Source organism: Listeria immobilis (assembly GCF_014322765.1).
In the GTDB taxonomy this organism is placed as follows: Bacteria; Bacillota; Bacilli; order Lactobacillales; family Listeriaceae; genus Listeria; species Listeria immobilis.
In genome coordinates this window covers 1-57,671 of the sequence record NZ_JAASTZ010000009.1, presented here as the reverse complement: position 1 = coordinate 57,671, position 57,671 = coordinate 1, and the positions used below count along the sequence as shown (strand labels likewise).

General features: G+C 35.5%; 51 protein-coding genes (1 of these 51 running past the window's edge). 41 read left to right on the top strand and 10 right to left on the bottom strand.

Going from position 1 to position 57,671, the window contains the following annotated elements; all coding sequences use genetic code 11:
- The 9 genes from HCJ50_RS08420 to HCJ50_RS08380 form a co-directional block, all read left to right on the top strand.
- Window positions 1-768 carry the 3' portion of a TlyA family RNA methyltransferase gene (locus HCJ50_RS08420; protein ID WP_185348214.1) on the top strand. The gene continues 57 nt to the left of window position 1, outside the view, so the window shows 768 of its 825 coding nt (coding positions 58-825); its start codon lies beyond the left edge, outside the window; the stop codon is at window positions 766-768.
- A 189-nt stretch (window positions 769-957) separates the two neighbouring features.
- Entirely contained in the window at window positions 958-1,407 is a 450-nt protein-coding gene (gene ahrC, locus HCJ50_RS08415) for a transcriptional regulator AhrC/ArgR (RefSeq protein WP_185348216.1), read from the top strand.
- A 22-nt stretch (window positions 1,408-1,429) separates the two neighbouring features.
- Complete coding sequence (recN, locus tag HCJ50_RS08410) at window positions 1,430-3,121, top strand: DNA repair protein RecN (RefSeq protein WP_185348218.1); 1,692 nt, start codon at window positions 1,430-1,432, stop codon at window positions 3,119-3,121.
- A gap of 130 nt (window positions 3,122-3,251) precedes the next feature.
- Window positions 3,252-4,118: a phosphate acyltransferase gene (locus HCJ50_RS08405; protein WP_185348220.1), complete on the top strand. Its 867-nt coding sequence runs from the start codon at window positions 3,252-3,254 to the stop codon at window positions 4,116-4,118.
- A 136-nt stretch (window positions 4,119-4,254) separates the two neighbouring features.
- Window positions 4,255-5,322, top strand: coding sequence for a butyrate kinase (gene buk / locus HCJ50_RS08400; protein ID WP_185348222.1), 1,068 nt, complete (start codon window positions 4,255-4,257; stop codon window positions 5,320-5,322).
- A gap of 15 nt (window positions 5,323-5,337) precedes the next feature.
- A complete protein-coding gene (gene lpdA, locus HCJ50_RS08395; protein ID WP_185348224.1) occupies window positions 5,338-6,765 on the top strand; it encodes a dihydrolipoyl dehydrogenase in 1,428 nt (475 codons plus the stop codon).
- 24 nt (window positions 6,766-6,789) lie between these two features.
- Window positions 6,790-7,785: a thiamine pyrophosphate-dependent dehydrogenase E1 component subunit alpha gene (locus HCJ50_RS08390; RefSeq protein WP_185348225.1), complete on the top strand. Its 996-nt coding sequence runs from the start codon at window positions 6,790-6,792 to the stop codon at window positions 7,783-7,785.
- A gap of 16 nt (window positions 7,786-7,801) precedes the next feature.
- On the top strand, window positions 7,802-8,785 hold the full coding sequence (locus HCJ50_RS08385) for an alpha-ketoacid dehydrogenase subunit beta (RefSeq protein ID WP_185348227.1): 984 nt from the start codon (window positions 7,802-7,804) through the stop codon (window positions 8,783-8,785).
- Window positions 8,786-8,815: 30 nt separating this feature from the next.
- On the top strand, window positions 8,816-10,069 hold the full coding sequence (locus tag HCJ50_RS08380) for a dihydrolipoamide acetyltransferase family protein (RefSeq protein WP_185348229.1): 1,254 nt from the start codon (window positions 8,816-8,818) through the stop codon (window positions 10,067-10,069).
- A gap of 157 nt (window positions 10,070-10,226) precedes the next feature.
- Here the strand turns inward: HCJ50_RS08380 and prli42 are convergent, their stop codons facing one another.
- Window positions 10,227-10,322: a stressosome-associated protein Prli42 gene (gene prli42, locus HCJ50_RS08375; protein WP_185348238.1), complete on the bottom strand. Its 96-nt coding sequence runs from the start codon at window positions 10,320-10,322 to the stop codon at window positions 10,227-10,229.
- Window positions 10,323-10,437: 115 nt separating this feature from the next.
- Here prli42 and HCJ50_RS08370 point away from each other — a divergent pair, with 115 nt between their 5' ends.
- Complete coding sequence (locus HCJ50_RS08370; RefSeq protein ID WP_185348240.1) at window positions 10,438-11,532, top strand: M20/M25/M40 family metallo-hydrolase; 1,095 nt, start codon at window positions 10,438-10,440, stop codon at window positions 11,530-11,532.
- Between the two features lie 144 nt (window positions 11,533-11,676).
- Entirely contained in the window at window positions 11,677-13,095 is a 1,419-nt protein-coding gene (gndA, locus tag HCJ50_RS08365) for an NADP-dependent phosphogluconate dehydrogenase (protein ID WP_185348242.1), read from the top strand.
- Between the two features lie 61 nt (window positions 13,096-13,156).
- Here the strand turns inward: gndA and HCJ50_RS08360 are convergent, their stop codons facing one another.
- The gene (locus HCJ50_RS08360) at window positions 13,157-13,789 is read right to left on the bottom strand and encodes an NAD(P)-dependent oxidoreductase (protein ID WP_185348244.1); all 633 of its coding nucleotides are present in this window, start codon (window positions 13,787-13,789) and stop codon (window positions 13,157-13,159) included.
- Between the two features lie 117 nt (window positions 13,790-13,906).
- Here HCJ50_RS08360 and HCJ50_RS08355 point away from each other — a divergent pair, with 117 nt between their 5' ends.
- The 3 genes from HCJ50_RS08355 to HCJ50_RS08345 all read left to right on the top strand — a co-directional run bounded on the left by HCJ50_RS08355 (window position 13,907) and on the right by HCJ50_RS08345 (window position 16,577).
- Window positions 13,907-14,251, top strand: coding sequence for a winged helix-turn-helix transcriptional regulator (locus HCJ50_RS08355; RefSeq protein ID WP_185348246.1), 345 nt, complete (start codon window positions 13,907-13,909; stop codon window positions 14,249-14,251).
- A 197-nt stretch (window positions 14,252-14,448) separates the two neighbouring features.
- A complete protein-coding gene (locus HCJ50_RS08350) occupies window positions 14,449-15,129 on the top strand; it encodes a response regulator transcription factor (protein WP_003719652.1) in 681 nt (226 codons plus the stop codon).
- A complete protein-coding gene (locus HCJ50_RS08345; protein WP_185348250.1) occupies window positions 15,126-16,577 on the top strand; it encodes a HAMP domain-containing sensor histidine kinase in 1,452 nt (483 codons plus the stop codon). Before HCJ50_RS08350 ends, HCJ50_RS08345 begins: the two co-directional genes overlap by 4 nt.
- Before the next feature lie 116 nt (window positions 16,578-16,693).
- Here HCJ50_RS08345 and HCJ50_RS08340 read toward each other — a convergent pair whose 3' ends face one another.
- From HCJ50_RS08340 to HCJ50_RS08330, 3 genes are all read right to left on the bottom strand, one after another.
- Entirely contained in the window at window positions 16,694-17,521 is an 828-nt protein-coding gene (locus HCJ50_RS08340; RefSeq protein ID WP_185348252.1) for a membrane protein insertase YidC, read from the bottom strand.
- 36 nt (window positions 17,522-17,557) lie between these two features.
- Window positions 17,558-17,839: a hypothetical protein gene (locus HCJ50_RS08335; protein ID WP_185348254.1), complete on the bottom strand. Its 282-nt coding sequence runs from the start codon at window positions 17,837-17,839 to the stop codon at window positions 17,558-17,560.
- Window positions 17,840-17,923: 84 nt separating this feature from the next.
- Entirely contained in the window at window positions 17,924-18,205 is a 282-nt protein-coding gene (locus tag HCJ50_RS08330; protein ID WP_185348256.1) for an acylphosphatase, read from the bottom strand.
- Window positions 18,206-18,344: 139 nt separating this feature from the next.
- Between HCJ50_RS08330 and HCJ50_RS08325 the strand changes: the two genes are divergently transcribed.
- Window positions 18,345-18,692 (top strand): DUF1033 family protein, encoded by a 348-nt coding sequence (locus HCJ50_RS08325; protein WP_185348258.1) that lies wholly within the window; start codon window positions 18,345-18,347, stop codon window positions 18,690-18,692.
- 57 nt (window positions 18,693-18,749) lie between these two features.
- Window positions 18,750-19,826, top strand: a complete 1,077-nt coding sequence (gene fni, locus HCJ50_RS08320) for a type 2 isopentenyl-diphosphate Delta-isomerase (protein WP_185348260.1) — start codon at window positions 18,750-18,752, stop codon at window positions 19,824-19,826.
- An 89-nt stretch (window positions 19,827-19,915) separates the two neighbouring features.
- Here fni and trhO read toward each other — a convergent pair whose 3' ends face one another.
- Window positions 19,916-20,863 carry an oxygen-dependent tRNA uridine(34) hydroxylase TrhO gene (gene trhO / locus HCJ50_RS08315; RefSeq protein ID WP_185348278.1) on the bottom strand — a complete coding sequence of 316 codons (948 nt, stop codon included), beginning with the start codon at window positions 20,861-20,863 and terminating at the stop codon, window positions 19,916-19,918.
- A gap of 248 nt (window positions 20,864-21,111) precedes the next feature.
- On the opposite strand from trhO, the gene HCJ50_RS08310 reads away from it, so the two are divergent.
- Together HCJ50_RS08310 and HCJ50_RS08305 are read left to right on the top strand one after the other, a co-directional pair.
- Entirely contained in the window at window positions 21,112-22,038 is a 927-nt protein-coding gene (locus HCJ50_RS08310) for a YitT family protein (RefSeq protein ID WP_185348262.1), read from the top strand.
- Between the two features lie 145 nt (window positions 22,039-22,183).
- On the top strand, window positions 22,184-24,463 hold the full coding sequence (locus tag HCJ50_RS08305) for a DNA translocase FtsK (protein ID WP_185348264.1): 2,280 nt from the start codon (window positions 22,184-22,186) through the stop codon (window positions 24,461-24,463).
- A gap of 76 nt (window positions 24,464-24,539) precedes the next feature.
- Here HCJ50_RS08305 and proG read toward each other — a convergent pair whose 3' ends face one another.
- Window positions 24,540-25,379 carry a pyrroline-5-carboxylate reductase ProG gene (proG, locus tag HCJ50_RS08300; protein WP_185348266.1) on the bottom strand — a complete coding sequence of 280 codons (840 nt, stop codon included), beginning with the start codon at window positions 25,377-25,379 and terminating at the stop codon, window positions 24,540-24,542.
- A gap of 352 nt (window positions 25,380-25,731) precedes the next feature.
- Between proG and HCJ50_RS08295 the strand changes: the two genes are divergently transcribed.
- From HCJ50_RS08295 to pflA, 20 genes are all read left to right on the top strand, one after another.
- Entirely contained in the window at window positions 25,732-26,805 is a 1,074-nt protein-coding gene (locus HCJ50_RS08295; protein ID WP_185348268.1) for a BMP family lipoprotein, read from the top strand.
- A 427-nt stretch (window positions 26,806-27,232) separates the two neighbouring features.
- Entirely contained in the window at window positions 27,233-28,774 is a 1,542-nt protein-coding gene (locus HCJ50_RS08290) for an ABC transporter ATP-binding protein (protein WP_185348270.1), read from the top strand.
- The gene (locus HCJ50_RS08285; RefSeq protein WP_185348272.1) at window positions 28,767-29,819 is read left to right on the top strand and encodes an ABC transporter permease; all 1,053 of its coding nucleotides are present in this window, start codon (window positions 28,767-28,769) and stop codon (window positions 29,817-29,819) included. The genes HCJ50_RS08290 and HCJ50_RS08285 overlap by 8 nt, the downstream gene beginning before the upstream one ends.
- A complete protein-coding gene (locus HCJ50_RS08280; RefSeq protein WP_185348274.1) occupies window positions 29,816-30,766 on the top strand; it encodes an ABC transporter permease in 951 nt (316 codons plus the stop codon). Before HCJ50_RS08285 ends, HCJ50_RS08280 begins: the two co-directional genes overlap by 4 nt.
- Window positions 30,767-30,882: 116 nt before the next feature.
- Entirely contained in the window at window positions 30,883-32,175 is a 1,293-nt protein-coding gene (gene yfmF, locus HCJ50_RS08275) for an EF-P 5-aminopentanol modification-associated protein YfmF (protein ID WP_185348276.1), read from the top strand.
- Window positions 32,156-33,439 carry an EF-P 5-aminopentanol modification-associated protein YfmH gene (yfmH, locus tag HCJ50_RS08270; protein WP_185395652.1) on the top strand — a complete coding sequence of 428 codons (1,284 nt, stop codon included), beginning with the start codon at window positions 32,156-32,158 and terminating at the stop codon, window positions 33,437-33,439. The genes yfmF and yfmH overlap by 20 nt, the downstream gene beginning before the upstream one ends.
- Before the next feature lie 80 nt (window positions 33,440-33,519).
- A complete protein-coding gene (ymfI, locus tag HCJ50_RS08265) occupies window positions 33,520-34,251 on the top strand; it encodes an elongation factor P 5-aminopentanone reductase (RefSeq protein ID WP_185349142.1) in 732 nt (243 codons plus the stop codon).
- Window positions 34,252-34,300: 49 nt separating this feature from the next.
- Window positions 34,301-35,239, top strand: a complete 939-nt coding sequence (locus HCJ50_RS08260) for a helix-turn-helix domain-containing protein (RefSeq protein WP_185349144.1) — start codon at window positions 34,301-34,303, stop codon at window positions 35,237-35,239.
- Window positions 35,240-35,325: 86 nt separating this feature from the next.
- The gene (gene pgsA, locus HCJ50_RS08255; RefSeq protein WP_185349146.1) at window positions 35,326-35,904 is read left to right on the top strand and encodes a CDP-diacylglycerol--glycerol-3-phosphate 3-phosphatidyltransferase; all 579 of its coding nucleotides are present in this window, start codon (window positions 35,326-35,328) and stop codon (window positions 35,902-35,904) included.
- A 66-nt stretch (window positions 35,905-35,970) separates the two neighbouring features.
- Window positions 35,971-37,218: a competence/damage-inducible protein A gene (locus tag HCJ50_RS08250; RefSeq protein WP_187127550.1), complete on the top strand. Its 1,248-nt coding sequence runs from the start codon at window positions 35,971-35,973 to the stop codon at window positions 37,216-37,218.
- 271 nt (window positions 37,219-37,489) lie between these two features.
- The gene (gene recA, locus HCJ50_RS08245; RefSeq protein WP_185349148.1) at window positions 37,490-38,536 is read left to right on the top strand and encodes a recombinase RecA; all 1,047 of its coding nucleotides are present in this window, start codon (window positions 37,490-37,492) and stop codon (window positions 38,534-38,536) included.
- Window positions 38,537-38,836: 300 nt separating this feature from the next.
- A complete protein-coding gene (rny, locus tag HCJ50_RS08240) occupies window positions 38,837-40,399 on the top strand; it encodes a ribonuclease Y (RefSeq protein WP_185349149.1) in 1,563 nt (520 codons plus the stop codon).
- 117 nt (window positions 40,400-40,516) lie between these two features.
- Window positions 40,517-41,014, top strand: coding sequence for a GNAT family N-acetyltransferase (locus tag HCJ50_RS08235; RefSeq protein WP_185349150.1), 498 nt, complete (start codon window positions 40,517-40,519; stop codon window positions 41,012-41,014).
- 4 nt (window positions 41,015-41,018) lie between these two features.
- The gene (locus HCJ50_RS08230; protein WP_185349151.1) at window positions 41,019-41,822 is read left to right on the top strand and encodes a TIGR00282 family metallophosphoesterase; all 804 of its coding nucleotides are present in this window, start codon (window positions 41,019-41,021) and stop codon (window positions 41,820-41,822) included.
- A gap of 16 nt (window positions 41,823-41,838) precedes the next feature.
- Window positions 41,839-42,201 (top strand): RicAFT regulatory complex protein RicA family protein, encoded by a 363-nt coding sequence (locus HCJ50_RS08225; protein ID WP_185349152.1) that lies wholly within the window; start codon window positions 41,839-41,841, stop codon window positions 42,199-42,201.
- A gap of 109 nt (window positions 42,202-42,310) precedes the next feature.
- Entirely contained in the window at window positions 42,311-44,893 is a 2,583-nt protein-coding gene (gene mutS / locus HCJ50_RS08220) for a DNA mismatch repair protein MutS (RefSeq protein ID WP_185349153.1), read from the top strand.
- Between the two features lie 22 nt (window positions 44,894-44,915).
- Complete coding sequence (gene mutL / locus HCJ50_RS08215; RefSeq protein WP_185349155.1) at window positions 44,916-46,727, top strand: DNA mismatch repair endonuclease MutL; 1,812 nt, start codon at window positions 44,916-44,918, stop codon at window positions 46,725-46,727.
- Window positions 46,728-46,744: 17 nt separating this feature from the next.
- Window positions 46,745-47,293, top strand: coding sequence for a glycerol-3-phosphate responsive antiterminator (locus tag HCJ50_RS08210; RefSeq protein WP_185349157.1), 549 nt, complete (start codon window positions 46,745-46,747; stop codon window positions 47,291-47,293).
- Window positions 47,294-47,718: 425 nt separating this feature from the next.
- Window positions 47,719-49,950, top strand: coding sequence for a formate C-acetyltransferase (gene pflB, locus HCJ50_RS08205; RefSeq protein ID WP_185349159.1), 2,232 nt, complete (start codon window positions 47,719-47,721; stop codon window positions 49,948-49,950).
- Window positions 49,951-50,028: 78 nt separating this feature from the next.
- Window positions 50,029-50,775, top strand: a complete 747-nt coding sequence (gene pflA, locus HCJ50_RS08200; protein ID WP_003730627.1) for a pyruvate formate-lyase-activating protein — start codon at window positions 50,029-50,031, stop codon at window positions 50,773-50,775.
- Window positions 50,776-50,812: 37 nt separating this feature from the next.
- Here the strand turns inward: pflA and HCJ50_RS08195 are convergent, their stop codons facing one another.
- The gene (locus HCJ50_RS08195; RefSeq protein ID WP_185349161.1) at window positions 50,813-51,343 is read right to left on the bottom strand and encodes a PadR family transcriptional regulator; all 531 of its coding nucleotides are present in this window, start codon (window positions 51,341-51,343) and stop codon (window positions 50,813-50,815) included.
- A 168-nt stretch (window positions 51,344-51,511) separates the two neighbouring features.
- Here HCJ50_RS08195 and mdrL point away from each other — a divergent pair, with 168 nt between their 5' ends.
- The 3 genes from mdrL to HCJ50_RS08180 all read left to right on the top strand — a co-directional run bounded on the left by mdrL (window position 51,512) and on the right by HCJ50_RS08180 (window position 53,632).
- A complete protein-coding gene (mdrL, locus tag HCJ50_RS08190) occupies window positions 51,512-52,705 on the top strand; it encodes a multidrug efflux MFS transporter MdrL (protein ID WP_185349162.1) in 1,194 nt (397 codons plus the stop codon).
- 134 nt (window positions 52,706-52,839) lie between these two features.
- Entirely contained in the window at window positions 52,840-53,400 is a 561-nt protein-coding gene (locus tag HCJ50_RS08185) for a DUF2975 domain-containing protein (protein ID WP_185349166.1), read from the top strand.
- Window positions 53,401-53,416: 16 nt separating this feature from the next.
- Entirely contained in the window at window positions 53,417-53,632 is a 216-nt protein-coding gene (locus HCJ50_RS08180; protein ID WP_185349164.1) for a helix-turn-helix domain-containing protein, read from the top strand.
- A 497-nt stretch (window positions 53,633-54,129) separates the two neighbouring features.
- Here the strand turns inward: HCJ50_RS08180 and cas13a are convergent, their stop codons facing one another.
- Window positions 54,130-57,090 (bottom strand): type VI-A CRISPR-associated RNA-guided ribonuclease Cas13a, encoded by a 2,961-nt coding sequence (cas13a, locus tag HCJ50_RS08175; RefSeq protein ID WP_315984910.1) that lies wholly within the window; start codon window positions 57,088-57,090, stop codon window positions 54,130-54,132.
- 26 nt (window positions 57,091-57,116) lie between these two features.
- The coding region (locus tag HCJ50_RS08170) for a DDE-type integrase/transposase/recombinase (protein ID WP_187127549.1) at window positions 57,117-57,671 on the bottom strand (555 nt) is incomplete at its 5' end.

The following is a 57,671-nucleotide window of genomic DNA, read 5'->3' as shown; positions in this document are numbered from 1 at the left end:
ACAAGGGAAAAAGCGAAACGTGCGATTATGGCGGGAATTGTCTACCGAAAAGAAGAACGTGTTGATAAACCTGGTGAAAAAATCCCAGTAGATAGTGAACTTCAGGTTAAAGGAAAACAAATGCCATATGTCAGCCGTGGTGGACTTAAATTAGAAAAAGCATTAGATGTGTTTGATTTTGATGTAAAAGCTAAATTAATGCTTGATATTGGTGCCTCTACAGGTGGTTTTACTGATTGTGCACTCCAAAACGGTGCAAAACACTCGTATGCATTAGATGTTGGTTATAATCAGCTTGCATGGAAATTACGAAATGATGAACGCGTTACAGTCATGGAGCGCACTAATTTTCGACATGTTACTCCAGCAGATTTTACAGAAGGATTGGCAGATTTTGCAACGATTGATGTCTCGTTTATTTCTTTAAAATTGATTTTACCTGTACTTAGGACGGTTCTTGTAACTGGTGGTGACGTCATGACATTAATTAAACCGCAATTTGAAGCTGGCCGAGAACAAGTAGGGAAAAAGGGAATAATTCGTGATCCGGCAGTTCATCAATCAGTCGTGGAACATATTGTGCAATTTGCGATAGATAATGGTTATGATTTAATGGGGCTTGATTATTCACCGATTACAGGTGGAGAAGGCAATATCGAATTTATTGCGCATCTTAAATGGACAGGGGAAGAAACCGGAACAAATCATTTACCTTCTGATGCAATAACTAAACTCGTTTCTAAAGCTCATACAAAATTAGATAAATAATGTATACCGGAAAGCAGAAATGTTTTCCGGTTTTTACTTTTATTATGCGATTGTCACCATTTCATTATGTATTTTCAATGTATAAAATATTAAATGAATATTTCTTGTATAATTTTGCACTAATTCCGTGACTTTATGCGTTTTTTCGGATAAGATGTAAGTAGAAAATTATCGTGAGGTGAAAAAGGAATGAATAAAGGTCATCGTCATATTATTATTCGAGAATTGATTACATCTAATGAGATTGACACGCAAGAAGATTTAGTAGAACTTCTTTTAGAACGCGATGTTAAAGTCACCCAAGCAACTGTTTCCCGTGATATTAAAGAACTTCATCTAGTCAAAGTTCCAACACAAACTGGTGGTTATAAGTATAGTCTGCCAGCCGATAATAGCTTTAATCCACATCAAAAATTAAAACGCGCATTAATTGATTGTTTTATTGGTATTGATACAGTACAATTTATGATTATTATAAAAGTCATGCCAGGAAATGGAAATTCAGTTGGTGCGCTAATAGATAACTTAGACTGGCCAGAGAAAGCAGGAACACTTTGCGGAGATGATACTTGCTTGATTATTTGTCGCTCGGAAGAAAATGCTAAAACATTAACAAATCGTTTTATTGATATGCTTTAAAAATGGTTGGAGGTGAATAAGATTGCTTCAAGAAATGACAATTAAAAACTTTGCTATCATTGAATCACTTTCTTTACGTTTTCAGGAAGGAATGACGGTACTGACAGGGGAGACCGGCGCGGGTAAATCAATTATTATTGATGCGCTTGGTCTTCTTGTTGGCGGACGTGGATCAACCGATTTTATTCGTCATGGAGAGGAACGCCTAGAATTGCAAGGACTTTTTGCTCTGGCAGAAGATAATGCCGCCTGCCGAAATGCGCTCTTAGAAAATGGAATAGATGCAACAGATGATATGGTTGTATTGGAACGTAGCCTATTTCGGTCAGGTAAAAATAGCTGTCGAATTAATGGTAAGTTAGTTACGACTGTGCTACTTCGCCAAATTGGTTCGAAATTAATTGATATTCATAGTCAACATGAGCACCAAGAATTAATGAATGAGGAGTTTCACTTATCCTTATTAGACCGTTTTGCTGCTGATAAAATTAAACCAGTTTTGACAAAATATCAAACTTATTTTAAAGAATACCAAACCATTTCCAAAGAATGGGAGAATTGGACAAAAAATGAACGGGAACTTGCCCAAAGACTTGATATGCTTCGTTTTCAACAGCAAGAAATTGAAAATGCTAATTTACAAGTGGGAGAAGAAGACCGTTTATTAGAACAAAAGAATATCTTGGCAAACTTTGAAAAATTAAACGAAAATTTGCAGGGAGCCTATACAGCCATTCAAGGTGAACCAGGTGGACTTGAATTTGTCGGAGAAGCGATGCGCCAGATGGATACAGCTGCTAGTATTCATACAGATTATAAGGCGGTTAGTGAGGCGATTTCTTCCAGTTACTATATGTTAGAAGATAGTATGAGTCAAATTAGACAAGCACTTGATCAACTAGAATTTCAGCCGGAAGAACTAAATCTAATTGAATCACGATTAAATGACCTAAATCAATTGAAACGTAAATACGGTAAAACAATTGAAGATATTATTCAATATGAACAAGAAATTAGTAGTGAAATGGAGAAATTAACGGATAGTGAATCTCATGTTGGTCATTTAGAATCTAAATTAGCAAGCATGAAAACAGAACTTAGCAAACAAGCAAACACACTAACAGATATCCGTAAAAAAGCAGCAACAATACTTGAAAAACAAATAAAACAAGAATTAAATCAACTTTATATGGAAAAAGCGATTTTTAGTGTTCGATTTGAAACGGACAAAATGGAATTAACCGAGAATGGTCAAGATAGTATCGTTTTCTATATGTCTACCAATCCAGGGGAGCCATTAAAACCTCTAGCAAAAATCGCTTCAGGTGGAGAATTATCTCGTATGATGTTAGCGCTTAAAACGATTTTCTCTAGACATCAAGGAATAACATCTATTATTTTTGATGAAGTTGATACAGGTGTAAGTGGTCGTGTTGGTCAAGCGATTGCAGAGAAAATATACGCAGTTTCAGTAGGGTCACAAGTTCTTTGTATTAGCCATTTACCACAAGTTGCAGCAATGGCAAACCACCATTATTATATTACTAAAAAAGTACAAAATAAACGAACAACTACTTCTGTTACAATTCTTGAAGGAAATAACAAAGTAGAAGAAATTAGCCGAATGATAGCCGGAATAGAAGTAACAGAATTAACCAAACAACATGCAAAAGAAATGATGGAACAAGCCGAAAAAGTAAAACAAACTTATTAAAAAAACAAAATTGCTTGCATATCGAATAGTTTTTGCTTAAAATGGATAAGGTAGAAATTATTACCTGGTCATAAAAACAACTACTAATTCTGAAATGCGGCTTTTTTGTGCGAAAAAGGAGTTATTTTTTATGACAAGTAAACGATTTTTTTCAGATGATGCAGAAACTAGTTCCTTTGTTTTTGCAATAGCAGGCGCTGATGATGAAATAGTTTTAGAAACAATTCGTCTAGCACTTGCTCAAAAATTAGGCAAATTCCTTTTATTTGGGAAAAACGAAGAGAAAGCTTTAACTGCACATGAATGTGTCACTTGGATTCAAGCCGATACAGCAGATCAGGCAGCTCAAGGCGCTATTTTAGCCGTGAAAAATAAAGAGGCAGATATTCTAGTGAAAGGTTTTATTCCAACAGCAACTTTAATGCGTCATGTATTAAAAAAAGAAAACGGACTTAGAACAGGTGCTTTATTAAGTCAAATAGCTATTTTTGATATTCCTAATTATCATAAACCGTTATTATTAACAGATTGTGCTATGAATGTTGCACCAAATACAGAAGAAAAAATCGCTATAACCGAAAATGCAGTAAATGCCGCAATTAAAATTGGTATTTCAAAGCCAAAAGTAGCCTTGCTTAGCGCAGTAGAAGAAGTTACCAATAAAATGCCTTCTACAATCGAAGCAAAGGAAGTAGTTAATCATTTTGGAAGTGAGCTAGAAATTGCTGGGCCGCTTGCGCTAGATGTAGCTATTTCTAAAGAAGCTGCTATTCATAAAGGGATTAAAAGTAGTACGGCTGGTGAAGCGGATATTTTAATTGCTCCAAATATTGAAACTGGAAATGTGCTTTATAAATCGCTAGTTTATTTTGCAGGGGCTAAGGTAGGGAGTGCTATCGTTGGAGCAAAAGTACCTATTGTTATCTCTTCCAGAAACGATACGCCAGAAAATAAACTCGCTTCGTTTCTTCTAACTGTCCGAATGGTTGGAAAATAATGAAATAATGTGAATAGACGGACTTTAATATTCTGAATGCAAAGGCTTTTATATGAATGCAGCCTACGTGTTACAATAGTCTTTGGGAAAATGATAACTTACTGCATTTTTCACAATTAAATTTGGAGGAAATTAAATGTCTTTTGATGTTTTGACAATAAATCCCGGTTCGACTTCCACAAAACTCGCCGTATACCAAGGCGACAAACTTCTTTTTGAAGAAACAATCAGACACGGAATGCAAGAACTAGCCAATTTTAATAATGTACAAGATCAATTTGATTTTAGATGGCAATTGCTACAAAGAGTGATTGATTCGTTTGGGTATGATATAAACAAATTAGATGCTGTCGTTGGTCGTGGCGGCTTACTTCGACCAGTTGCTGGCGGTACCTATAAAGTGACTGATAAAATGTTAGCAGATTTACAAGAAAATAAATACGGAGAACATGCTTCTAATTTAGGCGCAATGCTTGCTAAGAAGTTAGCTGATAATCTCCAAATTCCAAGTTTTATTGTGGACCCTGTCGTAGTTGATGAAATGCAGCCGGTTGCAAGATTTTCGGGGAATGAGCTTATCACTAGGAAGAGTATTTTTCATGCGTTAAATCATAAAGCTGCTGGACGGAAAATTGCCAAACAGCTTGGTTCTGATTACGAAAAGATGAATTTTGTTATTGCACATCTTGGTGGTGGTATTTCTGTTGCTGCACATAAACAAGGTAAAGCAGTAGATGTCAATAATGCCTTAGATGGAGACGGGCCATTTAGTCCTGAACGTTCAGGCTCACTACCAATGAATGATTTTCTAGAAGCTTGTTTTAGTGGGAATTGGACTAAACGAGAATTACACGATTTCATTGTTGGTCGTGGTGGAATGATTTCTTATCTAGGTACAAATAGCATGTTAGAGATTGAAGCCAAAGTACATACGGGTAATGAAAAAGCTACAGATGCATTCCAGGCAATGGCTTATCAAGTTAGTAAAGAAATTGGAGCATGCTCAGTAGTTTTAGAAGGTAAGATTGATGCTATTATCCTAACTGGCGGACTTGCTAGAAGCGAACTTTTTACAAAGGAAATTACCAAACAAATTAACTGGATAGCTAAAGTGATTATAGAACCGGGAGAAGATGAGTTGGAAGCCCTAAATAGTGGCGTACAAAGAGTACTTGCAGGTCTAGAAAAAGAAAAAGTATATTAATAAGGAGGAGATAATGTGGCAACAGAATATGATGTAGTTATTCTTGGCGGGGGAACTGGCGGTTACGTTGCAGCAATACAAGCCGCAAAAAATGGTCAAAAAGTCGCTGTCGTTGAAAAAGGAAAGGTTGGCGGGACATGTCTTCACCGTGGTTGTATTCCAACTAAAGCTTTATTACGTTCTGCAGAAGTCCTACAAACAGTAAAAAAAGCGAGTGAATTTGGTATTACAGTCGAAGGGAATGCTAATATTAACTTTTTACAAGCGCAAACAAGAAAACAAGCAATTGTAGATCAATTAGAAAAAGAAATTCATCAATTATTTAAGCAAGGAAAAATTGATTTATTTGTTGGAACAGGAACTATATTAGGCCCATCTATCTTTTCACCAACAGCTGGAACGGTATCTGTTGAATTTGAGGATGGTTCAGAGAATGAAATGCTAATTCCTAAAAACCTTATTATAGCCACAGGTTCCAAGCCACGTAGTCTTAAAGGTCTTACAATTGATGAAGAAAATGTGCTATCTTCTGACGGTGCCCTTAATTTAGAAACATTGCCTAAATCAATCATTATTGTTGGTGGTGGCGTAATCGGGATGGAATGGGCTTCCATGATGCATGATTTTGGTGTAGAAGTCACTGTTCTGGAATACGCTGACAGAATTTTACCAACGGAAGATAAAGAAGTAGCAAAAGAATTAGCAAGACTTTACAAAAAGAAAAAATTAACTATGCATACAGCTGCTGAAGTTCAAGCAACTAGCTATAAAAAAACTGATACAGGTGTCCAAATAAATGCAGTAATTAAAGGTGAGGAACAAACATTTACAGCAGACAAGATTCTTGTTTCTGTAGGGCGTTCTGCTAATACGGAAAATATCGGCTTACAAAATACTGATGTTACAACTGAAAATGGCTTTATTCAAGTTAATGACGCTTATCAAACAAAAGAAAGTCATATTTATGCAATTGGTGACTGTATCCCAACAATTCAACTTGCACATGTTGCGATGGAAGAAGGAACAATCGCAGCTAACCATATTGCTGGAAAATCGATTGAAAAACTAGATTACGATTTAGTTCCACGTTGTATTTATACATCAACAGAAATTGCAAGCGTTGGTATCACCGAAGAACAAGCCAAAGAACGTGGCTATAACATAAAAAAAGGTAAGTTTTTCTTCCGAGGTATCGGAAAAGCACTCGTTTACGGGGAGTCAGACGGTTTTATTAAAATCATTGCAGATAAAGATACGGACGATATTCTAGGTGTTAGCATGATTGGACCTCATGTAACCGATATGATTAGTGAAGCCGCACTCGCGCAAGTATTAAACGCAACCCCATGGGAAGTGGGAAATACGATTCACCCGCACCCAACTTTATCAGAAAGTTTTAGAGAAGCTGCCCTTGCTGTGGATGGTAATGCAATTCATGGTTAATACAGCTTTAAAGGAGGAACAAAAATGACTTTAAAAGAAGCCGGTTTAACAGAAGATAAATTAGTAAAAATGTATAAAACAATGTTAATGGCAAGGAGACTTGATGAACGTATGTGGCTACTCAATCGTTCTGGGAAAATCCCTTTTACGATTTCTGGGCAAGGACAAGAAACAGCTCAAATCGGTGCTGCATTCGCCTTTGATTTAGAAAAAGATTATGCCTTACCATATTATCGTGATTTAGCAGTAGTTTTAGCTTTTGGTATGACAGCAAAAGATATAATGCTCTCTGCTTTTGCGAAAGCTGAGGATCCAAACTCGGGCGGTCGTCAAATGCCTGCTCACTTTGGTCAAAAAGCTAATCGTATTGTGACACAAAGTTCACCAGTAACCACACAGTTTCCACATGCTGCTGGTATTGGATTAGCAGCAAAAATGGCTAATGATCCAGTTGCAATCTATGCTTCCACTGGAGAAGGCTCCTCTAACCAAGGAGATTTTCATGAAGGAATCAACTTTGCATCTGTACATAAGTTGCCAGTTGTGTTCGTTATCCATAATAATAAGTATGCTATCTCTGTTCCAGCTTCTAAACAATATGCCGCAGAAAAACTTTCGGACCGAGCAATTGGTTACGGAATTCCTGGTGAGCGAGTAGATGGAACAAATATGGGAGAAGTTTATGCAGCTTTTAAACGTGCAGCTGATCGAGCAAGAAATGGGGAAGGTCCTACGTTAATTGAGACAGTTTCCTATCGTTTTACACCACACTCCTCCGATGATGATGATAGTAGCTATCGTTCCAAATCAGAAGTCGCAGAAGCAAAAGAAAAAGACCCATTAAAGATTTTTGAAAAAGAGCTAGTTGATGAAGGTTATTTAACAGAAGAAAAAATTGCTGAAATCGAAAAAAGTGTTGCTAAAGAAGTTAATGAAGCAACCGATTATGCGGAAAATGCAGCATACGCAGAACCAGAATCATCCTTACTATATGTATACGATGAAGATGCGAATAGCTGATTAGGAGGGAATTTTAATGCCAGTCATTTCATATATTGATGCAATAACAATGGCGCTTAAAGAAGAAATGGAGCGCGATGATAAAGTATTTATTTTAGGGGAAGATGTAGGGAAAAAAGGCGGTGTATTTAAAGCAACTGCCGGTTTGTATGATGAATTTGGTGAAGATCGTGTTTTAGATACACCACTTGCAGAGTCAGCAATTGCTGGAGTTGGAATTGGTGCTGCAATGTATGGGTATCGTCCAGTTGCCGAAATGCAGTTTGCTGATTTTATCATGCCAGCTGTGAATCAAATTATTTCTGAAGCCTCGAGAATTCGCTATCGTTCGAATAATGATTGGTCTTGTCCAATGGTCATTCGCGCCCCGTTTGGTGGTGGTGTTCACGGAGCACTTTACCATTCTCAATCGGTCGAAAAAGTATTCTTTGGACAACCAGGACTGAAAATTGTGGTTCCATCTTCTCCATATGATGCTAAAGGACTTTTAAAAGCAGCGATTCGCGATAATGATCCAGTGCTTTTCTTTGAACATAAACGTGCATATCGCTTACTTAAAGGGGAAGTGCCAGAAACAGATTATATCGTTCCAATCGGTAAAGCCAACGTGGTTCGTGAAGGCGATGATATTACGGTGATAACATATGGTCTAGCTGTTCAATTTGCTCAACAAGCTGCTGAAAGACTTGCAAGTGAAGGTGTAGAAGCACATATTCTTGATTTGCGTACTATTTATCCATTAGATCAAGAAGCAATTATCGAAGCAACAAAGAAAACTGGAAAAGTCCTTCTTGTAACAGAAGACAATAAACAAGGAAGCATTATTAGCGAAGTAGCAGCAATTATTTCAGAACATTGCTTATTCGACTTAGATGCACCGATTGCAAGACTTGCTGGACCAGATACCCCAGCAATGCCTTTTGCTCCAACAATGGAAAAACATTTTATGATTAATCCAGATAAAGTTGCAGATGCAATGAAAGAATTAGCGGAATTTTAGACCCGTTTTAAATAAAAGGAGTGAAGACCCGTGGCAGTTGAAAAAATAACCATGCCCAAGTTAGGGGAAAGTGTAACAGAAGGAACCATTAGTTCATGGTTAGTCAAACCCGGTGATAAAGTAGAAAAATATGATGCTATTGCTGAAGTGTTAACTGACAAAGTAACCGCTGAAATCCCATCTTCATTTAGCGGTACCATTAAAGAGCTTTTGGCGGAAGAAGATACAACATTAGAAGTCGGCGAAGTGATTTGTACTATTGAAACAGCTGAAACAAGTAACGTGGAAGTAGAGACAAAAGAACAGATACCTGACGAGACACCTAAAGAAACAAATGAATCAGCAAAACAAGTAACATTAGCGGAGGCACCAGCAAGCGGAAGATTTTCTCCTGCTGTACTACGAATCGCTGGTGAAAATAATATCGATTTAAATACCATTCAAGGAACAGGAAAAGGCGGTCGGATTACAAGAAAAGATTTGCTGCAAAGAATAGAAACCGGTTCAGCAGCTCCTAAACAAGAACAGTTGGAACAACCAACACGTGAACAAACAAAGACTCCTGAACCAGTTAGAACAGTAGCAGGAGACAAGGAAATTCCAATTAACGGCGTAAGAAAAGCAATTGCTAAACATATGAGTGTTAGCAAACAAGAAATTCCGCATGCGTGGATGATGGTTGAAGTCGATGCAACTGGTCTTGTTCGCTACCGTAATTCCGTGAAAGATAGCTTTAAAAAAGAAGAAGGCTATTCATTAACTTACTTTGCTTTTTTCATCAAAGCAGTAGCACAAGCATTAAAAGAATTCCCACAACTTAATAGTACGTGGGCAGGAGATAAAATTATTGAGCATGGGAATATCAATGTTTCTATAGCAGTTGCAGCAGGAGATTTACTCTATGTGCCGGTAATTAAAAATGCAGATGAAAAATCAATTAAAGGTATTGCTCGTGAAATTAGCGAACTTGCTTTAAAAGCTCGAAATGGAAAACTTACACAAGCGGATATGGAAGGTGGCACATTTACAGTTAATAGTACTGGTTCTTTTGGTTCCATACAATCTATGGGAATTATTAACCATCCACAAGCAGCCATTCTTCAAGTAGAGTCAATTGTTAAACGTCCAGTAATTATTGATGATATGATTGCTGTTCGTGACATGGTAAATCTATGTTTGTCCATTGATCATCGTATACTAGATGGATTACTCGCAGGCAAATTCTTACAAGCAATAAAAGCCGCAGTAGAAAAAATTTCCAAAGATAATACAGCGTTATATTAAATATGTTTTAATCTAGCTTTAGCGGGTATTGTTTAGTACATCTAGATCCATACCCCTAAACTCCCTAGATGTCTTGGGTAGTACTTTCGGGTGCTGCTCTTTTTTTGTAGAAAAAAGCAAAAAAAATCTGAACCAAATTGGCTCAGATAGTAAACTCTTATAGAAACATTAATACCCCAGTTAAAACACTAGATAATACAATCGCGATCAACATTAAAATAACGACAACGCGAACTATTTTTTTATTAGTCATTGTGGAAGAAAACTCCTCTCATAAAGCTTTACTTAAATATATCTTACTGATAAATGAGAAGAATTTCAAGTAATATTTGTATTTTTTATCCAAAAAGACCAAAGGGGAATAATTTATGGAAACGAATGTGAAAAAATATTTTATGGAACTTATTCAAATTCCGTCTATTTCTAGAAAAGAAGCAGCTATTTTAAGTTATATAGAAAGTCATTTAACTAATTTAGGCGTTTCATTTAGTTTAGATGAAAGTTATGGTCTAATTGCTCGAATTCCAGCAACTGCTGAAAATTTTCCAACCATTCTTTTTGGGAGCCATTTAGATACTCATCCAAGCGCAGAAAAACCAATTGTTCAAATTGATGAGGGTAAAATTAGGACGGAAAACGATGCTTCATTAGGTGCAGATGATAAAGCAGCAGTGGCGGCTATGTTAGCTGCGATAGATTATTTTGTTGCTGAAAAAACAGTACATGGTCCAATTGAATTTATTTTTACGACTAGAGAAGAACTTGGAATGGTTGGAATGAAATTATTTCCAGAAGAAAAAATCACAGCTACTTACGGCTATTGCTTAGATGCTCCAGGAAAAGTTGGTAGTTATCAAGCTAAAGCAAATACGTTAGTAGCAGTTACCTTTACAATTGTGAGCTCTGATATTACACAAATGTCACCAATTTCTGTTGCGAAAATGGCGCTTCATGCAACAAAACCCGGCCGCATTGACAAGGAAAATAAGTGGGAAATTCAGTCGTTCTCTGGAGGAATTAATGATAATAATCAGCAAGATGCGCAACTAGAAATTATATTTGATTCAAATGCTAATTATTCCAAAGCATTAGGGCATATTCAAACAATAAAAGAACGCTTTAGTCAGATATGTGAGAAATACGGTGCCACATTGGCTCATGAAACAGCGCTGATTTATGAAGGTTTTCAAATTCAAAAAAAACACCCATTAATCAATATTCTTCAAAAAGCTACACAAAAACAAGGATTAAAAATGCAAGAAATAAGTCTAGAAGGCGGAACTGATGCAAATATTTTGAACGAAAAAGGGATTCCAACGATATTACTTTCTGCGGGATACGAGCAAGCGCACACAGAAGAGGAGTACGTGTTTATAGAGCAATTAGAAGAGCTTACACATTTAGTCATAAATCTAGCAGAATCCGCAAAAAATGAAAAAATTTTACTTAGAAAGTTAAATTAATGAAAAAAAGTCAAATAATTCGGATTGATTCATTGTCCAAGAGGCAATTCTTTGATATAGTAAATAATGTTGATACTTTTATGTGTCATGTTGAAGTAAGACAGATTTTTCTGCCTTAATAAACCGGAAAGGAAGAAGTGCAAAATGGCAAAACAAGAAATAGGTGTTATAGGAATGGGCGTTATGGGTCGTAATTTAGCCCTAAATATCGAAAGCCGCGGTCATACAGTATCTATCTTTAACCGTTCTTCTGAAAAAACAAAAGCGGTAATGGAAGAAAATGCGGACAAAAAATTAGTACCAACTTATAGTTTAGAGGATTTTGTTGAATCTCTTGAAGTACCACGCCGTATTCTTATTATGGTAAAAGCTGGCGATGCTACAGATATGATGATTGAAGCAGTTAAACCTTTCTTAAATGAAGGAGATATTTTAATTGATGGCGGGAATGCATTCTTTAAAGACACGATTCGTCGTAATAAAGAATTAAGTGAAGAAGGATTTAATTTTATCGGAACTGGTGTATCAGGCGGAGAAGAAGGCGCATTAAAAGGACCTTCTATTATGCCGGGTGGACAACGCAAAGCATATGACCTTGTAGCTCCAATTTTACGTGAAATTGCTGCAGTAGCAGATGGCGAACCTTGTGTAACTTATATTGGTCCAGATGGTGCCGGACATTACGTTAAAATGGTGCATAATGGTATCGAATACGGTGATATGCAATTAATCGCAGAAGCCTACACAATTTTAAAAGAAATTGGTGGACTTAACCATGAGGAACTTGCAACTGTATTTGAAGAATGGAATAATGGCGAGCTGGATAGTTATTTAATCGAGATCACTAAAAATATTCTAAAAGTAAAAGACGAAGAAACTGGTAAACCAATAGTGGATGTTATTTTGGATAAAGCCGGTCAAAAAGGTACTGGTAAATGGACTAGCCAAAGTGCACTTGATTTAGGTGTACCGCTTTCCTTAATTACCGAATCTGTATTTGCACGCTACATTTCTGCATTGAAAGAAGAACGTGTTTATGCAAGTACTGTTTTAAATGGTCCTTCTAATTACCAATTTGAAGGGGACAAAAAAGCTTTTGTGGAATCTGTTCGTCGCGCACTTTATTTCAGTAAAATTGCTTCTTATGCACAAGGTTTTGCTCAAATGAGAGCTGCAAGCGAAGAGAATAATTGGGATTTACAATACGGGGAAATTGCAAAAATCTTCCGCGCTGGCTGTATTATCCGTGCTCGCTTCTTACAAAAAATTACAGATGCTTATAACCAAGATAAAAATCTTAAAAACTTACTACTTGATCCTTATTTCAAAGATATTGCCCACAATTACCAAGGCGATCTTCGTACAGTCGTAGCAGAAGCAGTAAAAGCTGGAATTCCAGTGCCAACATTTACTGCAGCAATTAGCTATTACGATAGTTATCGTTCTGAGGTATTACCTGCAAATCTTATTCAAGCGCAACGTGATTATTTTGGAGCGCATACGTATGAAAGAATTGATAAACCAGGAATTTTCCATACAGAATGGCCAGAAGTAGACGAATAAGTTTTCAAAAAGAGACACTCCTACATAATGTGAGTGTCTCTTTTTTATTGGTATAGAATAGTTAAGTTCCTATAATTGGCATAGAGTAAATATATTTTTTGCTAGTAACTTGGTCAAGCATAAATACAGCAATATCCTCACGAGAGATACTCCATTTTAGCTTACTATCACCATAGCTCGTTTTTATATTTCCTTTATATGGCGAATTTTTAGGAGCGATAAATCTAACTATTGTCCATTCGACAGTAGACGCAGTAATTAATCTTGCAATAGAGAGCATTTCTGTTTTCGCCTGTTTTAACGCTATCCCAGCAATCAAGGAGGGGAATATCGTAGTAAATGATTTTTTATCTTTTTTAAATGGAATACTTGGGGTTCCCCAATCAATTAATCGCTTTATCCCGCATTCAACCATAGCTTGAAGCAATATTTTGTGACCATCTAATGAAACAGTTCCTACATACTTTTTCATTGGGATTCCAACACACCATATCACCACATCACATCCACTAAGTGCCGCCTTTATTTTTAGATAATTAGTTAATTCTCCTGTATGAATTTCCAAATTAGGATGATGTATTGTTACTTTATCTGCATTGCGAACATAAGCATTTACGATAAATCCACGTTCCAAAGCATGCTGGACAACAAATTTACCGATACCACCAGTAGCACCAAAAATGGCTATTTTCATAATCAACCTCCAAATGATAGTCTTTACTTTTCAAAGTATAAAGAGTAAAATTTGTTTTCACAAGTACCTTATTTTTTAATAGGTACTATTAAAAATGATAGTAATGGAGGCTATTGCATGACAAATAGTAAAGAAAACACAAATATAATTTCATGCCCTGTCGCAGATGTTCAAAAAATTATTAATGGGAAATGGACAATGGTAATTATTTATTTTCTAAGTCAAAAAACCTTTCGTTTTGGTGAGCTAAGTCGAGAAATACCACAAATTACACAAGCTAATTTAACAAAAGAGCTGCGTTTATTAGAAAAATACGGATTGATTCATCGAGAAGTTTATCGAGAAGTACCTCCGAAAGTCGAATATTCTTTGACCGATATTGGAACGAAATTTCTGCCAATCATTGAAGCGCTGGAGGTATGGGCAGTGGAGTATCAGGAATATAAAAATGAATATTTATAAGTGAATTTTAAAGTGTCAGACGCTTATTTTCATTGGTGAGTGCTTTTTTATGAGATTTCTATGAATAAATCATGGTAAAGTAGTAAAAAATGCAGGAAATATCCATTTATAGGCTGTTATTAGTTGTTTTTGAGTCAAAGTTCGTTACAATAGTAATAGGAATATAGTGTAATGACCGAAAGAGAGGGTTAGGCCAAATGAATAGAATATTAATTGTTGAAGATGAAAAAAATTTAGCCCGTTTTATTGAGTTAGAATTACAACATGAAAATTATGAAACAGCAGTCGCGAATGATGGACGAGCTGGACTTGAACTCGCATTAAACGAAGAATGGGATGCAATTTTGCTTGATTTAATGTTGCCGCATTTGAATGGCGTAGAAGTATGTCGTCGTGTTCGCCAAGTAAAACAAACACCGATTATTATGATAACCGCACGTGACTCTGTCATTGATCGTGTATCAGGACTTGATCACGGGGCAGATGATTATATTGTTAAGCCATTTGCAATTGAAGAGTTACTTGCTCGGCTACGTTCTCTATTACGTCGAGTTGAGAATGCGGAACAATCAGCTAAACAAACGACGCTTCAATACCGAAATCTTATTGTTGAAAAAGAAAATCGGATTGTAAAACGAGATGAAGAAATTATTGATTTAACAAAACGTGAATATGAACTTTTACTTACTCTAATGGAAAATGTCAATATCGTGCTAACTCGAGAAGTGCTACTGAATAAAGTTTGGGGGTATGAAACAGAAGTAGAAACAAATGTAGTGGATGTATATGTTCGTTATTTGCGAAATAAAATTGATCATCCTGACGAAGAAAGTTATATTCAAACTGTTCGTGGGACTGGGTATGTGATGCGTACATGACAACCAGCCCATTCTCCTTAAAAAGTCGCTCTTTGAAATTTAAATGGACTTTTGGAGCTAGTGCAGCCATTTTTCTAACTTTTTTCTTGTTTTCATATGCGATTTACCAAGGAATTGGGCAAATGTTGCTTAATGAAGAAGAACCAGAAGTGAAAGAACTGCTGCTAGCAACCACGAGTACGCTAACTAATCAAGATCTAACCGACAATGAGGAAATCAAATATCTATTTAATAATGACAAAACGGTGAACCGAAAATTACAAGATCAAGTAATTAACTTGTATGATAAAGATGGTCATTTTATTAATAAATATTATTTTTCAAGAAATCAAGATATTACGAGCATTGATTTTTCGCAGTATTTTGTGAGTGGAACTGATAAATTCATTATGAATAAACCCACGATAGATGGGCAGAAGATGATGACTGCACAAATGCCGATTGTTGCAGATGACAATACGACGGTTATTGGATATGCACAGGTTGTTAATCCACTTACTTCTTATAATCGAATGATGGATCGATTACTTGTGACGATGATTCTTCTTGGTGCTGTGGCGCTATTTATTAGTGGAATGCTAGGTTACTTACTTGCACAAAACTTCTTAAACCCGCTAACAAAACTTGCTCGCTCAATGAATGATATTCGTAAAAATGGTTTCCAAAAACGTATTGAAACAAAAACTAACTCTCGAGATGAGATTGGAGAGTTGACGGTTGTTTTTAATGATATGATGACAAGAATTGAAACTAGTTTTGAACAACAAAAACAATTTGTGGAAGATGCATCACATGAGTTACGGACGCCTGTACAAATCATGGAAGGACATTTGAAACTTCTTACTCGTTGGGGAAAAGACGATCCAGAAGTGTTAGATGAATCATTAAATGCATCGTTAACAGAATTAGAGCGAATGAAAAAATTAGTACAAGAAATGCTTGATTTATCAAGGGCTGAACAAATTTCACAAACCAAAGAATTGCAAATAACAGATGTAAATGCAACGGTTGAACAAGTAAGACGTAATTTTGAAGTTATGTATGAAACTTTTACATTCAAACTAATTGAAGATGACACAGATTTACGTGCTCTTATTCAACATAATCACCTAGAACAAATTTTGATTATCATTATGGATAATGCAGTTAAGTATTCTGGTAATGGAACAGAAGTCGATATGCATTTATATAAGGAAAAAAATCAGATTCATATTGATGTTCGCGATTATGGGGAAGGTATTTCTCAGGAAGAAATTGATAAAATTTTTAATAGATTTTACCGGGTCGATAAAGCGAGAAGCCGTGAAAAAGGCGGTAATGGCTTAGGCCTTGCAATCGCTAAACAATTAGTTGAAGGGTACCTTGGAACAATTGGCGCGATTAGTGAGCCTGATAAAGGTACTACTATCAAAATCACCTTGCCGTATATTGAACCAAAATCAAAATAACACATACACGTCCATCTAAATTTTAGGTAGGCGTGTATTTTTGTCAATAAGTATATATTATCAATAGAAAATCCCCTGGAAAATATAATTATATTTTCCAGGGGATTTTTTAACTATTATTTTTCTTTCTTTTGTTCTTCAACGATTTGTTCAAACTCTTTTTCTTCTTGTTCCATTATTTTAATTTCTGGGTGTTTATTCATATATAATTTTTTCGTTAATAATGTTTGTCCTGCTAAGAAAATACCACCGACCGCCCAGTATAGAGCAAGTGCAGATGGAGCGGAGAATGAAACAAATAAAATCATGATAGGTGACATTAAGCCAATTATTTTCATTTGTTTCTTTTGTTCAGGTGAGTACCCAATCATTGAAACGAAATATTGAGCCAAATATACCAACCCAGCAATAATTGCTAAAATCATATCTGGTGAACCTAGATTAAACCATAAGAACGTATGGCTGGCAATTTCTGAGGAGCCACGAATTGCATAATAGAAAGCCATCAATATAGGCATTTGTATTAGTAAAGGTAAACAGCCCATTTGCATTGGGTTAATATTATATTTAGAATAAACGGCCATCATTTCTTTTTGAATGGTTGCTTGTTCTTCTTTTGATGTTGCTCGTTTAAGTCGTGCTTGAATTTCGTCAATTTCTGGTTTAGCTACGGCCATTTTTGATTGCATGCCCATTTGTGCTTTTGCTGTACGCAAGTTAAGAGGCATAATAAGCGCACGGATTAATAAAGTAGTTATAATAATCGCAACACCATAATTATCACCAACAAAGGATGCGACAAACATAATAAAGCTTGTAAATGGTTGGATTAAATAGGTGCTAAAGAAACCATCCGTATTTTGAGAAGGGTCCAAACTACAACCTGTAAGTAGTAGTAATGCACCAAATAGTACACTAATTAGAATAATATTTTTCTTTTTCAATGTTTCATTTTCCTCCTAAATGATAAAATAATAAGTTTATACGTTGGAAAATGAAAAACTGTCTTCATCATCGGTAATAGCGCTACATTTCATTGTGACTGCCAACCAATTGATAATAAAATTGGGAGAAGCTCGGTAAAAATGAGCTTTTAATGAAAGCTTACTTCGCTTTAAATAAATAGCGTCAGCGGGTAGCACCATTTTCGGTTTTAATAATGTAATAGCCGACCAATAACTAAAAATCGTCAACATTAATAAAAACGTTACCGTAAGTGAAATGAATTCTGGTTCCAGTAAAATCTGCAAAATGGAAATCATGCCACGCATTCGCTCCTTTCAAGGTTTAAGTACTCATTAACTATAATGCAAAAAGAGCTATAGTACAACCACTATTTTTTAAAATTAATAAATAATATCAAACGTTTTTCGTTCTTCTACTGGAGCGCCTTTATAAATATAAACATGCTCAATTCGACAACCAGGAGAAGGTCCTTTTTTAATAGCATCAATAAATTTATCTAAATTTTCTTCTTCTGCAATGGCATGAATTTCAACAGATCCATCATCTAAGTTTTTAACAGTGCCACTAATGTCATATTTATATGCAACATGTTTTGTCGTGTAACGAAAACCAACTCCTTGAACAAATCCAGTCACTCTTAAAATCGCTGTATTCCGAGCCATTATGCAACCAATCCCTTCTATTTTTCCTTATACCTAGTGTATCTTTTTTTCGAGCTACTTTCAAAAATTTGCATTTCAGTATTTCAAGCAGGCTTATGCTATAATAATAGTATTCTAATTAGTGTTGGGAGTTTTTATGATGGCAAAGTGGAATGTCTATCTAACCAAAGGGGAATATGAACCTTGGTGGTTTTTCGAGGAATGGGAAATGTCTATTCAAGCAGATTATTCTTTTTCAGAAAAAGAGGAAGCACTGGCTAAATATCAAGAACTAGCAAAAGTGTTATTGCGTAATTATCCTAATCATCAAACAAAAAAAGATTGTCTACTTGCTGCTTGGAATGAAGAAGAAGTGGAATATTGTGAAGACTGCGAAGATGACATTCAAACCTTCCATGGTCTAATTTTATTTTTAGACGGGGAAGTATATCAACCAACTCTCGAAGAAAAAGAAACTATTTTCAAAACCGTACTGACATTTACTTGAGATGTATTATCTCGTTGAAAAATATAGGAGAAATTAGTGATTTGTGGAGGACTAGAAATGCAAAAGAACGAGGACTTATTAAGAGAAAGGCGCAAAGATGAGCATGTTGCCCTTGGAGTAAAACAAAACGAACAACTTGGCAAATTTAGTTTAGATGATATTCAGCTGCTAGGAACCTCTATCCCGCGCTACAATGTGCGTGATATTGATTTAACAACAACGATTTGCGGGATGGATGTGGCGTTTCCCTTTTACATTAATGCAATGACTGGAGGGAGTCGCCACACTAAGAAAATCAATGCGGATCTTGCAGAAATTGCAAAAGAAGTAGGGATTCCGATGGCAGTGGGTTCACAATCTGCCGCATTAAAAAATAGCACGCTTATTGATACATATCAAGTTGTTCGGGATAACAATCCAAATGGAGTAATTCTAGCAAATATAAGCCCAGAAGTAAAAATAGAAGATGGATTACGCGCGGTAGAGATGTTAACTGCTGATGCTCTCCAAATTCATATTAATCCAGCCCAAGAGTTAGTTATGCAAGAAGGGGACCGTTCTTTTAGTCACTGGTTAACAAGAATAGAAGAATATGTTAAGTTGTCGCCAGTACCTATAATTGTTAAAGAAGTTGGTTTTGGGTTAACGCGTGAGACAGTTACATCTTTAGCAAATATTGGTGTTCAAACGGTCGATTTAGCTGGGAAGGGCGGGACAAACTTCGCCCGAATTGAAAATGATCGTCGACGTGACCAAGCATATGATTTTTTGCTTGATTGGGGTATTACTACTGGTCAAGCATTATTAGATATGCAACATGCGGATGCGCCAGATATAGCCTTTCTTTCATCTGGGGGCATTAGGACACCAATGGATATCGTGAAATCTTTAGCACTTGGAGCAGGCAGCGTTGGGATGGCAGGACAAGTTATTTATTCATTGAAAAAAAATGGTGTCGAACAAACTATTGCTAAATTGGAGTTATGGAAAGAACAATTACGAGGATTATTTGTTCTGGCAGATGCCCAAAATATTACTGAACTTAAAAAAACTTCATTGGTCGTGACAGGAGAACTTGCTACATGGGGGAATTTACGAGGAATTGATTTAAAACAATTAGCTAATAGAAAATAAAAACCAGCATGCTGTATTGCCCTCTTAAAGTTAGACCAAACAATCTAACTTTAAGGGCAAATATCTTAGCAAGCTGGTTTTTATTTTTGTTATTGAACTGTTTCGTTTAAAGCTTCTAGTCTTTCAGTAAAACTTTCTTTGGATAAGTTTTTAGTATATAAATTTGCTGGATGAACACGGCATTCATTGGAACAGCTGTGTAAATATTTTTCTTCATTTTCGACAGAGGCAAGAATTTGTTTATTGCAATACGGATTAGCACAATTAATGTAGCGTTCACAAGGGGTACCATCAAAGTAATCTTTACCAACAATTGTCGGATTTACTTGGTTGATTGGAACGGCGATTCGCTCATCAAAAACATACATTTGCCCGTCCCAAAGTTCTCCTTGTGTTTCTTCGTTTTTTCCATAAGTAGCAATACCACCATGAAGTTGGCTTACATCATCAAAGCCCGCTGTTTTTAGCCAACCAGAAAATTTCTCACAACGAATACCACCAGTGCAATAAGTCACAATTTTTTTATCTGCCAATTGATCACGATTTTCTTCAATCCAACTAGGTAATTCACGGAAATTTTGGATATCTGGTCGAACAGCTCCACGAAAATGACCAAGATCAAATTCATAATCATTTCTTGCATCTAAAATAACAGTGTCTTCCGCTAGTAGAGCTTCGCGAAATTCAGCTGGTTCTAAATAAGTTCCGGTTATTTCAAGCGGATTTACATCATTTTCTAAACTTAAACTAACAATTTCTGCTCTTGGTCGAACATGCATTTTTTTAAAGGCATGAGCGTCTGTCTCGTCAATTTTAAATACCATATCACGAAAACGTTCATCCTTTGCCATATAAGCCATATAGTTATTTGTTGCTTCCACAGTGCCAGAAACGGTGCCGTTAATCCCCTCAGTAGCCACCAATATCCGACCTTTTAATTCCATTTCTTTGCAAGTAGCTAAATGCTCTTTTGCAAAAGATTCTGGATCATCAATCGTTGTGTATTTGTAATATAACAACACTTGATAGTCACTCATAATTTTATCACCCTTCAAAATGTATTTCATGTGCGAGATTTTCTCCACAAGTTTGCGCATTAATACTATACTATAGCAAGATGGAGCATGGCAAGTAGACAAACTGAAAAAATACTTCTTATTATTAACTATGTGTACAAGGACAAAACAGCTATGGTATACTTATTAAATATGAAGCAAAAATTTTGTTAATGGAAGCAAGTATTGTTTTCATTGCCTAAAAATAAAGAATAAAGTAAGGATTGGGCGTGAGCTATGTGCAAATAAATGAATCATTTTTGGAGGAACTAGCCTTAAAAAAAGTAAAACAAGAACGACGAAGAAGATTGAAATGGTTTGTTTATAAGTTTTTGATGATAACTTTTGGGGCAATTTTAATGGGTGTTGGCCTAGAACTTTTTCTTGTAAACAATCAGATATTAGATGGCGGTGTAGTTGGGATTTCCATTATTATTTCACAACTAACGCCTTTACCACTAGGTGTTTTAACATTTGTACTTAATATTCCATTTTTTATTATCGGTTACCGAAAAATCGGAAAAGTATTTGCGCTGTTTACTTTGTATGGTATTGCAGTCATGTCAATTGTAACGCTCTTGTTACATGATATGGAGCCTGTGACAGACGATTTGCTACTTGCTACAGTATTTGGTGGAATGACGCTCGGGCTTGGTGTTGGACTCGTAATCCGCAATGGTGGAGCACTTGATGGAACAGAAATTATTTCCATCATTATTAATGGTAGAACCCCATTTTCGACTGGGCAAATTATTATGTTTATCAATATTGTTATTTTTATTATCGCAGGACTTGTTTTTAACTGGGACCGAGCGATGTACTCACTAATTACATACTTTTTAGCATATAAAGTTATTGATATTGTTATTCAAGGTGTAGATGAATCGAAAAGTGCTTTTATTATTAGCCGTTATTATGAAGAAATTGGTGCAGAAATTATGGATCAGCTTGGAAAAGGTGTGACTTATTTGGATGCAACAGGAGGATATTCTGGCGATGTAAGGAAAGTAGTTTTCGTTATTGTCTCAAGATTTGAAGAAGTGAAGGTGAAAGCAATTCTAGATGAGATTGATCCAGAAGCTTTCTTAGCAGTTGGTGGTAGCATGTCAGAAGTTCGTGGTGGTAAGCTTATGAACACGAAAACACCCCATTTATAACAAAAAGAAACCATATTTCTCTTCAAAGGAGATTTGTGGTTTTTTAAGGAAACATTTGTTTGGATAATAGGGCTTTAGTATGAACTATGAAATGGTTTGATATGCTATAATAAAACAAGCGAAAAAAGGAATAGGTGGGACTTAAATGGCGACACAAAAGAAAAAAACGACTGGACGTAAAAAAACATCTAGCCGTTCGAAAAAGAAAAAATCAGCATCATTACGCTCAGAAATAGTTGGTGTTATTTTAGTAGCGTTTGGAATAGTAGGGATTTTACAATTAGGTTTTATTGGTAGAGTATTTTTTGCTCTTTCTGAGATGTGGGTAGGCTTGTTAAGCTATGTCCTTTTAGCAGGATTTGTTATTCTTGGGGGCTATTTAGTAATAAAAAGACAACGACCACGTTTTTTTAGCAAGCGCCTAGTTGGAATTTATTTAATTATTTTAGGATTTTTAACATATATACATATGTATTTTATTGTGCACACCCTGGGAGCAGATAGTTCCGTCCTATTAGGAACATGGAAACTCCTTCTTGAGAATTTATTTAATCCTAATCAAGTAGGATTTGTTGGAGCCGGCATGTTAGGTGCAGCAATTACTTCAGTTACTTATTTTTTAGTAGATCGTTTAGGAACGAATATTATCGCAGTATTATTAATCGTTTATGGTTTCTCACTAGTTTCCGGAATATCGATACGCCAATTTTTTGCTAAAATAGCTGATTTTGTTCGCTATTTATTTTCAAAAGGAAAGGCAGCTACAGAAAAAGGTAAAGAAGTAAAAGCGAAACGTGATCAAAAGAAAGCAGAAAAAGCAGCAGAGGACGAAATAGAAGCGGAAGTAGTTGAAATAGAACCGGAAAAAGAAGAAAAACTACCACCAATTATTTCTAATTTCAGTTCTAAAGTAGAGCTAGTAAAAGATCCGCCAGAAGAAAGAGAAGAAACAGATACGAAAGATCCGGATTTAGTCCTTTTTGAACAAGAATCTTTTGAAAACGAAATTTACCAATTACCACCTGTAGATATTTTGGCACCTGCGAAAGTAACAGACCAAAGTAAAGAGTATGACCAAATAAAAGTAAACGCCAAAAAACTGGAAGATACCTTCAGCAGTTTTGGTGTAAAAGCAAAGATTACGCAAGTCCATTTAGGGCCAGCTGTTACTAAATATGAGGTACAGCCTTCTGTTGGTGTTAAAGTAAGCAAAATAGTTTCATTAAGTGATGATATTGCCCTTGCTTTAGCTGCAAAAGATATTCGAATTGAAGCACCAATACCAGGAAAATCTGCTATCGGAATAGAAGTAGCGAATCAAAATGTCGCAATGGTTTCGTTACGTGAGGTTCTTGAAAATAATCCAAAAAACAATCCAGAAGAAAAACTGCAAATTGCTCTTGGTCGAGATATTTCCGGAGAAGCAATGATGGCGAGTTTAGATAAAATGCCTCATTTACTGGTCGCAGGAGCAACTGGAAGCGGGAAGTCTGTCTGCATTAATGGAATTATCACAAGCATTTTACTTCGCGCTAAACCTCATGAAGTAAAAATGATGATGATAGATCCAAAAATGGTGGAATTAAATGTTTACAATGGTATTCCGCATCTTCTTGCACCTGTAGTAACAAATCCTAAAAAAGCCGCACAAGCCCTTCAAAAAGTTGTTGCAGAAATGGAACGCCGTTATGATTTATTCTCTCATACTGGGACTCGTAATATGCAAGGCTATAATGACCATGTGAAAAAACACAATGAATTAAACGAAGAAAAACAAGCAGAACTGCCATTTATTGTTGTTATTGTGGATGAATTGGCTGATTTAATGATGGTTGCCTCTAACGATGTAGAAGATGCGATTACAAGACTTGCACAAATGGCACGTGCTGCAGGAATTCATTTAATTATCGCAACTCAAAGACCATCCGTAGATGTAATAACTGGTGTCATCAAAGCCAATATTCCTTCAAGAATTGCATTTGCAGTATCAAGTTCGATTGACTCTAGAACAATTCTTGATATGGGCGGTGCAGAAAAATTACTTGGTCGTGGTGATATGTTGCTGCTTCCTGTTGGGTCAAGCAAACCAACTCGAATTCAAGGAGCCTTTTTATCTGATGCAGAAGTAGAAGATGTTGTTAATTATGTTATTTCGCAACAAAAAGCGCAGTATAACGAAGAAATGATTCCTGATGATATTCCTGAAGTAGAAGGAGAAGTGACGGATGAACTTTATCATGAAGCCGTAGAACTTGTTGTTGAAATGCAAACTGCTTCCGTCTCAATGTTACAAAGAAAATTCCGTATCGGCTATAATCGCGCTGCTCGATTAATTGATGAAATGGAGCAAAGAGGGGTAGTTGGTCCTCATGAAGGAAGTAAACCAAGACGAGTTAATGTAGAATCAAACCCAGAAAACGAATAAAAAAGAGGTTGCGCAGTAAAGAGCAGACCCCAAAAAATCTGATTTTTTTTGGGGGACTCCAATGCGCAACCTCTTTTTAAGAAAGCAACTCTCTTTTTTGTTGTTCAATTTCTTGTTTGGTATTTGTGTGTTTATCTTGAGTACGGTTTAAAAGTTCATCAAAAAAAGCCGGTAAATTGTTTTGACTAAGCTCGACACTTTCAGCAGTGATACCGTCTTTTGTTGCTACTTTATTAATGAGCCCACTAAAAGTAACATCTTCTTCTATTAATAGTTTGGATGTTCCAGCAAGTGCAAAATTAATCATTTGAAATACTTCCACATCAGATAAGCTGGATTTTCGTAATGCGGCTTCCATAAACTGTTCAAAAATAGCTGCAATAATCCCTGGCGAAGCACTTGTTAAATTACTGGCGATTTCAATATTTTCCTCGCGAATCGTCATAACATGCCCAAATAAGTCAAAAGTATCTTCTAGCCATTTACGATTTTCATTTGATACCATATTTGAATGAGCGATAAGTGTCGTTCCAATATCAACACGCATAGTAAGCGAAGGAATTAATTTGCTAATTTGTAAATCTGATGAAATAGCAAGAATATCATCAGTACTGACTCCAGCAGCAATCGAAATTATATGACGTTCTGATGTTAGAACTGCCGCACAATTATTTATAAGTGGTAAAACTTCCATTGTTTGTTTGCAAATAAAACTATGTGCTGCTTTTGTAAAAACTTCTGCTTCATTTGCTGCTAATTCGGCTGTCGGATATTTATCATAAAACAACTGGAAATGTTCGTTTTCGGAACTAGAATAAATAATAATATCTTTTGGTGAGATAATCTTTGCTTCCACCATTTTTGTGGCAATTAAAGCTGCCATTCCTCCAAATTCGATAAAGCCAAATTTTGTCATTTTTTATCCCGCCTTTCTAGCATTATTTTATTATTATGAATGGAATAAAAAAGGAATGCAACTAAATTTGATTGATTACTTTTTCACATTAAAGTGTTTATTTGTAAGGGTTTGCCAAAGTTTAATGATTTTGACAGGATGAAATTTTCTGAATTCATTTGCATTAAAAATATATGCACTTGGTTATTTATTTATTTTATTTTCCATGGTATATTAAGAAGAGTTGGAGAAGACGTTAAATGTTTTTGTGCGTTATCCAAAAAGGGATCTTACATAATTTAATACGCACCTGAATTGTTTGTTTTGACTGAGAGCTCTAACTAACATTTTATCTCTCGGGAGGGGTTTTAAGTTGAAAAAGCGTACATTTGCTTTAGCACTATCAATGATTATTGCTTCTAGTGTTTTTCTAGGTGCTTGTGGTTCAAGCAGCGACGATAAAAAAAGTAGCGGTGATAAAAGCAGTAAAGATTTTACAGTAGCAATGGTTACAGATACTGGTGGTGTAGATGACCGTTCATTTAACCAATCAGCATGGGAAGGCTTACAAAAATTTGGTAAAGCGAACGACATGGAAAAAGGTACAGATGGTTACAACTATCTGCAATCAGCATCTGAAGCAGACTATAAAACAAACTTAAACACTGCTGTTCGTAGCGACTATGATTTGATTTATGGAATTGGTTACAAACTAAAAGACGCAATTGAAGAAGTTTCTAAACAAAAACCTGATAATCAATTCGCTATTGTGGATGACACAATTGATGATCGTGATAATGTAGTAAGTATTGGCTTTAAAGATAATGATGGTTCTTACCTAGTTGGTGTTGTAGCCGGCTTAACAACAAAAACAAATAAAGTTGGATTTGTTGGTGGGGTAAAAGGAGCAGTTATCGACCGTTTTGAAGCTGGTTTCACTGCCGGTGTTAAAGCAGTTAAACCGGATGCAGAAATTGATGTTCAATATGCAAATGATTTTGCAAAAGCTGACAAGGGGCAACAAATTGCTTCTTCCATGTACTCAAATGGCGTTGATGTAATTTTCCACGCTGCTGGTGGTACTGGTAATGGTGTGTTTGCAGAAGCGAAAAACTTAAAGAAAAAAGATCCTAGCCGTGCCGTTTGGGTAATCGGTGTTGACCGTGACCAATGGGATGAAGGAAAAGTGACAGCGAATGACGGTAAAGATTACAATGTAACTCTTACATCTGAAATCAAACGTGTTGATGTTGCTGTAGAAGACCTTGCAACTCGTACAAAAGCTGGAGATTTCCCTGGTGGAACTAAAATTGAATATGGTCTTGATAAGAATGCTGTAGGGCTTTCTGATCATCAAGATAATATTTCTAAAGATGTTTTAGCTAAAGTAGAAGAATACAAACAAAAAATCATTGATGGGGATATTAAAGTTCCTGAAAAACCTTGATTTATAGGTTTAAAAAATGAGTAGTACGAACATAGTAAAACCTTTTATGAAAGTCGGTAGTTAGTATGCCGGCTTTCATAAAAAAATAACTTGTAAGCGTTTTAATATAATAGGTAAACCCTTTTACTAAAGAAAATAATCGGTATATTGGAATTTATGATTGCAATGCATGCCATTTAGAAATAAAATAAGGAGATGGCTTTTTTAATCACTTGAAAATGTATCAATTGCTTTAGTTACATAGAAGAAACTACTACTACCGTTTGACAACCTACAAAGCAACTAAGTGATAAGCTATTAATAACAAACGGATAAAAAACTCGGAACCTTCTTCGGGAGGAAGTACGGGGAGAGGCGGCGTCCTTCGAGAGAATCGCGCGAGTGGCTGTTTTTCCAGTTTGAACCAGACGACAAGGGGAGTGAAGAAGTGGACTTTGTTATTGAAATGTTAGGAATCAGGAAGGAATTCTCTGGATTTGTAGCAAATGATAACATTACCTTACAATTAAAGCAGGGCGAAATCCATGCTTTGTTAGGTGAGAATGGCGCAGGAAAATCTACGCTAATGAATGTCTTGTTTGGTCTATATGAACCAGATGGTGGCGAAATTCGTGTTCGTGGCACAAAAGAAAACATTAATAGCCCGAATAAAGCGAATGAACTCGGTATTGGTATGGTCCATCAGCATTTCATGTTAGTGGATAAATTTACAGTTGCTGAGAACATTATTCTTGGAAAAGAGCCAAGCAAGCTGGGTGTTATCGAAAAGAAAAAAGCGATTGAGGAAATAAAAGAAATTTCCGATCGTTACGGTTTACGTGTAGATCCAAATGCTGTTGTGAGAGATATTTCTATCGGTATGCAACAACGTGTAGAGATTTTAAAAACACTTTATCGTGGTGCGGATATTTTGATTTTTGATGAACCAACCGCAGTTTTAACACCTCAAGAAATTAAAGAATTAATCCAAATTATGCGTTCACTCATTAAAGAAGGCAAATCCATTATTTTAATTACACATAAATTAAAAGAAATTATGGATGTTTGTGATCGAGTAACAGTTATCCGCCGTGGTAAAGGTATGGGTACTGTTAATGTTCCAGAAACTACACCACAAGATTTGGCTAATTTAATGGTTGGTCGTGAAGTAGTCTTTACAACAGAAAAAATCGAAGCACATCCTGGTAAAGATGTTTTAGAAGTAAAAGATTTAGTTGTAAAAGAGAGTCGCGGTGTGGAAAGTGTTCGCGGGCTTAATTTAACCGTGCGCGCTGGAGAAATCGTCGGAATTGCAGGTGTGGATGGTAACGGTCAAAGTGAGCTGATTTCCGCAATTGCAGGCCTTTCTAAAGTAACAAGTGGCACTATCCTTTTAAACGGAGAACATATCGAAAATAAAAAACCGCGTAAAATCACTGAGGCGGGATTAGGGCATATCCCAGAAGATCGACATAAACATGGTCTAGTACTTGAAATGTCGCTTGGAGAAAATATCGCCCTACAAACTTATTACAAGAAACCAATTTCTAGCAAAGGATTCCTAAATCATAAAGCAATGTATGAATTTGCTCGTGAACTAATTAAAGAATATGATGTTCGTGCAAGTAGCGAATATGTTGCAGCAAAATCACTTTCTGGAGGGAATCAGCAAAAGGCAATTATTGCAAGAGAGATTCATCGTAATCCAGATTTCTTAATTGCGGCTCAACCAACACGAGGACTTGATGTTGGGGCAATTGAATTTATCCATCGACGTTTGATTGAACAACGTGATAATGGAAAAGCGGTATTACTTATGTCATTCGAGTTAGATGAAATTATGAATGTGAGTGATCGTATTGCAGTAATTTACGAAGGGAAAATTGTTGCTATTGTTGATCCAAAAGAAACAACCGAACAAGAACTGGGCTTAATGATGGCTGGTTCATCCAAACAAGAGGCGGAAACGGGGGAGAAAGAACATGTCTAAACGACTACAAGCATTAGTTATCCCAGTTACTGCCGTTATTCTCGGACTTATCTGTGGTGCGATTATCATGCTGATTTTTGGATATGATCCAATTGCTGGTTACTCAGCGCTCGTTGAAGGTGTTATCGGAGAACCATTCTATATTGGTGAAACTATTCGTCAAGCCACCCCATATATTTTAGTTGGTCTATCTGTTGCCGTGGCTTTTAAAGCAGGTCTTTTCAATATTGGGGCAGAAGGACAAATGTTAATGGGCTGGTTAGGTTCCGTTATAATTGCTTTAAATTTTGATGGTTTAACAAAATGGATTCATTTACCACTTGCGATTATCACTGGTATGGTTTTTGGTGCTGTTTGGGCATTTATTCCAGGGATTTTGAAAGCGACTTTACGTGTAAATGAAGTTATTGTAACTATTATGCTAAACTATACAGCGCTTTATATTTTCAATTATGTTGTACAAAATTTACTTACAGATGGCTTAGATAAAACGGAGGCAATTCATGAATCTGCTTCTCTACAGTCTGAATTATTACAGTCATTGACCGATTATTCGTCTCTTCATTGGGGGATTTTAATTGCTGTAGGTTTTGCACTAATTATTTGGTTAATGTTAAATAAAACAACATTCGGTTATGAAATCGAAGCTGTTGGATTTAACGAGAATGCTTCACAATATGCTGGTATGAGTGTAAAGAAAACCATCGTATTTTCTATGGTTATCGCCGGAGCGCTCGCTGGTCTTGGTGGCGTGATGGAAGGACTTGGAACTTATGGAACGGCCTATGTATTAACTTCTTCTCCTGGAATAGGTTTTGATGGGATTGCTGTTGCTTTACTAGGCGGAAGTTCTCCAATCGGAATCGTTTTCTCAGCACTCTTGTTTGGTGCCTTAAAAGTGGGAGCATTAAATATGCCAGCAGTAGCAGGAGTTCCAAATGAATTAGTTAATGTTATTATCGCTCTGATTATCTTCTTTGTGGCATCCAGCTACATTATTCGCTGGGCGATGGCAAAATTTAAGAAGGGGGCGAAAGCAGAATGACAGCCATTTTAGCGACAATTGTTTCTAGTACACTGCTTATGGCAGGCCCACTAATTTTCACTGCACTCGGAGGTGTCTATTCTGAACGAGGCGGTGTAGTCAATATTGGATTAGAAGGTATGATGGTAATGGGAGCATTCTCTGCTATCGTATTTAACCTTACTTTCCAAGATACTTTCGGTGCCTTAACTCCTTGGATTTCACTTATTGCGGCAATGATTGTTGGGGGAATCTTCTCTTTAGTACATGCGGTTGCAACAATTAATTTCCGTGCTGATCATGTAATAAGTGGTGTGGCCATTAACTTTTTAGCAACAGGATTATCACTATTTCTTGTCAAAGTAATTTATGATAAAGGGCAAACAGATCAAATTAAATACTATTTTGGAAAGCCAGATATTCCAGTTTTGAGTGATATTCCGGTTATTGGTGATATTTTCTTTAAAAATATTCCAGTTATGAGTTATGTAGCTATTTTATTTGCTATTGTTTCTTGGTTTATTATTTACAAAACACGTTTTGGGCTTCGTCTTCGCTCTGTAGGGGAACATCCTCTTGCAGCAGATACAATGGGGATTAAAGTTCGATGGATGAGATATCAAGGTGTAATCATTTCGGGTATTCTAGGCGGACTTGGCGGTGCAGTTTATGCCCAATCATTTACACTTGATTTTGGGCATGCAACGATTTCAGGTCAAGGTTATATGGCGCTCGCAGCAATGATCTTTGGTAAATGGAATCCACTTGGAGCGATGGGAGCGGCGATTTTCTTCGGTTTTGCCCAATGTTTGGCAATTACCGGTGGCTCATTGCCGTTCTTTAAAGATATTCCAGATGTTTACTTGCAAATTGCACCTTATGTATTAACTATTCTTGCGTTAGTTGGGTTTATCGGTAAATCCGAAGCACCAAAAGCTGATGGAGTAAATTACATCAAAGGAAAATAAAAAAGTTAACAGCCTAGTTTTTATTCTAGGCTGTTTTTTTATGCTAGAAAATTGTGTGTGGCAACAACTTAGGATACAATAGGAAAGTGAGATAATTGCTTGAAAGGAGCATAATAATGACAGACAAAATATTTCAAGAAAAAATTGGTCCGGTCGCATTAACAATCGTACCTACCGAAAAATATAAATCAAATAAAATTGTATTTAAATTTCGCGCTCCATTAGAAAGAGAAACAGTTACAAAACGTTCTTTACTCTCAATATTGTTAGAAACAAACAATAAAAAATATCCAACACAAACAGCATTTAGAAAGCAATTAGCTAATTTATACGGTGCTAATTTTTATACAACCACTGCTAAAAAAGGAAACGAGCATGTATTAACCGTTATTTTTGATATGATTGATGGACAATACGTTTCTGATGGCAGCCATATTCTGGAAGATGCTTTTGCGTTTATTCATGAAGCGCTATTTTCTCCAAATGTGACAAATGGTGCTTTTGATAATGAAACACTTATAAGAGAAAAAGAAAACTTAAAAAGTAGTTTAGAAGGAATTTATGACGATAAAATTCGTTTTGCTTCTAAACGTTTAGTGGAAGAAATGTTTAAAGCAGATGCCTATCGTTTTGGCTCAGCAGGTGTATTAGAAGATATTGATAACATTACAGCAGAAGATTTATACACTTATTATTTACAATTTATCGCAGAAGATGCAGTAGAAGTTTTTATTTGCGGAGATGTAACTACCGAACAAGTGACTCCTTTAATTGAAAAAATGGCTTTCTCTCCACGTGAGGAACGAAAAGGTGTATTTTATACGAAAGAAGCACCACAAGAAGTACAAATTATTCATGAAAAACAAGCGATTAATCAAGGGAAATTAGTTTTGGGCTATCAAACGGATACGCTGTTTGGTGACAGTGATTTTGTTGCTTTACAACTTGCGAATGGCTTGCTTGGCGGCTTTGCTAATTCTAAAATATTTATCAATGTTCGTGAAAAAGCAAGTTTAGCTTATTATGCCTCAAGCCGAATCGATTCTTTCAAAGGATTTATGGTGATTTCAGCTGGAATTGATGAAGTAAACTATAAACAAGCGTTAGATATTATTCAAGAACAGCTAGTTGCTATGAAGCAAGGTGATTTTACAAGTGATGAATTAAACCAAACGAAAGAAATGCTAGTAAATCAATTATTAGAAACAAACGATCAGGCTCAAGGTCTAATAGAACTTGTATACAATAATGTATTACGAGAAGCTGATTTAGACCTAGATACTTGGATTGCAAAAATAAAAACAACGACTAAAGAAGAAGTGGTTAGTGCGATTAACAAAATCAAACCAGATACCATCTATTTCTTAAGCAAGGGAGGAGAAGAACTTCATGGAAAAAATCACATTTGAGCAGGTAAAAGAAGCTGTATTTCATGAAAAAATGGCCAATGGTTTACAAGTTTATCTTCTTCCTAAAAAAGGTTTTAGTAAGACGTATGCGGTATTTACAACAAATTATGGTTCGATTGATAATAATTTTGCGCCTATTGGAGAAACTGCATTTACAAAAGTACCAGATGGAATCGCTCATTTCTTAGAGCATAAAATGTTTGAAAAAGAAGATGGCGATGTATTTTTTAAATTTGGAGAAAAAGGAGCATTTACAAACGCCTTTACTTCATTTACAAAAACAGCTTATCTATTTTCAAGTACTTCACGTGTAGAAGAAAATTTAGAAACGCTCATTAATTTTGTACAAGAACCTTACTTTACTGAGGAAACTGTGGAAAAAGAAAAAGGAATTATCGGTCAAGAAATTAGAATGTATGATGACGATCCAGATTTTCGAGCTTATTTTGGTGTGATTGAAAACATGTATCATCAGCATCCTGTGAAAATTGATATTGCTGGTACGGTAGAATCCATTGCGGAAATCAATAAAGATTTACTTTATCTTTGCTATAATACTTTTTATCATCCAAGTAATATGGTATTATTTGTTGTTGGTAACTTAGAGCCAGAACAAATGATGGATCAAATTCGTGCTAATCAATCGAAAAAAACATTTCCAGAAGCAACACCTATTAAACGTCATTTCCCGGACGAACCTAAAACAGTTGCAGTAAAAGAACGCAAAATGAAGTTTCCGGTTCAAATTGCAAAAAATCTAGTTGGGATTAAAGAAGATATTGGCTCATTAGAAGGACAAGCTGCAATTAAACAAGAAATTATTGGTGATGTGGCACTTGAAATGCTATTTGGGACAACATCGGATACGTATTTAAACCTTTACAACGAAGGTATTATTGATGATACATTCGGTTATGATTACACACTTCAAGATAGTTTTTCATTTGTACTTGTTGGTGGAGATGCAAAAAATCCGGATGAACAAACGACCAAAATATTGGAAGCAATACGAGAAGCGGCAGAAAATGGTTTACAAGAAGCAGATTTAGCACTTGTAAAACGGAAACGTATTGGTCAATTCTTACGCTCACTTAATTCACCAGAATTCATTGCTAATCAATTTAGCCAATATATTATGAAATCGGCTTCCTTATTTGATATTTTACCATTAATGGAAACGGTGACTTTAGAAGAGGTAGATGCATTTGTAAAAAATCTTTATGCGGAAGAACGAACTACTAACTTTCAATTGCTTCCAGAATAATAAAAATTTAGTATAAAAAATAGCAAATAATCGTTAGTCATGCTATTATAAAAGAAATAGACTGGAAAGGGTTGCCTTTTTTGGATAAAGAAATAAAATATGCTTTTGTAACAGGGGCTAGCGGAGGAATTGGGCAAGCGATTTGTTTATCTCTTGCAAGAGCTGGTTGGAACTTGTATATTCATTACCATCAAAATAAACAAGCTGTTGAGAATTTATTACCAGAGTTGCTCGCCCAAAACGTGGATGTAATATTGATTCAAGCAGATTTTGATGATGTAGCAAGTGTGGCAGAAATGGAAAAGCAAGTTTTTCAAGTAGATGCATTTATCCATGCAGCAGGAAACTCGCATTATGCTTTATTTCAGGATATGACAGATATAGATATAACTAAATTATGGAATATACACATGTTCGTTCCAATGCAATTAATCCGAACTTTTATACCAAAACTAATGAAGAGTCATCAGGGAAGAATTGTGTTTATCAGTTCTATTTGGGGAGAAGTAGGAGCGGCGATGGAAGTAGCTTATTCGACTGTAAAAGGAGCACAAATTGCCTTTTGCCGTGCATTAAGCCAAGAACTTGGGCCTTCTGGAATAACAGTTAACGCAGTGACACCTGGAGTTGTGCAAACCGAGATGATGGATTCTTTTTCCGCTGAAGAGCAAGCGTTACTTCGCTCGGAAATCCCATTTAAACGTTTTGCAAAACCAGAAGAAATTGCAGATACAGTAGAATTCATAACAAGTAAAAAAGCAAGCTATATCACTGGAGAAGTTTTGCGCATAAATGGCGGTTGGCTTATGTGAAATTAGCAAAAAGTGGAAATTTGATATTAGTAATGGTAGGTGTTTAATTTTGACAGAACTCGGTGATAAACTGAAACAAGCTAGACGTGAAAAAGGACTCAGTTTAGACGACTTACAACAAATAACGAAAATTCAAAAACGTTATTTAGTAGCGATTGAAGAAGGTAATTATGCAGTAATGCCTGGAAAATTTTATGCACGGGCATTTATAAAACAATATGCAGAAGCTGTTGGACTTGATAGTGCAACACTTTTTGATGAGTTTGAAAGTGAAGTTCCTGACACTCCGCAACAAGAAGTAGTTAATAATGAGCCATCACGAGTACAAAGTAAAAGAAATCCAATGCCTGCACAATCTGTAGGAAACCAAGTAAGCTCACGTAATCGTTTTTTTGATATTTTACCAAAAATATTAATTGCTCTATTCATTGTTTTTATTCTATTCATCGTCTGGTTTTTCTTGCTTAATAAACAAGATAACTCGACAGAAAAAGTAGAGACTGATACAAGCAACCCAACCGTGAAAGTGGAAGACTCAACAAAGAATGAAGACACAAGTAAGAAAAAAGACACCACAGATAAAGATACTTCAAAAGATACATCAACAAAAGATAAAGAAGCAACTGATAAATCAGAGGATGAATCAAAAGAAGTTGAAGTGACTAAAGGAGAAACATCTGGTAATGCAACAACTTACACAGTTAAAAATACAGATAAAATGACACTTTCTCTTAGCGCAACTGGTGATTCATGGATTGGTGTATCAGATGCAAGTGGCAATACAATTCAAAATGTCACATTATCTGAGCAAAATCCAACAGCTGAAATTGATTTAGGGACTAATAAAACAGTTACTGTTGTTATAGGGAATGCTACCGTAACCACTGTGAAAATCAATGATCAGCAACTTGAACTAGCGCCAACACTTGTTAAACAAGTATTAACAATTAATCTGGAGTCTAGTGATAGCAGTTCAGATGCACAATAATCGATTTTATAAGGCGAAATCTAGTCATTAGATTTCGCCAACATTATTTATTACATACAGTTTGAATGGAAAAAGGAGAGGAAAAAATGAATTTACCAAATAAATTGACGGTTATCCGAATTTTTATGATACCAATTTTTGTTATTCTTTGTGTAGTTCCCTTTGATTGGGGAAGTGTCACATGGCTTGATTCCACCATTTCAGTTACTAGCTTAATAGCGACACTTATTTTTATCGTCGCAGCTCTTACAGATTGGTTTGACGGCTATTTAGCACGAAAATATAATCTGATTACTAACTTTGGTAAATTTGCAGATCCAATGGCTGATAAGCTTCTTGTGGCAGCGGCATTTATTATACTAGTTGAAATGCATATTGCACCTTCTTGGGTAGTGATTTTAATTATAAGCCGAGAACTTGCTGTAACAGGTCTTCGTTTACTTTTAGTAGAAGGTGGAGAAGTACTTGCGGCTGGTCAACTTGGGAAAATTAAAACATTTACGCAAATGATTGCTATTCCATTAATGCTACTAAATAATTTCCCATTCGCTTGGACTGGCATTCGTGTAGATTTAATATTCTTATACGTTTGTACATTCTTTGCAGTATGGTCTGGAATTGACTACTTTTATAAAAATCGTGGCGTATTTAAAGGCTCCATGTAATAAAGAAAAAAGCATACCATGTGTGCTTTTTTCTATACAAAAAAACATTAGGGAGATGAAGAAAAAATGGCAAGTGCAGAAATTATTGCAGTTGGAACAGAGCTGCTATTAGGACAAATTGTTAATTCGAATGCTGCTTTTATTTCGCAAGAGTTAGCAGCGGACGGAATTTATGTATATCATCATACAGTTGTTGGAGATAATCCAGCACGTTTAAAAGAAGTAATAAAAATTGCTGAAAATCGAAGCGATATTTTAATTTTTACTGGCGGACTTGGACCAACAGAAGATGATATAACGAAACAAATTTTAGCGGAACATTTACAGAAGAATTTAGTCACTGATGATTTTCATATGAATAAAATTACTGATTACTTTGCTTCAAGAAGTCGAATAATGACAGATAATAACAAATTACAAGCAGTTATTATTGAGGGATCCATTGTTTTAAATAATGATTATGGCTTTGCAGCAGGAATGTTTTTACAAAATAATAGACATACATATATATTATTACCAGGTCCCCCATCTGAAATGAAACCAATGTTTACACACTATGCCAATCCGCTGCTTATAAAAGAAAATGGAGAGAAAAATGTTCTAGAATCGAAAATTTTGCGCTTTTTTGGTATAGGAGAATCTCAATTAGCAGCAGATTTAAATGATTTAATTGTAACGCAAGTAAACCCTACAATTGCCACTTATGCAGGTGACAATGAAGTAATCGTACGTATCACAGCTACTGCTAATACAAAGGAGGCAGCAACCAAGCTAGTAGATGAAACAGAACAAGAAATACTTCGTCGTGATGGTTCCTTCTTATATAGCTATGGCGAGGCTTCTTTACCAGAATTAGTGACGACACTACTGCTTGAGAAAAATATCACTATTTCTGCTGCGGAAAGTTTTACAGCAGGCTTATTCCAAGCAGAAATTGCTCGTTTTCCGGGTATTTCCAAAATTTTCAAAGGCGGAATGGTGACATATAGCGCAGAAACAAAACAATCCATTTTAGAAGTTTCTCAGCAAGTAATAACAGAAAAGGGTGTCGTTAGTCCAGAATGTGCTAAAGAGATGGCAGAGAATGTCAGACGCCTTTGCAATACTGATTTAGGCATTAGTTTTACAGGTGTTGCGGGGCCAGATAGTTTGGAAGAGCATCCAGCTGGAACAATTTGGATCGGCTTAAGTGTCAAAGGGCATGAGGTAGAAGCTTATCAGTTTGTTTATGGGCGAGATAGAAACCATAATCGACGTCGAGCTGTAAAACAAGGATTTCAATTGATTAAGCAATTTTTAGATGCGAATACTTGATTTTCTTTTAAAAGAAAATAGCGAAAATGGCTTTAAAAAGTAAAAAACATACGTAAAAAAGTATTAGACGAACGCTCGAAATCCCGCTATAATTAAGGAGAAAGTAGCCGGTACTTACACAAAATAAAAAATACGAATAAATGTTCGCTTTTTACTTGCTTATCACTCTAAAATACGTTATAGTAATTCTAGGAAAACATTCTGACTGTTTTTTTGAGAGAGAACTAAGTAGAAAAACAGCTATTAGAATATTTATGAAGGAGGCAACAACGTGAATGATCGTCAAGCGGCATTAGACCAAGCTTTAAAACAAATTGAAAAACAATTCGGTAAAGGTTCCATTATGAAATTAGGGGAACATTCAGACCAAAATATATCTACTATTTCCAGCGGTTCGTTAGCACTAGATATTGCTTTAGGAGTCGGTGGATATCCAAGAGGTCGTATAATTGAAGTATACGGACCTGAAAGTTCTGGTAAAACAACTGTTGCCCTGCACGCGATTGCAGAAGTGCAAGCTCAAGGCGGAACAGCTGCATTTATCGATGCGGAACATGCATTAGATCCAACATATGCAAAAAATCTAGGTGTCAATATTGATGAGCTACTATTATCACAACCTGATACAGGAGAACAAGCTCTAGAGATTGCCGAAGCTTTAGTTAGAAGTGGTGCAGTAGATATGTTAGTTATTGACTCTGTTGCTGCTCTTGTACCACGTGCTGAAATCGAAGGTGAGATGGGCGATGCGCATGTTGGCTTACAAGCACGTTTAATGTCACAAGCTTTGCGTAAACTTTCTGGCGCTATTAATAAATCAAAAACCATTGCGATTTTTATCAACCAAATTCGTGAAAAAGTAGGAGTTATGTTTGGTAATCCTGAAATTACACCAGGTGGCCGTGCACTTAAGTTTTACTCTACTGTTCGTTTAGAGGTAAGACGGGCGGAACAATTGAAACAAGGTACTGATGTAATGGGTAACAAAACAAAAATCAAAGTAGTAAAAAATAAAGTAGCACCACCATTCCGTATTGCGGAAGTAGACATCATGTACGGGGAAGGTATTTCACGTGAAGGTGAACTCGTTGATATGGCTGCTGAAGTAGATGTTATTAATAAGAGTGGTTCATGGTATTCGTATAAAGAAGAACGTATTGGCCAAGGTCGTGAAAACGCCAAACAATATTTAAAAGAACATACAGATATTCGCGACGAAATCTCCAAACGTGTTCGTGAAGAGTATGAAATTGACGGAAGTAATAAAGAGGTTCTAGACGAAAGTGAAGAAACATTAAGCTTGCTAGATGATGAATAAATATTAGTAAATACATGCTAGGAAATCAACCTCCTGGCATGTATTTTTTATTATTTGAAAAAAACTGCGAAAAATAAGCTATCATTTCATTCCTTTTCTTGACATTGTATGCTTTGACCTATAAAATTAAGTTGTATATTTTATATTGCTGGGAGACAAGGGGGAAGTTTTTCCTTTGAAAATCAGCTTCAACTGAATGGGGAGATTATCACTCGGTTGTTGATGAAAAATACGCATGTGCCAGAATTCTGGCCACCGACATAACAATAACGAAAATTGAATAGCAAAGGAGGTGTAAGGATGACAATCGCAATCACGATCATCTCCAGTTTGCTTTTCTTAATCGTCGGTCTAGTTGTTGGTTCTCTAATTTTTAAATCTAGTACAGAGAAAAAACTGGCTGCTGCAAGGGGGACTGCGGAATTAATTGTAGAAGATGCAAAGAAAGAAGCAGAAACTACAAAAAAAGAAGCATTGCTTGAAGCGAAGGAAGAGAATCATAGGTTACGTACTGAAATCGAAAATGAACTTCGTGGGCGAAGAACAGAGACACAAAAAGCAGAAAATCGCTTATTGCAAAGGGAGGAAAACCTCGACCGTAAAGATACTTCTTTAAGTAAACGAGAAGCTACACTTGAAAGAAAAGAGGAGAGTATCAGTAAACGTCAACAACAAATTGAAGAGAAAGAAAGCAAACTTGCTGAGATGATTCAAACAGAGCAGACAGAACTTGAAAGAATTTCTGCCCTGAGTAAAGAAGAAGCGAAATCAATCATCCTTAACCAGGTAGAAGATGAATTAACACATGATACAGCAATCATGGTGAAAGAATCAGAAAACCGGGCAAAGGAAGAGTCGGATAAAAAAGCAAAGAATATTCTCTCACTAGCTATCCAGCGTTGTGCAGCTGATCATGTGGCGGAAACAACTGTATCTGTTGTTACCTTACCAAATGATGAGATGAAAGGACGAATTATCGGACGTGAAGGCCGTAATATCCGTACGCTTGAAACACTAACAGGAATTGATTTGATAATTGATGATACACCGGAAGCAGTAATACTTTCCGGATTTGATCCAATTCGACGAGAAATCGCTAGAATCGCCTTAGAAAAACTTGTTCAAGATGGAAGAATCCATCCAGCTCGTATTGAAGAAATGGTGGACAAAGCCCGTAAAGAGGTAGATGAACACATTCGTGAAGTTGGTGAACAAGCAACATTTGAAGTGGGAATTCATTCCATTCACCCTGATTTAATAAAAATTCTTGGCCGCTTGCGTTATCGTACTAGTTATGGTCAAAACGTTCTTAATCACTCACTTGAGGTTTCGAAACTTGCTGGAATTTTAGCTGGTGAGCTTGGAGAAGACGTTACGCTTGCTAAACGGGCCGGACTACTTCATGATATTGGGAAAGCAATTGACCATGAAATCGAAGGAAGTCATGTTGAAATCGGCGTGGAACTTGCTACTAAATACAAAGAAAATGATGTGGTTATCAATAGTATTGCTTCCCATCATGGTGATACAGAAGCTACTTCTGTTATCGCAGTATTGGTTGCAGCAGCAGATGCACTTTCTGCAGCAAGACCAGGAGCTCGTAGTGAAACGCTTGAAAACTATATCCGTCGTTTAGAAAAACTAGAAGAAATTTCTGAGTCTTATGATGGAGTAGAAAAATCTTATGCTATCCAAGCAGGACGTGAAGTACGTATTATCGTTGAGCCGGATGCCATCGATGATTTAGCTTCTTACCGACTTGCTCGTGACATAAGAAAACGAATTGAAGAGGAATTAGATTATCCTGGTCATATTAAAGTGACCGTTATTCGTGAAACAAGAGCAGTAGAATATGCTAAGTAAATAAGAATGAGAGATACATCGCAAATTTATTTTGCGGTGTATCTTTTTTTAATCGGTTGCCTAGCATGAATAAGAACGGTATAATTAAAGGATAACAATAAAAGGGAGGCGGAGTTTTTGAGTGAGTGGAAAATTTTGCCGATGCTACGAGAGCACTATCCAGCAGTAGCAGCAATTCATCAAGAAGGTATAGATACAGGAAATGCTACTTTTCAAGAAAAAACACTAACCTTAGATGAATGGAACCAAAAATATTTAAATATATGTAGGTTGGTGGTTGTTTTAAATGGACAGGTAGTTGGCTGGGCAGCGTTACTCCCGTTTTCCAGTATGAATGCTTACAGGGGAGTTGCTGAGCTAAGTATATATATAGCAAAGAGCGCTCGAGGAAAAGGCATTGGAAAAGCATTAATGCAGGAAATAATTCAGACAAGTGAAGATAATGGTTTTTGGACACTCCAATCATTAATTTTCCCTGAGAATACAGCTAGTATCACACTTCATCACACATTTGGTTTCCAAACATTATGCATCCATAAAAAATTAGGTGAAATGAATGGGACTTTTCGTGATGTTGCGCTATTAGAACGAAGAAGTAAGAGGAACGGAGAATAGAGAAATGAAATTATTATTTATCGGTGATGTTGTTGGCTCCATTGGTCGCGATGCTGTAACAGAATATTTACCACAATTAAAGAAAAAATATAAACCAACCATTACTGTTATTAACGGAGAAAATGCAGCAAGTGGTCGAGGTATTACAGAAAAAATTTATAAAGATTTTCTAGAACTTGGTGCAAATGCGGTCACTCTTGGAAACCATACTTGGGATAACCGAGATATTTTTGAATTTATTGATGATGCAAAATACCTCGTTCGTCCCGCAAACTTCCCAGATGATACAACTCCAGGAACAGGAATGGTTTTTGTAAAAAGTAATCAATACGAAATTGCAATTATCAATATGCAAGGTAGGACTTTTCTGGCAGACCTAGATGACCCTTTCCGTAAAATGGATAAATTAATCGAAGAAGCAAAACAACGAACAAATATTATTTTTGTTGACTTTCATGCTGAAACAACAAGTGAAAAAGAAGCGATGGGTTGGTATTTAGATGGTCGAGTGACTGCGGTAGTTGGAACACATACCCATGTACAAACATCCGATAACCGTATTCTTCCTGAAGGTACAGCTTATCTTACGGATGCGGGGATGACTGGTCCATATGATGCGATACTTGGAATGGAAAAAGAGGCTGTTATCCGTCGTTTTAAAACAGCTCTGCCAACTAGATTTGAAGTGCCAAAAACTGGTCGTGCAGTTTTATCTGGCTGTCTAATTACACTAGATGAAGCGACTGGGAAAGCACAAAAAATTGATCGAATCCTCATCAATGAAGACCACCCATTTTCCTTTGACTAAGAATGGAGATGAAATAGTGACAGTTTCAAAAGAAAAAATAATGAAAAAAGCAACGGAACTTCGTGATGCATTAGAACAAACCGAAGAAGTATCTTTTTACCGGTTAGCAGAAGAACGAATTAATGCTAATTCCAAGGTGACTGCGAAAGTTTCTAAAATAAAAGCACTTCAAAAAGAAGTAGTTAACCTAGAACATTACCAAAAATTGGAAGCAATGAAACAAACTGAAAGCCAAATTGATTCTGTTCAGGCTGACATTGATTCGCTACCAATTGTAACAGAATTTAGACGTGCGCAAGAAGATGCTAACGACCTACTGCAATCCATTACTTCAGAGATAACTACAAAAGTAACAGATGAACTAGAAAAGGATAATTAACCATTTAAAACTGCTGAAATACTGGCAGTTTTTTCTTTTTGGATTCGCAGAAAAATGATACTTTATGCTATAATAAAAGGATGAAAAAGAAGTAAGGGATGATGAGATAATGACAGAATATACACCAATGATTAAGCAATACTTAGAAATAAAAGATAAATATCAAGATGCTTTCTTATTTTTCCGTTTAGGAGATTTTTATGAAATGTTTTTTGAGGATGCGTTAAATGCTTCTCAAATTTTAGAAATTACACTAACTGGTCGTGAGGGTGGTACGAAAGAGAAAATCCCAATGTGTGGAGTTCCTTATCATTCGGCAAGTGGTTATATTGATACTTTGATTGAAAAAGGGTATAAAGTGGCAATTTGCGAACAAGTTGAAGATCCAAAAACGACAAAAGGGATGGTAAAACGAGAAGTTGTCCAGTTAATATCACCCGGAACAGTAATGGATGAACGAGGGCTTAAAGCAAAAGAAAATAATTATATCGCAGCACTTTATTGTTATGAAGGAAAAGAATATGGTTTTGCTTATTCTGATTTATCTACTGGGGAATTAAAATCGACTGTGATCGAAGCAAGTGAGGATCGCTTAATCAATGAACTAACCACACTTTCAACAAGAGAATTAATTATCTCCGCTACTGAAAAAGAAGTGCTGACAGATGTAATGAAAGAACAGTTAGGTCTAACTTTTTCAATCCATGAAGAGGACACTATTCCAGCTGAAAATGAAAAGTTAGTCACTCGTCATATGTCGTTATCCGAAAAACGTGCAATTGGTAAATTACTACACTATTTAAAAGAAACACAAAAGCGCGATCTTGGTCATTTGCAGCAAGCGGTACATTATGAAACTAATAATTATATGAAAATGGATTACTATTCGAAGCGTAATTTAGAATTAGCTGCTTCTATCCGCGGAAAAGGTCGTCAAGGTACACTACTTTGGTTGCTAGATAACACGCAAACAGCAATGGGTGGCAGAATGTTAAAACAATGGATAGATCGACCATTAATTGACCGAAATAAAATTATTGAACGACAAAATGATGTTAGTGAACTTATAGCACATTTTTTCGAGCGTTTAGAGTTAGTTGAAAACTTGAAAAATGTCTATGATTTAGAACGTCTTGCTGGACGAGTTGCTTACGGTAATGTTAATGCACGTGATTTAATCCAACTACGCAATTCGTTATATCAAATACCGCGAATTCGGGCAACACTTCTTTCTATGAATAGCCCTAGTTTAACCGAACTTGCTAATCGACTGGATCCTTGTGAGCAGCTAACAGAAAAATTAGAAGAAGCCATTATGGACTCAGCTCCTATATCCATTCGTGAAGGTGGAATTATAAAGGATGGGTATAATAATCAACTAGACACATATCGCGATGCAAGTAGAAACGGCAAAACCTGGATTGCGGAGTTAGAGCGTAAAGAACGAGAGCTAACAGGTATTAAAACGATGAAAGTAGGTTTTAATCGTGTCTTCGGTTATTATATTGAAGTGACTCGTGCGAATACGCATTTGCTTCCAGAAGGTCGCTATGAACGCAAGCAGACGTTAACTAATGCTGAACGATATATCACACCCGAATTAAAAGAAAAAGAAAAACTTATTCTAGATGCGGAAGAAAAAAGCATGGAATTAGAGTATCAATTATTTACAGAAGTTCGCGAAACTGTAAAAGACTATATCGAACGTCTTCAAAAGTTAGCAAAATCTGTAAGTGAAATTGATTGTTTACAAAGTTTTGCTGATATTAGTGAGAAAAATCATTTTATCCGCCCAACTCTTAGTGAAGATGGTTCGCTCCATGTGAAGCAAGGACGCCATCCAGTTGTTGAAAAAGTAATGGGTGCACAAAGCTATGTGGCTAATGATTGTGATTTAGATGAAAATAGAGAAATATTATTAATAACTGGACCAAACATGTCTGGTAAAAGTACGTATATGCGCCAAGTAGCCCTAACTGCAATTTGTGCACAAGTAGGTTGCTTTGTCCCTGCCGAAGAAGCAATTTTACCGATTTTTGATCAAATTTTTACAAGAATAGGTGCTGCAGATGACTTAATTGCAGGTCAAAGTACTTTTATGGTAGAAATGTTAGAAGCTAGAAACGCAATTGTTCATGCAACTAAAGATAGCTTAATATTATTTGATGAAATCGGCCGTGGAACTGCCACCTATGATGGAATGGCATTAGCTCAAGCAATTATTGAGTACATTCATGAAAATGTGCATGCAAAAACCCTATTTTCTACCCATTATCACGAATTAACCGACTTAGAAAAAGCGTTACATAGCTTGCAAAATATTCATGTTAGTGCAGTAGAAGAAAATGGTAAAGTTGTGTTTCTCCATAAAATCAAAGAAGGTCCAGCAGATAAAAGTTATGGAATTCATGTTGCTGAATTAGCTGAATTACCAAAGTCTTTAATTCAACGTGCTAGCAAAATTCTTGAGCAACTTGAGAACGAAGGTAAAAAAATTATTCCTACAAGTGAAAAACAACCAGAAATTATTCATGAAGAAGTGCAACTTTCGATGTTCCCAGTAGAACCGGAAAAGCATAAGTCTTCCAAAGAAGCAAAATTAATAAAAGAAATTGCCAACTTAAATATTATGCAAATGACACCAATGGATGCAATGAATAAACTATACGAGCTACAAAGTAAAATGCATTAAGAAAAGAAAGGCGGGTTCTAATATGGCTAAAAATATCGTAGAGCTAACGGATGCTTTATCGAATAAAATAGCTGCTGGAGAAGTGGTAGAACGTCCTGCATCAGTAGTAAAAGAACTTGTAGAAAATGCGATTGATGCTGGTAGTACTGTGATTGATATTTTAGTGGAAGAAGCCGGATTAAATAAAATTACAATTATTGATAATGGTAGCGGGATTGAAGAAGAAGATGTTGCTACAGCATTCCTTCGTCACGCAACAAGCAAAATCAAGAATGAAGCGGATTTATTTCGAGTGCATACGCTAGGTTTTCGCGGAGAAGCGCTGCCGAGTATTGCTTCTGTATCTCATTTATCAATGGAAACATCCACTGGTGAAACAAAAGGAACAAGTATTTCACTCGAAGGCGGAAAAATAATCGAACAAAAAAGTGGGCATGCTAGAAAAGGAACACAAATCGAGGTATCGCAACTATTTTTTAATACCCCAGCCCGTTTAAAATATCTTAAAAGCTTACCTACTGAGCTTGGAAACATCACTGATATCTTAAACCGTTTAGCTTTAGCGCATCCTGACATTAGTTTTCGCTTTTCACATAACGATAAATCTTTACTGCAAACGAATGGGAATGGCGATTTAAGACAAGTCATTGCAGCGATTTACGGGATCTCTATTGCTCGGAAAACAATTCCTGTACATGCAGAGTCGCTTGATTTTAAAATAGCTGGTTATGCTGTATTGCCTGAAGTGAATCGTTCGAATCGTAATTATATTTCTACAATTATTAACGGGCGTTTTATTAAAAACTTTGCCTTAGTAAAAGCTATTCAAGAAGGGTACCATACACTTTTACCAATAGGTCGCTTTCCAATTATTGTTCTCCAAATTGAAATGGATCCAATTATTGTAGATGTAAACGTTCATCCAGCTAAGTTAGAAGTTCGTTTAAGTAAAGAAAAAGAACTAGGTCAATTAATTAGTCAAATGATTAAACAAGCCTTTCATCAATTACAACTAATTCCAGATGGCGAGGTATCTAAAAAACAGAAGGAATTACAAAAATCTGAGCAAATCCAGATGTCGTTTGAAGAAAATGAACCAAAAGAAGCACCCAAAGAGCTATTTTCTAAACCAGCTATTCCTGAGTATGTTCCTTCAGACGCCGATGTTCCAACCGAAACAGATTTTATTTTAGAAACCGCACCAGTTTATAATTCTGAGGAACAAGAAGCAGCAAATGAAATACCAAAAGAACGGATTCCAAAAATGTATCCAATTGGACAAATGCATGCAACCTATATTTTTGCTCAAAATGAAAATGGGTTATATATTATTGACCAACATGCGGCTCAAGAACGGATAAAATATGAGTTTTACCGGGAAAAAATAGGAGAAGTAAGTCGTGAACTTCAAGAACTGCTTGTACCCATCGTATTAGAGTTTTCAACAGATGAGTATGTGCGCTTAGAAGAGCAAAAAGAAAAACTGGAAGAAGTAGGTGTTTTTCTAGAAAGTTTTGGTCAAAATAGCTATATTATTCGTGCTCATCCAACCTGGTTTCCGAAAGATCAAGAAGAGGAGACGCTTCGAGAAATCATTGATGAAGCACTTACTTCTCCTAGTATTAGTATTCATAAGCTCCGGGAAGATACGGCAATTATGATGAGTTGTAAAAAATCAATTAAAGCAAACCATTACTTAACAACAAAAGATATGGAAGCTTTACTTGATACTTTAAGAGAAGTAAGTGATCCATTTACTTGTCCTCATGGTCGCCCAGTCATTATTCAGTACACAACCTACGAACTTGAAAAAATGTTTAAACGTGTAATGTAAAAGAGGAGGAACCAGAATTGGATTTACCATTTTCCGGTCAAACAATTATTCCAGCTGCACATAATCAAAAAGATATGGAAAAAATATTGGAATTAGATCGAACATATATGGTTATGCTAGAAACACATGTAGCTCAGTTAAAAGCATTAGTAAAATATGCTCAAGATAGTGGGAAAAAAGTATTGCTGCATGCTGACTTAGTTAATGGATTAAAAAACGACGATTATGCGATAGATTTTTTATGTAAAGAAATCCGTCCTGATGGTATCATTTCAACTAGAGCTAATGCAATTTTGAAAGCAAAACAACACAAAATGCTCGCAATTCAACGTTTATTTATGATTGATTCAAGTGCATACAATAAAGGAGTTACACTTATTCAAAAAGTACAACCAGATTGTATCGAACTTTTACCAGGGATAATTCCTGCACATGTGCAAAAAATGACAGAGAAATTGCATATCCCAGTAATTGCAGGCGGGTTAATTGAAACAACTGACCAAATTGATCAAGTAATTACTAGCGGGGCAATTGCGGTAACAACATCTAATAAAGAATTATGGTAATAAAAAGCGGAGTAGCTGCATGAAACAGCACTCTGCTTTTTTTATGAAAAACAATGAAAACGCTATATAACTGGATAAACTATTGCTATTGCAAGTGTTAAGCGTTTTCCAACTGTTTTATAGAGCTTAAATAATTTATAACTGTACCATAACAGGACTATATGTTTTAAGTAGTACAGAAAATAATAGAAATTAAAATAAAACTAAAATAGGAATGATAACAATTTGGGTAAATCGCTTAATAAAGGGATTTTCATTAACTTTTAATCAAACCGACACAAAAAATTCATAAAATAAATTGAAAAAAATCGCATAAAACTGTAGCATTTTTTGTAGAATATGTTATGATAACAGTGTAGATTATTAATAAATTAGTTTGCTCATAAAAGCACGCTCGAAAACGAACAATAAATGGAGGTTATATGATGACTGAACAATGGTATGAATTCGCAGGTGGTAATTGGCAACAAGAAGTAGACGTACGTGACTTTATTTTAAAAAACTATCGCTTATACGATGGTGACGACTCTTTTCTAGTTGGCCCTACTGACGCAACAACAAAACTTTGGGATCAAGTAATGGACTTAACTAAACAAGAACGTGAAAATGGTGGCGTACTCGATATGGATACCAAAATCGTTTCAACCATTACTTCACATGACCCAGGTTACCTAAACAAAGATTTAGAAAAAGTAGTTGGTGTACAAACAGATGTACCATTTAAACGTGCTTTACAACCATTCGGCGGAATCCGTATGGCAGAAGTTGCAGCTGAATCTTATGGCTTTAAAGTAGATGAAGAAGTTAGCCATATTTTCTCTGAATATCGTAAAACACATAACCAAGGTGTATTCGATGCTTATACAGCTGAAATGCGCGCTGCTCGTAAATCTGGTGTAATTACAGGATTGCCAGATGCTTATGGTCGTGGACGTATCATTGGTGACTATCGTCGTGTGGCACTTTATGGTATAGACTTCTTAATTAAACAAAAGAAAAATGATTTAAACAATACAGGATTACGTACAATGAGCGATGATATTATTCGTCAACGTGAAGAATTGAATGAACAAATTCGCGCTTTAGGTGAATTAAAAGTTCTAGGAGAAAAACACGGTTTCGATCTTGGTCGCCCAGCAAAAACTGCTCAAGAAGCTTTCCAATGGTTATATCTTGGTTACCTTGCAGCGATTAAAGAACAAAACGGTGCAGCAATGAGTTTAGGACGTACTTCTACATTCCTAGATATTTATGTAGAACGTGATTTACGTAATGGCTTAATTACAGAAGAAGAAGCACAAGAAATTGTGGATCACTTCATTATGAAATTACGTCTTGTAAAATTCGCTCGTACACCAGATTACAATGAATTATTCTCCGGAGATCCAACATGGGTTACTGAATCCATTGGTGGTATCACTGAAGAAGGCGTTCCTCTTGTAACGAAAAACTCATTCCGTTTCTTACACACTTTAGATAATTTAGGACCTGCTCCAGAACCTAACTTGACAGTACTATGGTCCACTCATTTACCATCAGGATTCAAGAAATTCTGTGCAAAAATGTCCATTAAAACATCTGCTATTCAATACGAAAATGATGATGTTATGCGCCCTAAATGGGGAGACGATTATGCAATCGCATGTTGTGTATCAGCAATGCGTGTTGGTAAACAAATGCAATTCTTTGGTGCTCGTGCTAACCTTGCTAAAACACTTCTTTATGCAATCAATGGTGGGGTTGACGAAAAATCAAAAGCGCAAGTTGGACCAGCTTACCGTCCAATCGAAGGCGATGTACTTGATTACAAAGAAGTAATGGAAAAATATGATGCAATGATGGAATGGATTGCTGAACTTTACCTAAATACTTTAAATGTAATTCACTATATGCATGATAAATACGCTTATGAACGTATCGAAATGGCATTACATGATACAGAAGTGTTACGTACAATGGCTACTGGTATCGCTGGACTTTCTGTTGCAGCTGACTCCCTATCTGCTATTAAATACGCTACTGTTCGTCCAATTCGTGACGAAGATGGTATTGTCGTTGATTATGAAATCGAAGGCGACTATCCTAAATACGGAAATAATGATGATCGTGTTGATGAAATCGCAGTAGATCTTCTAAAAACATTTATGACAAAAGTAAGAAAACATAAAACTTACCGTGATTCAGTTCATACAACATCAGTTCTTACAATCACTTCTAATGTAGTTTATGGTAAGAAAACTGGTAATACACCAGATGGACGTCGTGCTGGAGAACCATTTGCACCAGGTGCGAACCCAATGCATGGCCGTGATACAAAAGGTGCTTTAGCTTCACTTTCATCTGTTGCTAAACTTCCTTATGAATATGGTCAAGATGGTATTTCTAACACATTCTCCATCGTGCCTAAAGCTTTAGGACGTGAAGATGAATCTCAAATCAATAACTTAGTAGCTATGCTTGATGGTTATTCCACTAAAATGGGACATCACTTAAATATTAACGTATTTAATCGTGATACTTTACTTGATGCGATGGACCACCCAGAAGAATATCCGCAATTAACTATCCGTGTTTCTGGATATGCGGTTAACTTCATTAAACTAACACGTGAACAACAATTAGATGTTATTCACCGTACAATGCACGAATCTATGTAATAAAAATCGGCGAGATGCTTTGACAAGGATTGCTCACCAGTAGCAATCCTTGTTATTTAGGAAAGGAAGAGGAGAATTATGACAGAGGTTTTAGGAAGAGTTCATTCAGTCGAAACAATGGGGACAGTTGATGGACCCGGTATTCGGTTTATTGTTTTTATGCAAGGGTGTTTACTTCGTTGCCAGTTTTGTCATAATCCTGATACTTGGAAAATCGGCACCGGTACAGAAAGATCTGCTCAAGATGTATTTAACGAAGCAATCAAATATAAAGAGTTTTGGGATGCATCTGGAGGCGGTGTTACAGTCAGTGGTGGTGAACCTTTACTACAAGTAGATTTCCTAATTGAGTTTTTCACGCTATGTAAGGCAGCTGGTGTGCATACAACAATTGATTCTTGCGGTGGTTGCTTTACGCGAGACCCAGAATTTATTGAGAAATTAGATCGTTTAATGGAAGTTACCGATTTAATTTTACTTGATATTAAACAAATCAATCCAGAAAAACATTTAAAATTAACAACGAAATCTAATGCACCAATTATTGATTTTGCTCATTATCTTCGTGATAAAGAACAACCAATTTGGATTAGACATGTACTAATCCCTACGAAAACAGACGATCCGGAAGACTTAACGAAACTGCACGAATTTATTCAAACACTCCCAAATGTGAAACAAGTGGATGTGCTTCCATACCACACAATGGGTGTTTACAAATGGAAAGAAATGGGCATTCGTTATCCACTGGAAGGTATTGAAGCTCCGGAAGAAGAAGTAGTAGCATTAGCCAATAAAATTCTTGAAACAAGCAGTTATAAATAGAAAAAAACCGACGAATTTATGGTTCGTCGGTTTTTTTCTATAAAATTTTATACATCTCGGTGCACCAAAGTAATTCTGTTTTAATCAATTCTAGTTTTCTAGCATAAACCTGATAGGACATGTTTTTTAGCTTGTCTTCGGAAGTACTTAAGTCAAATAGTGCGGCAAAATGAGCTAAAGTTTCTTCTATTAGAGCTAATTGTTCCTTCAAATAAACTTCTCTTTCTTGAATTAGTCCCTTTGTTCTTGTGTTATTTAACCAATTCAATTGCACTTTTGTTGTGAATTCATCTCTAGTAACTGGTATTTTAAGCGGTGTTTCAGACCAATGAAGAAGTGAGTCTAACCCAGACTGTGTAATTGTGTATACTTTTTTATCGGGTTTTTTATCTTGTGCTAGTTTATGGACGACTAAATATCCAGCTTTTTCTAATTTGGAAAGCGCAGGGTAGATTTGACTATGATGTGTATTTTGCATAATTCTTAAGCGATTGGCAAGCTCATAACCACTAGCTGCTTCACGGGCAATCATTTGTAATAAAGTATATTCTAATACATTTGGCGTCATATTTTTAACCTCTCTAAAATGCTCTTTAATCTTATTGTAAGCGAAATACAAAAATAAGTAAACTTTTTACATATGTAACAATATATATATGTAAATATTGACATTAGTATTTATCAAGCGTAATATAATAAGTGAGTTTTATTTAGAAAGGGAAGTGTAGTTTGTATTATGATGACGGAAAAAGAAATGAGTACAGGAAAATGGATTACTGCAGCAGCTAGTTTGCTGGCATTTATGGGGATTGGCGTAGTAGATCCATTACTTCCTTCCATCGCTGAAAGTATTGGTGCATCACATTCGCAAGTGGAAATGTTGTTTACGGCTTATATTTTTACGATGGCAATTATGATGATTCCAATCGGGATTGTCGCTGGAAAACTTGGAGATAAAAAATTAATTGTTATAGGACTATTTATTGTAACGATTTTTGCATTATTATGTGGTTTATCAGACACTATTGGGGCATTGTCGATTTTTCGAGCTGGCTGGGGCTTTGGTAATTCGATGTTTATGGCTACAGCAATGACGATGCTAATAGCTTTATCGGAAACACCGGGACATGCGATTGGTATTTATGAGGCTTCAATGGGTCTTGGAATGGCTTTTGGACCGCTTCTTGGTGGTATTCTTGGTAATATGTCATGGCGTTATCCGTTTTTCGCTACAGCTTGTTTAATTTTTATTGCATTTTTACTTATTTTATTTAAAGTGAAAGAACCTAAGAAGATTATCACTGAGCCAACAGAAAAGAAAGAACTGGCTATTAAACAGATGTTACATTTATTTAAATATCGACCATTTTTACAAATTGCTTTTAGTGGGATGTTTTACTATTATTGTTTCTTTACGATTTTAGCATATTCGCCACTAGTACTTGGTTTATCAGCAATTCAAATTGGTTTTGTGTTTTTTGCGTGGGGGCTTTGTTTAGCACTCGGCTCTGCAAAAATATCTCATGCGTTAGAAATGCGTTTTAATAGTAAACAGGTTCTAAAAGGCTCTTTACTAGCATGTGCGGTCATCTTAGCACTGCTTGGATTTGTAGATAATACTGCAGTAGATATTGCTTTAATTGTTATTTCTGGTTTAATTTTAGGTATTAATAACGCATTATTTACAACAACTGTCATGGAACATTCTCCTTATGCAAGAAGTGTCACAAGTGGGGCTTATAACTTTGTGCGGTGGTTAGGAGCTGCTTTTGCACCGCTTTGTTCTGGGCTATTAAGTGAAGCATTGGGAATGAAAATGCCGTTTATTGTTGCAAGTGTCATTTGTTTAGCAGGTATGGGCTTGTTATTTATTAAATTAAAACCAGCTCATTTTTCTTTACAGCAAGCAAGCTCTGTTAAAAGTGAATAAATAAATGAAGACTGAACTATAGTGTTCGGTCTTTTTTTATGATTAAAGATAAAAAATTAACGTTTAGCATTAAAAATCCGTTGACAATTATTGCTAATGCCAGATATAATTTAGAAAAAAGGGGAGAGATTACATTGAAACTAAAAAGATTACAAAAAACGAGTTATTTTCTTCATATTGCCCTTAAATTATTATCTATAAGCTCAATTATCATATTAGTATTGAGTGTAATGATGAAATTGCGTAAAAATAATAGTAGTAATTTTAGTATAACTACACCAAATGAAAATGGATCGATTGGTTTTAATTTTCAAACATCATTTTTTCCAGGCGTTGATACAGGTCAATATGATGAGACTGAGCAATGGATTATGTTAGGATTTGCTGCTTTATCACTATTACTACTAGCTTTTTTATTATGGGTTGCAAGTATAATTTTTAAGAGTTTGGCAGTGGAGTTTGCGCCTTTTAGTGATATCCAGGTGTCCAGATTACGACTAGTGGCACAATTACTTCTTATATATGCGTTAGTACCGCAAATATTGTATTCTATATTCCATACAATATTAATACCAGGTTATAGCATTAGTTTATCCCTTGATATGTCATTTTTCTTTGCGATAATTTTCTATTGTCTAACTGAAATTTTTAGGTATGGTGCCGTATTACAAAAAGAATCTGATGAAACCTTATGAATGGAGCGAAAAATAAATGGCAATCATACTAAGGTTGGATCGAATTATGGCAGACCGCAAAATGTCTTTAAATCAATTATCTAAAGAAGTTGGTGTGACCAATGTGAACTTATCAAAAATAAAGACTGGTAAAGTAAGCGCAATTCGATTTTCGACATTAAATGAAATATGTAAGGTATTGGAATGTCAGCCCGGTGATATTTTAGAATATGTAGACGATAATTCGTTATAAGCGTAAATGAGACGCATTTAAAAGCATTAAGTCCTAGCTCAATGCTTTTAAAATTGCGTAAAGAGCTTGAAAAAGTGATATTTTGGTGGAATGGTGCTTCTTTATATAATTGGTATTACTTCCTATAATATATATTATGTAAACTAGAAGATTAAATACTTAAGTAAGAGAGAACTGTTGTCCTCTCTTGATTTATAACATCGAAAATCTCATTTATTATTTTACATATATTGTGGTTAACTCAGGACTAGTAGAATTTGGTTTCAATATCCATCCTGTATGGCATTGGTACATTTTTTTTGACAGACATCTATATCTTTGTTTGGATTTCTTCTTTCTTCACCTGAAATTGTTTCCTTCAATTTTATAAGAAAATATAATTTTACTGAGGCTACTTTCTTTGTGTTTTGCTAATATTTTGTTTAATAATTGGGTCTTTTCCAGCTTTCACTGAATCTATTGTTGCTTTCAATTAGACTTAATTAATGCTTTATAAATCACTTCATCGTCAATAAATTTCTTACCAGTTGACAGTATTCTTCGGAAACTTGATTGGAATAAACGGTGTTTTTATCACCCAAATGTTGTATTTTTTTAGGCTGTAGTTTCTCAATTTCTAGATGATGGTTGGTTTTATATAGCTGTTTAAATGTCACTTCCATTCCGTGGGAGTTCAAAATTTCTTTCAAAGACTTAGATACCGCATTTTTTAGTTTACGATCATAGGAAAGTACATCCCGGGCATCATCAAATAATTCTAAAATAGATTTCCCTAACTGTCCATTAAGATAATTAAAATGTGAAATTTTATTTCGTTTTCCTTTCGATTGCCCAATAAATACTTTCAAGTGCCTTAAGGTTGAGTGTAATTGCTTAAGATCAGTTTGTAGCTGCATATTCTCGGTTGTAACTATATATTCTGGTCTAGAGGTATCTTGAATATTATATAACTCATGACACATATATTTTTTATTACAAAGCCCTATCCAACTTGCAACTCTATACTTAGATTGTTTTTTTGCTAAAACGTAATTACTTAAAAACTGGAAATCACGATCAGCAATAGACATATATCCTGCTAACCTTGAAAGTAAATCAATAATTAGTTGATGGAGATTTCTTATTTGCGTTAATTCTACCTTTGCCTTAGTCCACTGGTAGTTATTAATATCATTAATGACTCTTTGATAGTCTTTTCTCCATTTTGAGTCACGTGCTAACTTTGGTTCTTTTATCCATTGATTATGTAAATTTTCGCGATAATTCATTTTTTCGGTTACATCATATTCATGTAATTTTGCGATATCTTTAGCCACAACTTTATAATCATCTGACATGGAAAATAATTTCTTTAATATTGTTTCCGTACCATATTTTTTTACTAAATCGATACTTCGGTTAATGACTGGTGTTTGTCCATCTTCTTGTGTATAAGGCAATGAGTGAAGCAATTCATCGGAAACATATAAGGACATGCTTTTTTTCCAAGCTTCTTTATCATCAAAAAGTTCTTTCCAATCATTGCACCCTTTTTCGCCATTTAAAAGCGCTAAACCAATTACTTCTCTTGCTTTGGTAAATGTGTTTATTTCTTCGGTGGACTCCAAAGAACTACTAAATTTTATCATTTCATTACGTAATTCACTTAGTTGTTTAGCATCTAATAATTTACACATAAGCCAAAATGCAATATAAGAATCATCTATTTCCGTATGAAAAGGAACTTCTAAATTATCACTTTCTGACTCTGTATTTTCGGTTGGATGGCAAATAAATGTTAATCTATTCTTTTCTATAAAAGAGTTGAAAGCTTTAATAAATATTTGATTTATAAATTTTTCGAAATGGTTAATTTGTTCCTTTTCTTCTTGTTTTTTTTGATAGAGCATTAGTTGACTTTGAATGTAACTCATATATTCTGAGGGCTTTTCATCTTTATCCATATTTCGAATATCTTGAAATGCCTTGGCGTAACCTTTTTGTGCTTTGTTTAACTTTAAAATATAAGCTACACTTGACTTAAATAAACCGTTATTGGTAGTGAATTTTGGTAAGAATACTTGATAATAAACCATTTTAAATAATGAATATTGAGACTGAAACGCCTCCGAATGAAAGGCTCTTTCGTTGTAGATGTTTAATTCAAGGTCATAATCCTGTTGTGTTCCATCTTGATTCTGATAATCAAACCCTTTTAAATAAACTCGTTTAAAACTAGGTGCAAATGGAACTGCAGAAGTCAATAAGGACCATTCGAAATTAGGAATTGTAAATACTTGTTTAAGCTGGTCATTGGAATAGTAATCTAAAATATTGCTACTTTTCAATTTTTCTTTGATTAATTCTGGAACGATAGCTATTTCTTTATTAAAGAAATCTTTAAATAAGGTATCTTGATAATAAAATTCAGTTTTCTCCCAATCCTTAAATGTAGGTTTGTTAAAAATATTTTTCCAACTATGCTCCTTAAAATGAATTATTTCATTTCTTATTGGTTCGATGGCTCCCCTCATCCCCCATGCAACTAATTTAATATTATCAACAGGTCCTTCTTGAGAAAAGAATTGCGACCATTGACGAATGAAATTTTTTTCATTTCTATTTTTAAAACTATTTTTAAAAGTATTTATGCCTAAAATATCGTTTTTACAAACAGGATCGACCATATTTCTTAAATTATTAGAAGCAAATAAACAAGCATTGATAAACTTTAAAGCAAATGCTTCCCCCATTTTAATTTTTTGTAAGATATCTGAGTCAACTGTCGATTCAATCTCATAAGAAGCTAATTTTCCTTCTTGGAGAATGCGTTGAACTATTTTATTTTTCAACCGGTGCTCTATTCTATTTTGGATGAATTCTACTTCTAAATTGCTAATATCCTGAGCTTTGCTTTGTGTTTTCTTAATAGGAAAATAGGTTTCAAGATGTTTTCTTATTTCTATATTAAATTGATTCAGTTCGGAATCTTCCTTCAATTTTCCAATTATTTGTCTTTCGTGGTCTTGGAGAGTGGACTTAAGTTTATAGTTTATCTCTTTATCATTTTTCTTGGCTGCTTTTAAAGTAGTTTTTAAAGCAGTAGTTAATTTTTTAAGTTGGTACTTTTCACTTAGTAATTGAATATTGAAAGGTTGCTCTTTTATTAAAATTTCGTTCATGTATTTAGCCATTAGTTTGCCACTTCTTGATTTTGTAGATTGAATGCTATTGTTACGAATGGATTTTTTTATTAGCTTCGTTCGCGATGAAATATAATTTTCAGCCCAATTAATATAGACTTCCATGTCTTTGCTAAAAGATTCCCAGCAAATAAATGTTCCTTGTTGTTTTTGTAAGCTTTCTTCTAACAATTGTGAGAGATTTATTTCTATTCTGTATTCTTCACTTTTGACAGGAGTATTTTCCTGAAAATAATATAAACTTTTTTTGAAACGATGATTGAAGGAATCTGTGATATTAAGTTCAGTGACATTCGAAACTTTTATTTTTCCTTGTTTATTTTTTTGTAATAATCCATTGGGGCATTATCATATGGGCATGCTTTCTTCGAAAAGCTCTGGATGATTCCGTGCTGCTCACAATATAAACTTACACTTATTGAACGAAAATGACTGCCTTGATCAGTATGGAAAATAATTGGCTGATTTGACTGGAATTGTTGTCGGCTTAATAACTCAATCACCGTTTGTGAATCAGGATGTAAACTGACTTGTACATCTTCAACATAGCGATAAGCAGTATTGAATAGTACACAAAGGTAAATCCATTGTCCCGTTTTTAATCGAACTTGAGAAAAATCACATAAGTAGATATTTTGTTCATTAAATTGGCGGTCAACATGATTAGTTAGTACAGTATCAATGATTGTTTCTTTGCGAAATTTTTTATGTGTACTGCGCGCGATAAATCCAAGCTCTTTTCGATACCTAACTAGTGTTGGATAGGCAATGGCGATTCCCATTTCTTGAGTTAATAAATAATGGAGCTTAGTTAATCCAATTCGTCCCTTATGTGTTTGGTGTAAATCTGTAATTTT

What these genes read in the sequence shown, in the direction of transcription:
- HCJ50_RS08390 (WP_185348225.1), top strand. Translation starts at nt 6,790, where the DNA reads ATGACTTTAAAAGAAGCCGGTTTAACAGAAGATAAATTAGTAAAAATG.
- HCJ50_RS08355 (WP_185348246.1), top strand. Translation starts at nt 13,907, where the DNA reads ATGACAAATAGTAAAGAAAACACAAATATAATTTCATGCCCTGTCGCA.
- yfmF (WP_185348276.1), top strand. Translation starts at nt 30,883, where the DNA reads ATGACAGACAAAATATTTCAAGAAAAAATTGGTCCGGTCGCATTAACA.
- mutS (WP_185349153.1), top strand. Translation starts at nt 42,311, where the DNA reads ATGACAGAATATACACCAATGATTAAGCAATACTTAGAAATAAAAGAT.
- HCJ50_RS08230 (WP_185349151.1), top strand. Translation starts at nt 41,019, where the DNA reads ATGAAATTATTATTTATCGGTGATGTTGTTGGCTCCATTGGTCGCGAT.
- mdrL (WP_185349162.1), top strand. Translation starts at nt 51,512, where the DNA reads ATGATGACGGAAAAAGAAATGAGTACAGGAAAATGGATTACTGCAGCA.
- fni (WP_185348260.1), top strand. Translation starts at nt 18,750, where the DNA reads ATGCAAAAGAACGAGGACTTATTAAGAGAAAGGCGCAAAGATGAGCAT.
- HCJ50_RS08325 (WP_185348258.1), top strand. Translation starts at nt 18,345, where the DNA reads ATGGCAAAGTGGAATGTCTATCTAACCAAAGGGGAATATGAACCTTGG.
- HCJ50_RS08345 (WP_185348250.1), top strand. Translation starts at nt 15,126, where the DNA reads ATGACAACCAGCCCATTCTCCTTAAAAAGTCGCTCTTTGAAATTTAAA.
- pflA (WP_003730627.1), top strand. Translation starts at nt 50,029, where the DNA reads ATGACAGAGGTTTTAGGAAGAGTTCATTCAGTCGAAACAATGGGGACA.
- HCJ50_RS08180 (WP_185349164.1), top strand. Translation starts at nt 53,417, where the DNA reads ATGGCAATCATACTAAGGTTGGATCGAATTATGGCAGACCGCAAAATG.
- HCJ50_RS08250 (WP_187127550.1), top strand. Translation starts at nt 35,971, where the DNA reads ATGGCAAGTGCAGAAATTATTGCAGTTGGAACAGAGCTGCTATTAGGA.
- HCJ50_RS08385 (WP_185348227.1), top strand. Translation starts at nt 7,802, where the DNA reads ATGCCAGTCATTTCATATATTGATGCAATAACAATGGCGCTTAAAGAA.
- prli42 (WP_185348238.1), bottom strand. Translation starts at nt 10,322, where the DNA reads ATGACTAATAAAAAAATAGTTCGCGTTGTCGTTATTTTAATGTTGATC.
- mutL (WP_185349155.1), top strand. Translation starts at nt 44,916, where the DNA reads ATGGCTAAAAATATCGTAGAGCTAACGGATGCTTTATCGAATAAAATA.
- pgsA (WP_185349146.1), top strand. Translation starts at nt 35,326, where the DNA reads ATGAATTTACCAAATAAATTGACGGTTATCCGAATTTTTATGATACCA.
- yfmH (WP_185395652.1), top strand. Translation starts at nt 32,156, where the DNA reads ATGGAAAAAATCACATTTGAGCAGGTAAAAGAAGCTGTATTTCATGAA.
- HCJ50_RS08305 (WP_185348264.1), top strand. Translation starts at nt 22,184, where the DNA reads ATGGCGACACAAAAGAAAAAAACGACTGGACGTAAAAAAACATCTAGC.
- HCJ50_RS08405 (WP_185348220.1), top strand. Translation starts at nt 3,252, where the DNA reads ATGACAAGTAAACGATTTTTTTCAGATGATGCAGAAACTAGTTCCTTT.
- HCJ50_RS08285 (WP_185348272.1), top strand. Translation starts at nt 28,767, where the DNA reads ATGTCTAAACGACTACAAGCATTAGTTATCCCAGTTACTGCCGTTATT.
- HCJ50_RS08360 (WP_185348244.1), bottom strand. Translation starts at nt 13,789, where the DNA reads ATGAAAATAGCCATTTTTGGTGCTACTGGTGGTATCGGTAAATTTGTT.
- HCJ50_RS08335 (WP_185348254.1), bottom strand. Translation starts at nt 17,839, where the DNA reads ATGATTTCCATTTTGCAGATTTTACTGGAACCAGAATTCATTTCACTT.
- rny (WP_185349149.1), top strand. Translation starts at nt 38,837, where the DNA reads ATGACAATCGCAATCACGATCATCTCCAGTTTGCTTTTCTTAATCGTC.
- HCJ50_RS08330 (WP_185348256.1), bottom strand. Translation starts at nt 18,205, where the DNA reads ATGGCTCGGAATACAGCGATTTTAAGAGTGACTGGATTTGTTCAAGGA.
- ahrC (WP_185348216.1), top strand. Translation starts at nt 958, where the DNA reads ATGAATAAAGGTCATCGTCATATTATTATTCGAGAATTGATTACATCT.
- HCJ50_RS08350 (WP_003719652.1), top strand. Translation starts at nt 14,449, where the DNA reads ATGAATAGAATATTAATTGTTGAAGATGAAAAAAATTTAGCCCGTTTT.
- HCJ50_RS08280 (WP_185348274.1), top strand. Translation starts at nt 29,816, where the DNA reads ATGACAGCCATTTTAGCGACAATTGTTTCTAGTACACTGCTTATGGCA.
- trhO (WP_185348278.1), bottom strand. Translation starts at nt 20,863, where the DNA reads ATGAGTGACTATCAAGTGTTGTTATATTACAAATACACAACGATTGAT.
- HCJ50_RS08195 (WP_185349161.1), bottom strand. Translation starts at nt 51,343, where the DNA reads ATGACGCCAAATGTATTAGAATATACTTTATTACAAATGATTGCCCGT.
- HCJ50_RS08370 (WP_185348240.1), top strand. Translation starts at nt 10,438, where the DNA reads ATGGAAACGAATGTGAAAAAATATTTTATGGAACTTATTCAAATTCCG.
- gndA (WP_185348242.1), top strand. Translation starts at nt 11,677, where the DNA reads ATGGCAAAACAAGAAATAGGTGTTATAGGAATGGGCGTTATGGGTCGT.
- proG (WP_185348266.1), bottom strand. Translation starts at nt 25,379, where the DNA reads ATGACAAAATTTGGCTTTATCGAATTTGGAGGAATGGCAGCTTTAATT.
- buk (WP_185348222.1), top strand. Translation starts at nt 4,255, where the DNA reads ATGTCTTTTGATGTTTTGACAATAAATCCCGGTTCGACTTCCACAAAA.
- pflB (WP_185349159.1), top strand. Translation starts at nt 47,719, where the DNA reads ATGACTGAACAATGGTATGAATTCGCAGGTGGTAATTGGCAACAAGAA.